This window comes from Streptomyces ambofaciens ATCC 23877, from assembly GCF_001267885.1.
In the GTDB taxonomy this organism is placed as follows: Bacteria; Actinomycetota; Actinomycetes; order Streptomycetales; family Streptomycetaceae; genus Streptomyces; species Streptomyces ambofaciens.
In genome coordinates, this window is sequence record NZ_CP012382.1 from 8,022,436 (window position 1) to 8,077,985 (window position 55,550).

The following is a 55,550-nucleotide window of genomic DNA, read 5'->3' on the forward strand; positions in this document are numbered from 1 at the left end:
CGGGAGTGATCAGGCCGAGACCGGTGACGGCGACGGGCTCGGTCACGAGGACGTCACCGCCCCGGTGCCACCCGCGCGCAATGTGTCGAGGTGGTCGACGACCTGCGCGACGGTCGTGCTCCGGGAGGCGTACGCGCTGTCGATCTTCACCCCGAAGCGCTCGTGCACGATGAGCACCAGCTCCGCCAGGGCCAGGGAATCCAGATCCAGTTGCCCCAGCGTGAGGTCGGGCCGGATCTCGTCATCAGGGACACGGAAGGCGCTGTTCAGGATGGAGCGGATGGTGTCGTAGGTGTCCGGCACGGTGTCTCCTCGCTGTCGTTCGGGATGGAGAGGGAGAGCTCCGCGATACCGGCGTCGAATCCGACCGGCGGTGCGAAGTCGAGGTCACGGCGGGCCGCGGTGAGGTCGAAGTAGTGCGGATGCAGGAGCTCCGCGACCAGGAAGCGGCTCAGGGCGTGGGTGCGGGTACTGCGTGCCGCGCGCAGGATAGTGTCGCCGACCGCGGCCCCTATGGTGGCGAGCCGGGGCGGTACGGCGCACCAGCGGGCGTCGATGCCGGCGGCCCGCAGGAAGTGGCGGGTGATCTCGCGTAGCGGACGGGGGTCGCCCTGACCGATGAAGTAGGCGCGGCCGCCCGCCGTCTGCGGTGATCGCCGTAGGCTGTCCAGGGCGAGCAGATGGGCGTGGGCGGCAGTACGGACATGGGTCGTGTCGATGAGGTTGGCGCCGTCACCGGGCATCAGCAGGCGGCCGGCCCGCACGGCGCGCGCGAGAACGGGGGCGAAATGGGGGTCGCCGGGGCCCCAGATGATGTGCGGGCGCAGTGAGACGGTGGCCAGCTCCGGGCCGTGGGCCGCCAGCACCAGGGCCTCGGCGCGGGCCTTGGTGGCGGGATAGGCGGCCAGGTGACGGGGAGCGGTGGGAAGGCTCTCGGTGGCCCCCTCCAGACCGCCGGGCCGGAAGACGACGCTGGCGGTCGAGGTGTAGAGGAGCGTGCGCACGCCGTGGGCGCGGCACTGCTCGATCACATGGCGGGTGCCGAGGACGTTGGTGGCCCAGTAGGGCCGCGGAGGGCCGCTGACGCCGGCCAGGGCGGCGTTGTGGATGACGGCATCGCACCCGGCGACGGCACGGGAGACCGCGTCGGCGTCGGTGAGGTCGCCCAGGTGCTGGTGGACGCCCAGCTGTTGCAGTGCGCCGCTGGGGCGGCGGTGGAGAGAGGAGGCGACGTCGCCGCGTGCGCTCAGCCGACGGCAGATCTCCAAGCCCAGGAAGCCGCTTCCACCGGTGACCAGTACCTTCATCGAACCCTCCCGCGCAGACGCTTGGCGGCCCAGCCGGCCAGTCGCATGCGGTCGATCTTGGAGTTGTGCCGGGGGTCGGTGGGGAAGGCGGTATGGATCAGCACGGCGCCGACGCGGTACCCGTCCGGGTGGTCCTTCAGAACGGCGCGGACAGCCTCCAGGGCGCGGGCGCGGGGGGTGGAGGGCATGGGCTCCACGCAGAGAACGGGCAGTTGGCACACGGCCGTACCCACGCCGACGAGGGCGGTGCGCCGGATGCCGGGGGCGGTGTCCGCGGCGGCTTCGACGTCCTCGGTGGTCAAGGTGAAGCCGGTGCCGGTGATCAGGTGGGCCTTGCGGCCCAGGAACCAGAGTCGGTCCTCGTCGTCGAGGCGGCCCAGGTCGCCGGTGCGGTGCAGCACACCGTGGTCGGTGTCGCTCTTGGTGAAGGTGTCGGCGACGGGACGCGCGTGGTAAGTGGGGCTGACGGTGGGGCCGGTGACGGCGATCTCACCGAGCCCCGTGGCGTCGGCCTCCAGGATCCGCGCGCGGATGCCGGGCAGTGGCCGGCCCAGGCAGGTGCCCGCGTGCCCGGCGGGCGGCGCGGTGCGCGAGGCCCGCAGGTCGTGGTCGCCGATCGCGGACACGGGTAGGCACTCCGTGGCGCCGTACACGCTGAGGATCTCGGCGTCGTCCGGCACGGCCTTGCGCAGGGCGTCGGCGAGACCTACGCGCAGCGGGGCCCCGAAGGACAGGATCTGCCGGACCGAGGGCAGGGTCAGGTCGTGGCGGGCGCAGTGACGGGCGATCAGGGCGAGGACGGCGGGGGAGGCCAGGACGATGCTCGCCCGGTGTTCCCGGAGGGGCCCGACGACCTCCTGCGGCGAGGTGCGGGCCGGGGCCAGGTGGTTCACCGCCGGGGCGACGGTGGCCAGGCCCAGCAGCGGACCGAGCAGCGCGACCGGCAGGAATCCGGCGAGGAGCACGTCCTCGGACCGGGGGTCCATCAATGTCGCCAGAGCGTCGAGCTGCCCTGCCAGGGTGGAGTGGCGGTACTCGGCACCCTTCGGCCGTCCCGTGGAACCGGACGTGAAGGCGATGAGGGCCGGCTCGTCGCCGTCGGGCTCACGCACCTGCGGGGGCGAGGCATCGTCGGCCGGCGTTCGGGTGACCAGCCGCCGTCCCGGGGACAGCGGTGCGGACCCGGTGACCAGGGCAGTCCGGACGTGGGGGCGGCCCCATCCCAGCACCCGGCGCCCCAGGTGGGCCAGCGGCTCCCCGATGAAGACGTCCGGGGCGATGTCCTGGAGGCAGCGGCCCACCTCGGCGCGTGGTTCGATCAGCACGGGTACGGCGCCGAGCATGACCAGTGCGTACGAGACGGCGGTCAGATCGTGGGCGTCGCGGGTCATCACGACGGCCTTGTGGCCGGGCCGGACCCCCGCTTCGCGCAGGTCCTGGGCAATGCGGCGGCAGTGGCGCACCAGCTCGCCGCGACGGGTCGTCCGCGAGATTCCCTTGCGGCTCTCCACGAGGGCGACGGCGTCGGGCCGCTCGGCCAGGCGCCCGGCGAAGTCCGCGGCGGTCGTGGTCATGGGGCTCCCTGGAGGAAGTCACGGATGTGGTCGCTCAGTTCGGCCGCGGCGTCCTCCATGACGAAGTGCCCGGCGTCGGGGAAGCGGTGGATGACGGCCTGCGGGTACAGGCGCGCCCACTCCTGAAGCAGGTCCGGAGTGAACACGGGATCGCGCATGCCCCACCCAACGAGTAGGGGCAGGTCCGCCAAGCCGGCCACGGCGCCGGGTGGTTCGAGCAGGTGCCACACGGGGTCCGCGGGGCCGCGGGGGATCGCGCGTACGGCGTCGGTGACCGCCCGGCGTTCCGCGCGGCGGGCGTAGGGCCGCAGGTAGGCCCGCCGCTCGGCGGGGAGCATCGGGTGGTGGACTCCGGCCCGTACGGCGACGCGGGCGAAGGCGTTGGTGGCGTGGACGAACGTGGCGACTGGCCGGTGGTCCCGGATCCAGCGCAGGTAGAACGGCAGCCGGAAACCTTCGGGGAAGGGGAAGGCCACGGTGTTGCAGACGACCAGCCGGGCCACGACGCCCGGGTTGCGCAGCGCCCAGGCGGTTCCGAGCGGGCCGCCCCAGTCGTGCAGGACGAACGTCCAGCCCCGCTCGGGCAGGCCCTCGTTCCGCACCAGGTGACGGTGGAGGCTGTCCAGGCCTTCCAGCTGCGCTTCGTAGGGGTCGGGTACTCCGTCCGCCGGCCGTAGGCGCCGAGACAGCCCGAAGCCCGGCAGGTCGGGGGCCAGACAGCGGGCGTGCGGGGCGAGCCGGTGCAGCAGCTTGCGCCAGACGTAGCTCCATGACGGGTTGCCGTGCAGGAACAGCACCGGCCGGCCGGAGCCGAGGTCGAGGTAGTGCTGGCCGGTGACCGGTACCCGCCGCCAGTGCCGGGGCGCGGGGTAGCCCGGCATCAGCCGTTCCAGTGCGGCACGGTCCGGTGCCGGGGCGTGCCCGGCTCGTGCGGTCACCACCGGACGAGCGCCAGACCGAAGCTGAACCCACTGGCCAGGCCGATCATCGCCACCAGATCCCCGCCTTCGATGCGGTCGGCCTCCCGCGCCTTAGCCAGTTGCAGGGGCAGGGAGGCCGCCGCGCAGTTCCCGTGCTCGGCCACCGCGGGCATGCACCGGTCCTCGGGGAGCGAGAAGAGGTCGATCACCTCGCGGTACTGCGGCATGGCGATCTGGTGGAAGGCGATGAAGGAGACGGCGCCGGCCTGCGCCGCCCGGAACTCTTCCCCGGCGGTGTCCATGATCCGGGGGAGCACGTCGAGCGCGCTCTGCCACAGGTCCCCGTTCAGGCGCAGGGTGGTGTGGTCGTCATGGACGGAGAGGTGGTGCATGCTTCCGCCGCCGGCCACTGTGCAGGCCTCCCAGGCGGGGGAGTTGCTGACGAACCGGAGGGACAGGATGCCGGGATCGCCGTCACCCGCGGGGCCGGCGGTGAGTACCATCGCGGCGCCGGCGTCCGAGGCTGTGTAGCCGGGCAGTGCCCTGAGCAGGTCCTCTCGGGTGGGGAGGTGCCAGCGGGTGGCCAGGGTGGCTGGTTCACCGCAGGCGATGAGGACCGTGCGGTAGCGGCCGGTCTCGATGAACGATGCGGCCACCTCCATGCCGTTGAGGAAGCTGTTGCAGGCGTTCTTGACGTCGAACACCGGGCAGGAGGCGCCCAGTTTGGTGGCCACGAGGTGAGCGGTCGCGGGCTCGATCAGGTCCTGCGAGGTCGAGGCGAAAAGCAGCAGGTCCACGTCGCGGATCTTCAGACCGGCTTGCTCGAGCGCGCTGCGAGCGGCCGCCACGGCGAGGTCGGAGGAGTTCTCGCCGTCCTCGTGGACATGGACCCCGCGCACACCGGTGAGATCCTCCAGCAGACCGGGCGGCGGGGCGTAGCCACCCGTCTCGGTGATCTTGGCACGGGTTTCGTCCAAGGTCCGGTAACGGGACGGAAGATGAGCGCAGACGGCGGCGATACGGGCACGGATGGCTTCGGACACCGGGTCACCGTAGCTGCTGCGAAACCGGCATGGCGTATGTGTATTGACATTCACTACAACGAGTGTTGTGTCCAGGATTCCTCCTCTCGTTGCCCGCTTCGTCCTCTTCAATCCGCACGAGGGTCAGTGATCGGCGTGGAGAGGCGGAGACTTGGCGATGCAGCAGCTTGAACGGGCCGTGGCGGTGGTGGGCGTAGGGTGCCGGCTCCCCGGAGGCATCACCGACCTGGACGGCCTGTGGGCCGTACTGCGCGACGGGCGCGACGTGGTCGGCGAAATGCCCGCCGACCGGCTGCCCCGCGACCGGACCGTCGACCCGGGAAGCGTGCGGCCGGGCCACAGCTACACCGCTGCCGGCGGCTTCCTCCAGGACGTCGCCTCGTTCGACGCCGCCTACTTCGGCATGTCACCCGCGGAGGCCCGGCACACCGACCCGCAACAGCGGCTGCTGCTGGAGATGGCCGCCGAGGCGCTGGACGACGCCGCCATTCCCGCCGAGTCGCTGGCCGGGACGGACACCTGCGTATACGTGGGCGTCTCCGACCCCGCATACGGCGTGAACCTGTCCATGATGCAGAACCACACCAGCCCGCACACCATGCCCGGCACCGCCCTGTCCATCACCGCGAACCGGATGTCGTACGCCTTCGACCTGCGCGGGCCGAGCATGGCCGTGGACACAGCCTGCTCCTCCGCCCTGGTCGCCCTGGACCGGGCCTGCCGCACCCTGCGCGAGGGACCGGGTCGCGTCGCCCTGGCCGGCGGCGTCAACGTGCTGTCCAACCCCTACTCCTTCGCCGGATTCTCCTACGCGGGCATGTTGTCGCGCCGCGGACGCTGCGCGGCGTTCTCCGCCGACGCCGACGGGTTCGTCCGCGCGGAAGGCGGCGCGGTGCTCGTTCTCAAGCTCCTCACGGACGCGGTGGCGGACGGCGACCGCGTCCACGCCGTACTGGCCGCCACCGGCAACAACACCGACGGCCGCAGCACCGGAATGATCGTGCCCAGCGCCGAGACGCAGGAGGCGCTGCTGCACACGGTCTACGCGGAGGCCGGCATCGACGCGGACGACCTGGTGTACGTCGAGGCCCACGGCACCGGCACCCAGGCCGGTGACCCGGCGGAGGCCGAGGCCATCGGCCGGGCCCTGGGCCGGCGCCGCAGCCGCGGACCGCTGCCGATTGGCTCGGTGAAGACGAACATCGGCCACCTGGAACCCGCAGCCGGAATGGCCGGCCTGCTCAAGGCGATCCTGGTCCTGCGCCACCGGCTGGTACCGGCATCCCTGCACGCCCTTCCCCTCAACCCCCGCATCGACTTCGACGGCCTGGGACTGGCCCCCGCCATCGCCCCCGTCCCCGTCCCGCTGGAGCCGGGGCAGAGGGCGGCCGTCGGAGTGAGCGCCTTCGGCTTCGGCGGAGCCAACGCCCACGCCGTCGTCGTCCAGCCGCCCGCCGCCCGCCGGCCCGAGCCGGACCCGGTGCCGCACGGGCGCCCGCTGCCACTCGTCGTCTCGGCCCGGTCCGCCAAGGCGCTGAAGCAGATGACCGCCCGTATGGCGGAGCGACTGCGCAAGACCGAGCCGGCGGACTTCTACGACCTGGCCCACACCAGCACCGTACGGCGCACCGCGCACCCGCACCGTGCCGCCGTACTGGCCGCCGCCCCACAAGAGGCCGCCCGGCAGCTGGACCGGCTGACGGCCGCGGAGCCCGCGAGCGGGGCCATGGTGCGCGCCGGCGAGCGGGACGGGACCGCGTTCGTGTTCTCCGGCAATGCCTCCCAGTGGCCGGGCATGGCCGCCGACCTGCTGCGGGACGAACCGGTCTTCCACGAGGCCGTCCAGGAGGCCGACGCGGCCCTGGCACCCCACCTGGGCTGGTCGGTGGCCAAGGAACTGGCCCACCCCTCCCCCCGGAAATGGCAGCGCACCGAGGTCGCCCAGCCCGCCCTCTTCGCCGTGCAGGTGGGCCTCACCGCGCTGCTGGCCTCGCACGGAGTGCACCCGCGGGCGGTGACCGGACACAGCGTCGGCGAGGTCGCCGCCGCCCTCACCGCCGGGGTCCTCACCCTGGAACAGGCCGCGCTGGTGATCGCCGAACGCAGCCGTACCCAGGGTGCCACGGCCGGCCGGGGCCGGATGGCCGCCGTCGGCCTCCCCGAGGCACAGGCACGCGAGGAACTGCTCCGCCACGACGGCGCACTGGAGATCGCGGGGCTCAACAGCGACCGGGACGTGACCGTCGCCGGGGACGCCGACGCGCTCGCGGCCTGGGGAGCCGAACTGACCGTCCGCGGCGTCTTCTTCCGCGAACTCGACCTCGACTACGCCTTCCACAGCCGGGCCATGGACCCCATCAGGAAGCCGCTGCTCGACGCCCTCGACGGACTACGGCCCGCCCCGGCCCACATCCCGTTCGTCTCCACCGTCACCGGCACCCCGCTGGACGGGCCCGAACTCGGGGCCGCGTACTGGTGGCGCAACGTCCGTGAGCCCGTACGGTTCGCCGAGGCCGCCGCCCGCCTCGCCACCGAGCACGCCGGCGTCCTGGTCGAGATCGGACCGCACCCGGTGCTGCGTCCCTACCTGCGCCACACCGGCGCGCTGTGCGTCCCCACCCTGCACCGCGACGGGGACGGCCTCCGCGAGACCGCGGCGGCCGTCGCCGCGGCGCTCGCCGCCGACACCGCGACCGACTGGAGGCACCACTTCCCCCGACCCGGCCGGGTGGTCGACCTGCCCGCCTACGCGTGGCAGCACGAACGGCACTGGCACGGGAACGCGCAGGACCTGGTCGCCCGCACCAGCGGCAGCGGCCTGCTGGACCATCCGCTGGTGGGCGAGCGGATGCCCGCCCCGCACCCCATGTGGCACGGCACCATCGAGCCACAACTGGTGCCTTGGCTGGGCGACCACAGGATCGGCGACGACGTCCTCATGCCGGCCGCCGCCTACGTGGAGATGGCCCTGAGTGCCGGTCGCCGGGCCATGGACCGCCCGGTCGAGGTACGGCACCTGGAGATCGGCCGCCCGCTGTCCCTGCGGTGGCCAGACCCGACACCGGTCGCCCTGCAGACCGCGGTCACCTCCGGCGACGGCGCCGTGACCATCAGCGTCCGTGAGGAACACGGCGGTGAGTGCCTGCCCGTGGTACGCGCACAGGTCCGTACCCTCCTCGGCACGGCACCGGCCCCGCTCGACGTCGGCGCCATCCGGGCACGCTGCGACCGGAGCGTCGACGGCCCGGTCTTCTACCGCATGAGCCAGGGCATCGGTCTGCACTGCGGACCGGACTTCCAGCTCGTCGACCACATCGACATCGGCGACGGGGAGGCGCTGATCAGCTACCGGCTGGAGCACCCCGCCGACGCCTACACCGCCCACCCGGTCCTGATCGACGCGCCGTTGCAGGCCACCGTGGCCCTCGCCAAGACCCGGGGGGAGTCCGCCGCCTTCCTCCCGACCGTGTTCGCAGCCGTACGCGTGTGGCGCACCCCCGCACCCACCGGCGTCGTACATCTGCGCCGCCGCAACCGCAGCGCCAACGAGATGTGCTGGGACATCACCTACGCCGACCCCGACGGCACGGTCACCGCCGAGATCGACGGCTGCCGCACCCGCCGGGCACACCTGGCGGAACACACCCCGCTGACCGTCCAGCGCACCGTCCTGAGAGCCGCCCCTCACCCGGGCGCCGCCGCCCCGCCCTGGCCGCTCACCACGCCCACCGAGGTGGCAGCCGCGGCCGAACCGCGCATCACCGCCGCACACACCGCCCTGGACGACGGCGGCCACCACCGGTTCACAGCAGCCGCCGAACAGGCCGGCGCCCATTGCTGGGCAGGGACGCTGCGCGGTCTTCTCGCCGACCCGGCCGCCCCGTTCTCGATGGACGACCTGGTGGCCGGAGGCCTCCAGCCCCGGCACCGGCGGCTCGCCCGACTGATGCTGCCCCTGCTGGCCGAGCACGGTCTCGCCCGGCCGGCCGGGCAGACCTGGCAGCTGACCGGCGCGCAGCCACACGCCGAGGCCCTGCTGCGCGGCCTGGTCGAGGACCACCCCGCCTACGGCGCCGAGACGCTGCTCCTCAACCGGCAACTGCGCCGGCTGCCCGACGTGGTGCGAGGACACGCCGACGCACGCGAACTCCTGCCGGCCGGGGACAGCGCCTACGAGCAACTCCACGAGTCCGGCCCCGCCCACCGCTTCGCCCACCGTGCCATCCAGGCCCTGCTCGGCGACATCGTCGCCCGCTGGCCCGCCGACCGTCCGCTACGCGTCCTGGAGTTCGGCGCCACCACCACCGCCCTGACGGCCGCGGCCCTGCCCGTACTGCCGGCCGACCGGACCCGCTACACCTGCACCGCACCCACCCGCAGCACCCTCACCCGCGCCGAACACCGCTTCTCAGCTCACGACTTCGTCGACTACCGCACACTCAACCCGAACGCCGACCCTGCCGACCAGGGCCTGTCCCGGGGCGCCTTCGACCTCGTTCTCGCGGGCGACGCCCTGCACACCACCCACGACCTGGCCGCAACCCTGCGCCGGCTGCACAACCTGCTGGCACCCGGCGGACACCTGCTGGCCACCGAACCGCACCACGCCCCGCTCCAAGCCCTGCTGTACGGCGCACTGAACGACTTCTGGGAGCGCGGGGACCACACCCTGCGTCCCGTGTCCCGCATCCTCGCCCGGGACCGGTGGGCACCACTGCTGAACCGGTGCGGCTTCTCCGGAGCGGTGCAGACCGGACCCGAGGACCGCTCCGTCCTCCTCGCCGCGGCGGACCACAGCCAGGCGGTGACCACCACCGAGGCAGCGCGGCCGGTCCCAGGCGCCACCTGGGTGATCGCCGTCGAGGACGGCACCGAGACGGCGACCGCGCGAGCTTTGGCCGCCCGCCTCGGCAAGGCCACCGTGATCACCGCGCCCGACGAGGCCGCCGCCTGGAAGGCGGCCCTGCCGACGGACTCCGATCCGCGCGTCGTCATGCTGCTCGCCGCACCCGGCCCGCACGAGACCGTCGCGCGGACCACCCGCCGCGCGGCCCTCCTGCGCTCCCTGGCCACCGCCTGCGACGGCCTGGTGGGCAAAACCAGCCCCCAGGTCTGGCTCGTCACACGCCCCACCGGCCTCTTCCCCGCCCCGGAGCAGCCGGCGCACCCGGTGGACGCGGCCATCTGGGCGGCCTGCCGCACCTTCGCCAACGAACGCCCGGACCTGTGCCTGCGCCGCCTGTCCTGCCACCGCACCGGTGAAGCCGACACCGACGCCCTCCGCCTGGCCGACGAACTACTCACACCCGGCGGCGACGACCGGAGCGTTCAGGAGGACGAGATCATTCTGACCGCACGGGGCCGGTTCGTGCCTCGCCAGGTACAGCACCCGGTGGACGAGCCCGCGGGGGTCCCGGCCGGTACGCCGTTCATCCTGGAAGCCCGTGACCCGGGCCTGCACCGGCGGCTCGTCTGGCGGCAGGCAGACGCCCTCGAGCCGGGACCGGGCGAGGTGGTACTGGAGATGCGGGCCGTGGCCCTGAACTACCGCGACCCCATGCGAGCCAACGGCCTGCTCCCGCCCGAGGCGGTGGAGAACAGTCCGATCAGCCGTGGATTGGGCACCGACGGCGCTGGCATCGTGCATGCTGTGGGAGCGGGGGTGGGGGACCTGAAGCCCGGCGACCGGGTCTGCGGCATCGTGCCCGCCGCACTCGCCTCGCACGCCAGAACTCCCGCCTTCTCCGTCGTACGCATCCCCGACGAGATGAGCTTCACAGAGGCGGCGACCTTCCCCGTCGCCTTCCTGACCGTCCACCAGACCCTCGTCCACCAGGCCCGACTCGGTGCCGAGGAGACCGTGCTCGTCCACGGCGGAGCCGGGGCGGTGGGATTGGCAGTCCTGCAGTGCGCCCGCGCGCAGGGCGCCCGCGTCATCGCCACCGCCGGCACGGAGACCAAACGGGACCTGCTGCGCACGCTCGGCGTCGAGCACGTACTCGACTCCCGCAGCCTGGAGTTCGTCCCCCAAGTGCGGGAGCTGACCGGTGGCCAGGGTGTGGACGTCGTGGTGAACTCCCTCAGCGGCGAGGCCATCACCCAGGGCCTGGACCTGTTGCGCCCCAACGGCCGCTTCATCGAGCTCGGCAAGAGGGACATCTTCCTCAACAATCCGATCACGCTCCGCCCCTTCCACAGCAGCCTCACCTTTATCGGCTTCAACCTTGACGCCGTCGTGGGCGAACCCTCCCTGCGAACCCAGCTCGTCGAGGACTTCAGCGCGGCGATCGGCTCCCGCACCTACCGGCCCCTGCCCCACTCGGCCTATCCCGCCGCCCGCGTCGACGAGGCCTTCCACCTCTTGCAGCACTCCCGGCACACCGGCAAGGTCGTCGTCACCTTCGACCCTCTGGACGAACCCGTCCCCGTCGAACCCGCCCCCGGCTCCCTCCACCTCGACGGCGAGGGCACCTACCTGATCACCGGCGGACTGAGCGGGCTCGGCGCAGCCACCGCCCACCTGCTGGCCGACCGCGGGGCCCGGCATCTGGCCCTGCTCTCCCGCAGCGGATCCGACACCGCCGGAGCGCAGAGCCTGCTCCGGGAACTCGCCGATCGCGATGTGCAGGCCACCGCACACGCCGCCGACGTCACCGAGGAAGCGGCGCTGCGCCGGGTCCTCGACGCCGTGGACGTCACCGGGCACGCCCTGCGGGGCATCGTGCACGCGGCGATGCACATGGACGACGCGGTGCTGTCGGACCTCACCGACGACCGGTTCGCCGCCGTACTGGCGCCCAAGGCCGCGGGCGCCACCCTGCTGGACCACCTCACCGCCGACCGCGACCTGGACCTGTTCCTCACGTACTCGTCCGTGTCCGCCAGCATCGGAAACCCAGGACAGTCCGCCTACGCGGCGGCCAACGCCTACCTGGAGGCCCTCACCCGGGCCCGGCGCGGCGCCGGCCGGGCGGGAACGGCGCTGGCCTGGGGGCCGATCGGCGGAACCGGCTACGTCGCCCGCAGCGGCCTGGAGGCCGCCATGGCCGGACGCGGCCTCGAACTGCTCACGCCCGCAGAGGTTCTGACCACAGCCGACCACCTTCTGGCCGCCGGCACCGATGTCGCCGGAGCCGGCCGTTACCGCTGGCAGACCGCACGCCATCTGCTGCCTGCTCTGGCCACCCCTCGGTTCGCCCCGCTCGCCCCGGCTTCCTCCGCGGCATCCCCGGACGCCCGTAACGAGCTCCTGAGCGCGCTGGCGGACCTCCCGGCGGACGAGGGGGTACGCAAGATCACCGACGTGATCACCCAGCTCCTCGCCGGTGTCCTGCAGGCCGACCCGGCCGGTCTCGAGCCCACGGTCAACGTCACCGACTTCGGACTGGATTCGCTGCTGGGCATGCAGTTCCTGATGCAAGCCCGGGACTTGTTCGACATCCGCCTCGGACCGGCCGACCTGGCCACCGGACGCACCCTGGCCCATTTCGCCCGTCTGGTCCACCAGCGGCTGGACCTGAGGGCCGACGACCGGCAGTAGAGGCAAGGCGGGTGTCCGCCGTGCCGGGCACCCCGGCACGGCGGACAATCGCAGCCGGCACCAAGACCTGGCGATGCTGGCTTCTGGACAGCCGCCTGGCCTGCGACTAGGAGACCACCTCAACTGGAGAGATATCCGCAGCAAATGAAACAGGCAACCGAGAATCGAACGCTCACCTAGCTTGCAGCGATCACGGCCTGAATCAGGCCGGGGAATCGGCGATCCAGGTCCTCCTTTCGGAGGCGCAGGTACAGACCGTTCCCGGCGTCACGCTGATACACCAGCCCTGCCTCGCGGAGCACTCGCCAGTGACGTGTTCGGCTGGACTTGCCTACTGGCAGGTCGAAGGAAGCGCACAGCCGCTCTTCATTTGGCTGTTCAGCTAGTTGCGCAACGACTCGACGCCGGTTCGCGTCGGCCAGCGCCAAAAGGATGGGCCCCACCTCCAACTCCTCAGCGCGAGGGTGCGTCAACTCGCTGTCCGTCATCACTTCACCCCTCGACAAGGTACGCATGGCTGCGTACCTTAAGCGAGGTACGCAGCCATGCGTACCTTACCGTTGCTGGGGGATCCGTGTCTGTACCCGCGTCGCCGCGTCGCCGCGTTCTGTTGCGCATCCGTCTGTCGCTGCGCAGGCTGCTGCTTACCGAGCACTCGCCCTTCATGACTCTCTGACCCAGCCCGGAATCTACCCCTCGCGTGGGGAGGTGCGAAGAGAGCCGATGCCTCCGTGAGGAACGCCCATCAAGGTGATGATCCTCGGCGGCGCGGAGGACGGCTTCGGCCCGGTGGTCTGCAAGTACGACGTTGACACCACCAAGGACTTCCCCCACACCTATGGGTGCGGGGGCGGACAGCCGATTGCCCCCGCACCCGACAATAGCTATTGCGGCTGAGCCTGGGGTGTGGGCTCCTGTCCCTGTTCTCGCTCCTGGGCAGCGTCTGGTTCTGCCTTGTCCCGGGGCCGAGGCGCGGATCGTTGAGCCGAGTGGCCGGCGCAGCACGACGATGCCTGCGGATATGGCCATGGCGAAACTGCACAGGCCCGTCATCAAAGCGATGGCCAGGTCGCCACACCGAGCGAGGCGGAGATGACGGGGGCGACCAGAGTGTCGAGCCAGGGTGCGGGGCCGAACGCGAGGTTGTTCCCGAATATCACATGACATGCCGTTCTGCCATTCCTCGTGCGAGGGCTTGGCGACGGCCGCCTGCAGGTAGACGACGACCATCTGCAGGCGGGGTACGACGAGCGCACCGTAAGGCTTCCGCCTTGGGCGCCTGTCGAGTTGGCCGGCCAGGTTAATCCCAGCCGGAACCAGCTCCGGCATGTGCACGCAAGAGCGTCCGAACGGGGTCAGCGCCCTGTGGTGTCCGGCCTTCCTCGATCAGCAGCGGCGCCCGAGTGGCGCTGCTCGCCCGGGGCCGGGCGGGACTCGACGCGGTGGCGGCCGACGTACGGGCGGCCGGCGGGCAGGCGCTGCCCATCGCCACCGACATGGCCGAATGGGAGCAGGTCGACCGGGCCGCCCGTCACGTCGAGGAAGAGTTCGGTCCGGTCGATGTCTGGGTGAACAACGCCTTCACGGCGGCCTTCGGCAGATTCACCGACGTGTCCCCCGACGATTTCCTGCAAGCGACCAGGTCGACGTATCTCGGCTACGTGCACGGCACCCGGGCGGCGCTGGACCGCATGGTGCCCAGGGACCGGGGCACCGTCGTGCAGGTCGGCTCCGCGCTCGCCTACCGCGGCATTCCGTTGCAGAGCGCGTACTGCGGAGCCAAGCACGCCATCCAGGGCTTCACCGAGTCGGTGCGCTGCGAACTGCTGCATGACAAGTCGGCGGTTCGCGTCACCATGGTGCAGATGCCGGCCGTCAACACCCCGCAGTTCACGTGGCTGCGCACGCACCTGCCGCGCCACGCCCAGCCGGTGCCGCCGATCTACCAGCCGGAGCTGGCCGCACGCGCCGTGCTGCGCGCCGCGGACCACCCCCGGCGACGTGAGTACTGGGTCGGGACGTCCACAGCACTGACGCTGCTGGCCAACGCTGTCGTGCCCGGATTGCTCGACCACTATCTGGCGCGCACTGGTTTCGACTCCCAGCAGACCGACGCCCGCCCGCAGCCTCAGGGGCACGGCAACCTCTTTGCACCGGCGGACGAGAATACGGACTACGGAGCCCACGGCGTGTTCGACGACCAGGCCCACACCTTCGACCCGCAGGTGTGGGCGAGCCGTCATCGCGTGGGCAAGGCGATGGCCGCCGCGGGACTTGCCGGTGCGGGCTACGCGCTGCTGCGCCGCCGAGCCAGGCGCTGAGCCACCGGATCGTCACGTGCTCAGGCTGTCTCCGCTCGAGCCGGCCGATGCTCTGCCGTCCCGCTGGTCGCCGTGGTCGTCCTCCTCGCCCGGGAGGGGAACCCGGTCGCCGTGGAACCAGCGGCGGAGTGCCCTTAGGAGCCTGGCCGGTCGGCCCGTTGGAGCCGTTCAGGGCGGGGGCGCAGGACGGCAGGTCGCGGCTGGCGAGATCGAGACAGGAGTCAGTCGGTGACGAGGTCTTCCGGGGCGGACCGGCCGAGTTCGGCGAGCGTGCCGAGCGCCTGAGACAGGATGTCAGGCCGTGGAGTGGCTAGGCCCACGCGCACGGCGTTGGGGGCGTGACTGTCGCCGACGGTGAAGGCGGCGGCGGGTACTACCCCGATGCCGTGCCGTGCGGCGGCCGCGACGAAGGTGTCCGCGCGCCATTGACGGGGCAGTTGCCACCAGCAGTGGTAGGAGCACGGATGGCTTCGTACGGTGAAACCGGCGAGCTGGCGGGCCGCGATCTCCTGCCGTGCCGCCGCTTCCCGCTGCTTGGCGGCCACCAGTTTCCTCACGGTTCCGTCCTGCTGCCAGCGGTGGGCGGCCTCGAGGGCGAAACGCATGGGGGTCCAGCCGCCCGACCGCAGGGCGGCAGTGATCGCACTGGTCACGGTGGCGGGTGCCACGGCGAAGCCGAGGGTCAGGCCGGGGGCGAGGCGTTTGGACAGGCTGTCGATGAGGACGGTCCGCTCGGGGGCGTAGGCAGCCAGCGGCGGCAGTTCGTCGCGCAGGAACGCCCAGATGGCGTCCTCGATCGCGAAGAGGTCGAGCCTCAGCAGGACTTCGGTCAGCTGCTCGACGCGTTGCTGGGGCATCGTCAGCGAGAGGGGGTTGTGCAGTCTCGGCTGGACGTAGACGGCGTGCAGGGGGGACATGGCGTGGGCCTCCGCCACCGCCTCTGGGACGAGTCCATGGTCGTCCATGGGCAGAGGGACGAGAGTGATGCCGAGTCTGGCGGCTACCGCCTTGACGAACGGGTAGGTGAGCTCTTCCACGCCGAGACGCCCGCCTGGCGGTACGAGGGCGGTGATGACGGCCGAGATGGCCTGCCGTCCGTTGCCCGCGAAAAGGATTCGCGCGGGGTCGGGGTGCCAGTCGCCACGGACGAGGATGCCGGCGGCGGATTCCTGGGCGGCGGGCACACCGGAAGCGCCTACTGGCCTCAAGGCGTGCCCGAGGGCGTCGGGGCTCAGCAGGCCGCGTAGTCCTGCTGAAAGCAGGGTGCTCTGCTCGGGGGTGGTCGGGTAGTTGAGCTCCAGGTCGATCCGGCCGACCGCCGGCTCCGTGAGGGCGGGAGCGGAGACACCGGAGCCCGCGTGCGTCGCGCGTACGAAGGTCCCGCGTCCTACCTCGCCCACTGTCAGGCCACGGCGGGCCAGTTCCTGGTATACGCGCGTGGCGGTGGAGTTGGCGATGCCGTGCCGCCGTGCGAACTCGCGCTGCGGGGGGAGGCGGTCACCGGGTCGGAGGGAACCGGACTGGATCGCCCCGGCCACCACGTCCGCGACGCTCTGATAGTCCTTCATGGCATACGTCCCCCTCGTCCATGGATGCGCCTACATCCAACCAGAGAATTGCACCGAGTGCAATATGAAAGATTGCATTGATCCGTCTCCCTGCAATATGGTCGTGGGAATGTCCGATGGAACGAGGGGTCCTGGGTTCCAGTGAACGTGACGAGATCGAAGCCCTTATCAATCGGTCGCACTGCCGGACCGCCGTTCGCATGCCGTCACTGCGGCTTCGGCCTCCGCCGCATCAGACCGGACGCGATGGCCGAAGCGCTGCGAGAGGTGGCGTCTTGCTGGCAGCGGCTCTTACGGGACCCGCGACTCGGCACGCGACGTATGGGAGTACCCGCCTGGTCTCCTCTGGAGCGCGGCTGTCACGTCCGCGACATGTGCCTGCTGTTCCACTTCCGGCTCGATGCAATCCTGGGAGAAGCAACTATTGCACCGGGCCGGGCGGTCGGTGCGGAAGCCAGGGCCCCAGTGGTTCACCCGCCGGAGGCCGTTCCGTACTACCGGGATGAGGAGCCGTCGCTCGTGGCGGAGGAACTGGGGCGAGCCGCTGAGGCCCTGGCCCACCGCCTGGCCGGGCTCACCGCTGATGACTGGGCCCGCGACGATCCGCGGCTGGCCGATCCACTGCTCACCGTCGACTTCCTCACGCGCCACCTTCTGCACGACATCACTCACGACCTCGCCGAGGCCGTGCGCCGGGGAGTGGGGGATTCGCGTGGTTGATCCGAGCGCAATGCTCGGTGTGACGGTGGTGGCGCTCGGTATGGTGCTCACCCCCGGCCCGAACATGATCTATCTCGTCTCCCGCAGTATCACCCAGGGCAGGCGGGCCGGGATGATCTCTCTCGGCGGTGTGGCTCTGGGTTTCGTGGTGTATCTGGTCGCCACGAGCGTGGGCCTGACGGTCATCTTCACCGCCGTGCCCGAGCTGTACATCGCGGTGAAGCTGGCCGGCGCCGCCTACCTCGCATATCTGGCCTGGAACGCGCTGAAGCCGGGCGGCCTTTCCGTCTTCGACCCGCAGGACGTGCCGCACGACTCGCCGCGCAAGCTGTTCACCATGGGGCTGATGACGAACCTGCTCAACCCGAAGATCGCCATCATGTACCTGTCGCTCATGCCCCAGTTCGTCGATCTCGACAACGGCCACGTCCTCCTCCAGGGCCTCGTCCTCGGCTCCATCCAGATCATGGTGAGTGTGGCGGTGAACCTGACCATCGTGCTCGCCGCCGCCACGATCGCCGCCTTCCTGTCCCGCCGCCCCTCCTGGCTGAGGGTGCAGCGCTACTTGATGGGCACGGTGCTCGGCGCCCTCGCCGTCTCCCTGGCCGTCGACACATCGGCTCCGGTCGGACCGAGTTGATGCCACAGCGGCACGAGCCGGGCAGTGGGGGAAACCGCTGTGCCGCTCATGTCTGCGACACCTTCAGTTCGATGGCCGGAGTGAGGCTGTTCGGGAGTGCCGCGCAGGCCCGCTCGCAGGCTTCGAGTGTGCCGAGGAAGGGGGCGCGACAGGCCCAGCGAGGTGTCGATCAGGGCCTGGCGCGTGCGGAGCTTCTTCCGCTCACTGAAGGGGAGCCGCTCGCTACTGCTGTCAAGGATTCACTGCCCCACCACGCTTCTGTGAAAGGTCTTTTGTCATGCGTGCGCTTCTCGTCGACCGTTCCGCACCGGCCGGGCTGCGACTCGGTCCGGCTCCCGATCCCCGCCCCGCTCCCCATCAGGCACTGATACGGGTCACGGCTACTTCCCTCAACTACGGCGAGGTCAGGTTCGCCTTGCGGGACGCTCCCGAGGGCGCCGTGCTCGGATGGGATGCGGCGGGAGTGGTGCTCGAGGCCGCCGCCGACGGATCCGGCCCGGCGGCCGGAACGCCCGTGGTCACTCTCGGTGTCGACGGTGCCTGGGCGGAATTGCGCGCCGTCGACACCGCTTGGATCGGCACCGCCCGAGCCGGATCAGATCCAGGAGCCGTCAGCACGGTCCCCGTAGCGGGGACCAGCGCCCTCCGAGCCCTGCACCGCCTCGGCCCGGTCCTGGGCAGACGTGTCCTGATCACGGGTGCCACGGGCGGCACCGGACGCTACGCCGTTCAGCTCGCCCGGCGCGCCGGTGCGTATGTCATCGCTTCCACCGGTAACCCTCGCAAGCACGGGGAGGTTCTGTTGGCTCAGGGGGCGCATGAGGTGGTCGCCGGGCCGGGTGACATCGCCGATCCGGTGCACGGCATCGTGGACATGGTGGGAGGACCGCAACTCGTCGAGTACTTCGCCTTGTTGACGCAGGGTGGCACCCTGGTCGCGGTGGGGCACGCCGCGCACGAGGGGGAGTCGTTTCCCTACGGTGCCCTGTTCGGCGACGGCGGGCGGCACGACCGTTCCCTCGTCACCTTCTCGCTGCCGGCCTGTACGGGACTGGCGCCGGACCTGGGGTGGCTCGCGGACGAGGTGGCCCTGGGCCGACTCGACCCGAACATCTCCTGGCGCGGCGGCTGGGACAGAGCGGCAGACGCCGTCGACGCCCTGCTGAACCGCCGTCTTCACGGCAAGGCCGTCCTGGAGATCTCCTGACCCGCGAACAGGCGTCCTCCAGGGGGGCGGCCCCCGGGGTACACGCACGGCACCGCCCCGCTACGCGGTCGCGCAAGGGCGTTGAGATCCGTGCCGCAGAGCCGGGCATCACCTCGGTCGGCGACAGACCCGTGAGCAGCCCGGAGCACCGCGATTCCGGGACTTCCGCCACCCCCTCCGTCCGGCACCGGACTCGGCCTCGCCGATGACGCTCCGCCCGCCGCCCCGCAACCGTCGAAAACGCCGCCGTGCTGCTCGGAGCAATGACCTGCGCGAGCCGGGCCGGTCGCGTCGTCAATCGACATGCCGTCGCAACCCGCCTCGGGCCGGCCGAGGCGGGCTGCCGTGACGCTTCCCCCAGCGCCTGAAGCAGCGTGCTCCAGGCGGACTGCGCCGAGTCGCTCTCCCGTACAGCCGCGTAAATGGTCTTGACCGGCTCCGGGCGCCGTACCCCTCGCAGGACGACGCCGCCGCGGCGGTCGATCACTCCGAGGCGGGGGATGAGCGCGACTCCGAGGCCGGCCGCGACGACCGTGGACCGGGTCAGACGAACCGTCCGGTCAGGAGGGGGCGGAGACGTGATCGTACGCGTGGTCCGCTGTCCGGCCGGGCCGGAACCGGCGGCGGACGAGCGCGACCAGGGAAGGGCCTCCGCGGAAGCACCACAGGGCGATGACCGGATCACAGATGGCACAGGCCAGAGATGCGTCGTGGTGGAACGGCAGGATCGGATTGCCCTTGAGGTGATGGGCCATGTCCCAGGCCGTGTGGAGCAGCCAGCCGACGCCGATGAAGGCCCAGGAGTCCAGGCCGCGGTAGGCGACGTAGGCCGTGAGTGCGACGAATGGGAGCTCCCACGGTCCGAAACCGCCCCCGCTCAGATAGGCGGCGCCGGCTCCGCCCACCATGATCGCGTTGAAGCGGCGTCGGTGCGGTTCTTTGATCAGGGACATCAGCAGGCAGTAGATGATGCCGACGATCACTGGTGACACAAGGTTCATGAGGGGATGACTTCTTCTTCCTGGGGCGGGCCGAATCGCCGCGGGCGAGCTGTCGCAGCGCGAGCACCGACGTCTCGGCCAGAGCGCGGTCCCGGGTGGGCAGGATCAGGAGTGTCAGTACGCCGATGAGCGACTGCTCTGCGGAGGGCCGGGCGCTCAGAGGGGGGTGGGCGTCGGACCCTGTGCGCGCCAGACGGTGCCGCGCCGCTCGTGGGAGATGAGTTCTTCGACGGCGTGCGCGACGCGGGGGCCCACCTCGCGCTCCAGTAGGTACAGACCCAGATCGAGACCGGAGGTCACGCCGGCGCCGGTGATCAGGTCGCCGTCGTCCACGATGCGGGCGCGGATCGCGTGGGCGCCGGTGGTCTCCAGCATGTCGAGGCCCATGTGGTGGGTGGTGACGTGACGTCCCCGCAGCAGGCCGGCCATGGCCAGGACGAGCGAGCCGCCGCAGACGGTGGCGACGGTGATGTCCGGGTCGTCCATTGCCTGCCCGAGGAGCGCAGGGAGCTCGGTGGTCAGCGTGCGGCCCAGCAGCACCGGGATGAACTCGTCCTGCTTCCGCTCGCCGGCGCCCACCTCTTCTTCCCGGGCCTCGCCGGGTTCGCCCAGGCGGCCGGAGGCGCCGGGTACCACAAGCATGTCGGCGCGCTCCAGGTCGAGGGCGCCGACGGCGCGCAGCGTCAGTCCTCCGATGCCGCTGACGACCTCACGAGGGCCCTCCGCGGTGACCAGCTCGACGGTCACCGCGCCGTCCGTCGCCGAGCCGCCGGCGTGCAGGACCTCGAAGGGGGCGATGGCATCGAGCGGGTCGAAGCCATCGAACAGGACGACCTGGGTGTGCATGGGTGTGGGGTTCCTTCGGTCTCGGCGTCGATTTCCATCGGACGCTCCGAAGTCAACCGGCTTCCTGGGTACTCGCCCAGTGGCACTGGTGACAGGTTTCAACGGGATAGTGCCAACGCTTGCTGAGAGCGTGTGAACTGCGATGACGTGGGCCTGCGGGAAGGGCGGCCCAGGTCCGTCGAGCTGGTGGGGAGGTAAGTTCTGGCCATGCATACGGTTGCCGTGCTCGCGTTGGATCAGGTGATCCCGTTCGACCTGTCCACTCCGATCGAGGTCTTCTCCCGGACCCGCCTGCCCGACGGGCGGTCCGGCTACCAGGTACGGGTGTGCGCCGAGCGCGACGAGGTCGACGCCGGAGCCTTCACCCTGCGGGCCCCCTGGGGTCTTGAGGGCCTTCAGGGTGCGGACACGATCATCGTGCCGGGCGTCGCCGATCTTGGTGCCTCACTCCCTCCCGCCGTGCACGATGCGCTGCGGTCGGCCGCTGCCGACGGCACCCGGATCGCCTCCATCTGCGTGGGCGCCTTCCCCCTGGCTGACACCGGGCTCCTCGACGGACTGCGCGTCACGACCCACTGGCGCGCGGCCGGTCTGCTGGCTGCCGCCCACCCGGACCTCGACGTCGACCCGGGCGTCCTCTACGTCGACAACGGCCAGTTGCTCACCTCGGCCGGCGCCGCGGCGGGCATGGACCTGTGTCTGCACCTGATCCGCCGTGACTACGGCTCGGCCGTCGCCGCCGACGCCGCCCGCCTGTCCGTGATGCCTCTCGAACGAGAGGGCGGACAGGCGCAGTTCATCGTCCACGACCACGCACCCACACCGCGGGGCTCCGAGCTTGAGACGCTGCTCACCTGGCTACAGGAAAACCTGGCCCGCGACTTCACCCTCGCCGACATCGCCGAGCGGGCCGGAACCAGCACCCGCACCCTGATCCGCCGCTTCCGCGACCAGACCGGCACCACGCCGCTCCAGTGGCTCCACCGGGCCCGTATCCGCCAGGCACAGCACTTGCTGGAAACCACGGAGCACTCCGTGGAGCGCATCGGCAGCCAGGTCGGATTCGGCTCACCCACCACCTTCCGTGACCGCTTCAAACGCACCACCGGCGTCAGCCCGCAGACCTACCGGCGCACGTTCAGTTGAACAGCGATGAGATGGGCTCTTCAGGGGCCTACTGAATTCCGGTGGGCGCATGGTCACCGTCGCCTTCGGCCCGAATCGGCCCGTGACGTAGGGCCATTCGTTTGGATCAGCGGGCAGACCACAGAAAGATGCCTGCGATGTGAAGTCCGGCCAGGTAGATGGTCGCGGTCTTCTCGTAGCGGGTGGCGATGCCTCGCCACTGTTTCAAGCGGTTGATGCAGCGTTCGACGGTGTTGCGCTGCTTGTACGCCTCGCGGTCGAAGGCGGGTGGCCTGCCGCCCCGGCTGCCGCGCCGCAGCCGGTGGCCGCGCTGATCGGCCGGCACGGGGATGACCGCCCGGATACCGCGCTTGCGCAGGTGTTCACGGATCGCGCGGGAGGAGTACGCCTTATCGGCCAGGACCACGTCCGGCCTGGTGCGGGGCCGTCCGCGCCGTCGAGGAACGCGAAGGCGAGTCATGACGTGAGCGAAGGCGGGTGCGTCACCGGCCTGTCCGGCGGTGAGCACGAAGGCCAGTGGCCGGCATTGGGCATCGGAGGCCAGGTGAATCTTTGTGGTCAGTCCGCCGCGGGACCGGCCGATGGCGTGGTTTGCTGGTTCGCCTGCTGGGGCCCCTTTTTGCGGGCCCCGGCCGCGTGTTGGTGTGCGCGCACGATGGTGGAGTCCACCGAGACAGCCCAGTTGAGGTCGTCATCGGCATCGGCCTGTGCGACCAGCGCGGTGAACACCCGTTCCCAGGTGCCGTCGATGGCCCACATCCGCAGCCGGTTGTAGACGCCTCGCCAGTTGCCGTACTTCTCGGGGAGGTGGATCCACTGCGATCCCGTCTGGAACTTCCAGGCGATCGCGTCGATCACCTGGCGGTGATCCCGCCACCGGCCACCACGCCGCGGTGTCCGGTCCGGGAGCAAGGGTTCGATCCGCGCCCACTGCGCGTCAGTCAACGGCACACCCGGACCAACGATCAGATGATCGGAGAGTGGCGGACTAATCGCCCGAGAAGGCAATGCGCAGGTCTCTGTCCGCGCGGCAGCGCAGACCCCAGGCCAGTAGCGTCGAGACGGCTTGGCTCTCGGCGCCTCTCAGCCGAGCAAGATCCGAACCTTCCAGCTCCCGCACCAAGCGGTCCACTGCCTCACCGCGCAGCACGGTGTCCCCATAAGGATCGACGTCAGCCAGGGTGGGCAGCCGGTGTCGGCCCAACGTTTCCAGGGCCGCCCACAGCTCGTCATCGACGACTATCCGCTCAAGTGCCCCCGCTGCAGGACGCGGTCCTGACTTCCGTCCGGTCCGAGCGGTTGAGACCCCGCGCCGCAGCTCGATGACGAGCGTCATCACACCCCCTCGCTTGCTCCACGGACCATCGATCTTATCGACCAACAGCTCACTTTCATGATCCGAAAGAAACGCCCTAGCTGGGCTACCTCGTGGCCGGCACGGTCCACGGACAGGGGCGGGTGCGCTTCTTCAGCGGCAACCCCACAGGGGCCGGCTTCGACGACCTCGCCCGCCATGGGGCCGAGGGCAAGCTGAACCCCGCGGTGGACACGGCCTTCCCCATGGGTTGCTGCGCCTACGTGCTCAGCCTGTCGATCAGGCGGGCGAGTTCTTCGGGGGCTTCCAGGTGGACGAGGTGGCCCTGGGCCGAAAGTTCGTGGACGGTGGCAGCGGGGACACGGTGACAGACGTCGTCGAAGGCCGTCCCGTACGGAGCGGTGCTCCGGTTCGCGCCGCCGACGATCAGATCGACGTGGTCCGCCTTGCGGGCCAGGGCGTCGGGCAGCGGTTCGTTCACGGCCAGCGTCTCGTCGTACAGTGGCTCGCTCAGGCGACAAAGGGCCTCCCACACCTGGCGGTCCGCCCGTAGGGCCTTCACCCGCGCCGGGTCCAGGCCGGTGATCTTCCGGTTGACGATGTCGACGGTCGCGTCCCAGTCTTCGTTCTCCCGCGCGGCCTTGAGATCGGGCAGGGCGTGACGGCCGAAGGGACGCATCACGGGCTCGTAGGCGATCAGTCTGCCCAGGGGGCGCTCGTTGGCGGCGAGCAGCGCGATCAGCCCTCCGTAGCTCCAGCCGAAGACCGCCGATGTTCCGGGGAAGGCGTCGAGGAGGGCGTCCAGGTCCTCGACCTCGGTGCGCAGAGAGTAGGTGTCGGTCAGGGGCCCTGAGGGGGTGCGTCCCCGGCGGTTGACGACCATGACGGACGGCCACGTGCTGATGGCCGAGGCGACGTGGCGCCACGCGCGTGCGTCGCTCATCACGCCCGGGAGGAGGACGAGGCCCGGGGCGCCGGGATCGCCGTGCACGTCGACCGTGACCCAGCTGCCGCCACCGACCGACACTCTTTTCTGAATCGTTTGCTCCATAAACTGATTATGGAGCAAACGCTCTACAATGCAAGGGTGGAACAACGACAGCGAGGACGCCCCAGGGCCTTCAACCGGGATCACGTGATCCTCGAGTCCGCCCGCCTGTTCTGGCGCAGCGGCTATTCAGGCACCTCGACGCGCGACCTGACCGCTGCCCTGGGGCTGTCGACATCGAGCCTCTACGCCGCGTTCGGCAGCAAGGCCGGGCTGTTCGAGGAGGCCGTGCGGACCTACGCAGAGCGTTACCGGGAGATCTACGCGCGGGCCGTTGCGGAAGGGGACGTCCACGCCGTCGTCGAGCGCGTCCTCGTCGAGTCGGTCGACGAGTTCAGTCGGCCGAGCAACACCCACCCGGGCTGCCTTCTCAGCAGCGCCGTGATGACGGACAGCACGAACACGCTCGACGCGAGCGCCTACTTCGCCGAACTCCAGAACGCGAACGAACGGACCCTGCGGGAGCGCATCGACCGAGCGATCCGGGACGGCGACCTGGCCGCGGACACCGACGCGGCGTCCCTCACCGGACTCGTCCAGTCCATCTGGCATGGACTGTCGCTCCGCGCCCGGCTCGGCGCCCCCCGCGAGGAGCTGCTCGCGACGGTACGGCTCACCCAGGACCTGATCCGCAAGCTCGCCCCGTGAGGGCCCGGCGGCGGGCGCGGGACGGCGCTCCGTGTTGCCGCCCGTGGCCGGTCGGATGGCCCAGGACGCGGGCGCACCAGCTGCGCGACCTCGCTGCTGAAGGACTCGGCAAGGTCCCCTTTCGCGGCCACCTATGCGGGCCTGGAAGTGGCACCCGTCCTCACCGAGTCCTCCCAGAGTACGCAGTGTTGCTGAAGGACGAAGCCGTTGCTCCGCGGACGCTGAGTGATTGTCGAGAGGACCTTTTCCGGCGGGCGCATCTGGATTGGCGGAAGACGAACCAATGGTGTGATGGCGAGCGGCACGTACACCGCACCACCCTTGCTGAAGTCGTCCTGCTCGCCAGCATCATCTGTCTCGGGGGGAGCCTGTCATTCAGCGCGGTTGAACTCGGCGTCTGCGATGAGCTGGGCGGACTTGCGGCCGGTGGCTCGATCGACACCAACTGGCCATCTCGCCACGCACGATGAGTGGGGGATATCGAATTCGAGACTCACGCTGCTGGCGCGCGGCCTGTCCCCCTGCCCACCAGCCGCGACCCCCCTAAGCGCTCGCTTGCGCGTAGCGGGCCGCAAGTGAGGGCTGGTTGCCGCCTGTGACGAACGCGGCCTCTGCGGCGAGCAGGATATCCAGGGCCGAGTCCTGGTCCTCCAGACCGGGTGCGCAGATGGTTTCGCCGAGGCGTAGGCCGGTCAGGCTGGCTGACGCGACGTCCTCGGGCGACATCGCCCAAGGGATGTCGTGGCCGGCGCCGCCGTTCCATTCCGTCGCTACGACGCCGGGGCACACGACCTGGACCCGGAGCGGGGTGTCGGCGATCTCGGCCGCGAGCGTGCGGGTGAAGCTCAGGGTGGCGGCCTTCGCGGCGACGTACAGGGTGCGCCGAGGCGCTCGCGGGTCCGTGACGCCCGCGCTGAAGGCGAGCAGCGAGGCGACGGTGATGATCGAGCCCGTGCCTGCCGCGAGCATTCCGGGAAGCGCAGCGCGGACCAGCTGAATGGGGGCCACGGCGTTGAGGGTGAGCAGACGGTTGATGTCGGCCGGCTCGACATCGGTCAGCGGCGCATAGCCGCCGGCACCGGCGTTGTTGATCAGCATGCCTACGTCACCGGCAGCCAGGCGGCCGGTGACGTGGTTGATGCCGTCGTGGGTCATGAGGTCGGCGGGCAGCACCTCGACGGCTGCCCCACCGGCGCGGAGTTCCTCGGCGAGGTCGGCGAGCCGGTCGGCGCGCCGCGCCACCAGGACGAGGTCGTGGTCGTCCGCGAGTAGCCGGGCGTAAGCAGCGCCGATGCCGGAGGAGGCGCCAGTGATCAGAGCAAGGGTGCGAGTCATGGAACCATTTCACTCAACCATTAGGCAGCTGTCAAACGCTTGATAGTAGTGAAGTGTCATATCCTCAGCTTGTGACAGGAAACGATGAGGACCCCGTCGGGGCCGGTGCTCTTGACCGGGTCACCTGGGCGTTGCGCCGCGCGGAACTGGCTGTGCAGACACTCAAGGAGCGGCGGTTGCGCCCGCTGGGGCTGGCGGCCTCGCACTACACGCTCCTGATCTCGGTGCACTCCGAGCCGGGACTTACCGGCGCCGAGCTGGCCCGCCGACTCAACGTCACCCCTCAAGCCGTGGCCTCACTCGTGGCGCGGCTGGAGAGCCGTGGGCAGGTGGAACGACGCGAGCACCCGCGCCACCGGCACGTGCAGGAGCTGCACCTCACCGAGGCCGGGCGAGAGACGTTGCGCGCGGCCGACAAAGCGATCGCCGACATCGAGCTGCGGATCATCGAGGGTCTCGGCCTGAAGGAGTCAGCCCAGCTGCGGGGGCTGCTCGACCAGGTGGCCGACGTGGCCCGGGAAGCATGAGACGGTGACCGGACCGCGATCCCGCGGGCAGAGCCCGGCCGCTCCCAGACGTCGTCCTGCTGTCGGTGAGGTCAGTCTGGACTTCGATGCCATGGAAGTGCCCGCACGGCCCGGCCTGCCTGACCGCGTACGGCGCCGCCCCACACCCCGTCCACGACGCCCTGTAGCTGCTGGCCGCCTGAGCCGCTACGGAAGACGACGGGGCCACCGCAGACCCGGACCGCACCAGCAGCCACTGCACCGTGGTTCCGGCCGCCGGATCCCGACCACCGACAGCACAGGAGGCACCATCATGCACACGCGTACCCTCGGTCAGGGCCTCGAGGTCTCGGCGATCGGCCTGGGCTGCATGGGCATGTCCCAGAGCTACGGCCCCAACCCCGGCAACCGGCAGGACATGATCGCCGTGCTGCGCGGCGCCGTCGACCGCGGTATCACGTTCTTCGACACCGCCGAGGTCTACGGCCCCTACGTCAACGAAGAACTGGTGGGCGAGGCGCTCGCCCCGGCGCGTGACCAGGTCGTCATCGCCACCAAGTTCGGCTGGCGCATCGAAGACGGCAAGTCCGTCGGGCTCGACAGCCGACCGGAGCAGATCAGGCGGGTCGCCGACGCCTCACTGCGCCGCCTGCGCACGGACACGATCGACCTCTTCTACCAGCACCGGGTCGACCCCGACGTGCCGATCGATGACGTCGCGGGCACGGTCGGCGAGCTGGTGCAGGCAGGCAAGGTACGGCACTTCGGCCTGTCCGAGGCGGGTGCCGCGACGATCCGGAGGGCGCACGCCGTCCACCCTGTGACCGCGGTGCAGAGCGAGTACTCCCTGTGGACCCGCGACCCCGAGCCCGAAGTCCTGCCCACGCTCGCCGAACTCGGCATCGGGTTCGTCCCCTTCAGCCCGCTCGGCAAGGGCTTCCTCACCGGCACCGTCGACACCACGACCGCGTTCACCGACGGTGACATCCGCACGACCATCCCGCGGTTCGACCAGGCCAACCTCGCCGCCAACCAGGCACTGATCGACCACGTCGCCGGCCTGGCCCAAGCGAAGAACGCCACCCCCGGGCAGGTGGCCCTGGCCTGGCTGCTGGCTCAGCACCCGTCGATTGCGCCGATCCCCGGCACCCGGCGTATCGCACGGGTGGAGGAGAACGCCGCCGCCACCCAGCTCGCGCTGTCCGCCGACGAGCGGATGGACCTGGACGCGTTGGCAGCCCGCATCGGCGTTCGCGGCGACCGCTACAACGAGATGCACATGAACCTGGTCGACAAGTAGACCAGCCACGTCCCAGCAGTGCAGCCTTCATCCGGGCTGGAAAAGTGAGTCGCGTGATGTTCGCTACTGGTGGTCGAAAGCCGCGACCGGTCGGTTCGGGAAGCAGGCGTCTTCTCTGGTCCGCACGCTGATCCAACCTCAACCTCGTAGCAGGGCCTCGACCTCTGGGGGCAGGCTGCCACCGGGTTGGGCGGCAAGAAGCATGATCTCGTCCGGGGTGTACCGCATCGCAATGGCGATACGTGGATCCAAGCCGTCGACGGCATAGGCCGTGACCGGTTCGGGCCCCGCGTCATCGTCGTCGTGGCCCGGCGTGTCATCGCAGGGCGGGAACTCGGCGGGGCCGAGTGCTTCGCCAACGGCGAAGTCGACGTTGGCCACCTGCGTATAGGTGCGGCCCCCGTACAGAGCAGCGATCGCGCATGACTCTTCGGCTTCCCCGCCACCGCCCTGTGCCGTGCAGGCGGTCGTCAGCGCGGTGACGACCACGGCCGCGTACCACGGCAGCCGCCGCGACGGCGTCGACATGGCGGCGTTGGGTCGGCTTGACGTGCTGATTCGCATCAGTGGGCTCCTTCTGGAGCGTGCTCGCTCCGTCTTACCAGGTGCCGCATGTTCTATGGGGAGTTCGGGCCCCGGGGGCGGCTCACGATCACTTCATGACCATGACGGAACTCGAGGCGAACTGGTTCGTTCCGCTTTCGGTGACTCGCCCCGCTCGCAGAACCCCACACGAGATTCTGGACGCCCTGCCCGTCTGCCCAGCCGCCCATGTCTGGGGCAACGCCCAACCACGCGATGCGGCGCCTGCTGGTGAACGTCGGTTGGAGCCCGGTCGGCTTGCTTCACGGCATGGACGAGGGTGACCTCGACGTCTTCTCCCTGCGCCCGGCGTCCGCCTGCGGGGCACAGCCGAGGCCGCGTGCCGGTCGACAAGTCGCAGATAGGCAGGGGTGATTACCGCAAGGTCTTGAGCACGGCCGCAGTGAGCCGCTGCGCGGTGGGCCGGGGCTCCGCGCCGGGGAGGAGGAGGTGGCTGATCGTCATGCGGACGGTGATGTCCGCCGCCATGTTGATGAGCTCCTCGTCCCGTCCGGGGAAGCGTTCAGTGAGCCACGCGCGCAGGAGGCTCTGTGCAGTGACGCGCCGACGGACACAACAACCGCTGGTGGCTCGACCCCGTTCACGGCCGTGGATTTCCGGCCGACATGCAGGAGGTGTACGGCGTCGCCCTACCGGAGCGCCCCGGTGACACCGAGACCATCGCCGCCCCGCTCGACCACCTCGGCCTCAACTACTACTTCCGGCAGATCATCCAGGACGCCCCCGACCTTCCCGCGCCCTCGTATCGGGTGGTCCCTGTACCCGACGCCCCGAAGCGCTTCGGGCTCATCCACGTCGACTTCAAGACGCAACAACGCATGATCAAGGCCAGCGGTCACCGCTACGCACAGCTGATTGCCGACCACCGCACGGCGACGGCTTTCCCCGCCTGACTCCCATGGATCTCGGGACGTCGCGTCAGCCGACGTGGACCCGGGGGCGTCGGGAGCGGTCGGGTTCCGCCTCGCGCAGTACCTCGCGGGTGACCGGGGCGACCTCGCCCTGGCCGAAGAGGAAGAAGCGGAGGAAGTTGGTGAAGGGGTTGCCCTCGGTCCACTCGAAGTAGATGTGCGGGATCTGGCCGGTGAGGTCGCGGGCGTGGAGGAGGAAGGCGGCCAGGGCGTTGGAGACGGACGAGCTCTCCAGCGTCAGCACGCGGTAGCGGCCGTGCATCACCTCACCCCGGACGGTCAGACCCGATTCGAACTCCGAGGGATCGGTGACGGTCACCTCGACGAAGACGAAGTCCTCCTGGGACGGGACCTCGTGGTCGGCACGGATCTGTTCGATCTTGTCGCGGTACTCCGTCACGTCCCGGTTGTCGGGCTCGTTGGCGATGAAGCGGATCTTGCGGCTTGCGATGTCCCGGACGAATCGTTCCGCGGTGGCGTCGAACTCCACATCGGTGACGCGGAGCTCGAAGGAGCGGGCGAGGCGGGAGAAGAAGGAGATCAGAACGATGCCGGCGATGAAGCAGGCGCCGATCTTGACGCCGTCCGGACGCTCGATGATGTTGAGGACGGTGGTGTAGAGGAAGACCGCGGAGATGACCGCGAAGGCGATGGTCCAGCCTCGCTGGCCCGCCCTGCGGGCGGCGATGGTCACCGCGATGGCGGCCGAGCTGATGAGGACCAGGACGCCGGTCGCGTAGGCGCCGCCCTGGGCGTCCACGTCGGCGTCGAAGATCCAGGTGACGAGGAAGCCGACGAGCGTGAAGACGATGACCATGGGCCGGACGGCGCGGGCCCAGTGCGGTGCCATGCCGTAACGGGGCAGGTAGCGGGGCATGAGGTTGAGCAGCCCCGCCATGGCCGAGGCGCCGGCGAACCACAGGATGGCGATGGTCGAGACGTCGTAGACCGTGCCGAAGACGTTCCCCAGATATGCGTGTGCCAGGTAGGCCAGCGCACGGCCGTTGGCCTCGCCACCCGGCTCGAACGCCCGCTCGGGGATCAGAAGTGTCGTGATGAAGCTGGTGGTGATCAGGAAGGCGCTCATGATCAGAGCGGCGGTGGTGAGCAGCTTCTTCGTGTCCCGGATCCGGCCTGCGGGCTTCTCCTCCGTGTCCGAGGGGCCGCCCCGGACGTGCGGCATCACAGCCACGCCGGTTTCGAAGCCCGACAGGCCGAGCGCGAGCTTCGGGAAGACGATCAGGGCCACGCCGATCATGACGAAGACGTTGCCGTGTTCGGCGGTCAGGGCGCCGGACCAGTCGGTGACGACGTGCCCCTCGGTGGCGACGTGCCACAGGCCCGTTGCGACCACGACCACGTTGAGCGCGAGGTAGATCCCCACCAGAACCACCGCGACCCCGATCGCCTCCAGGAAGCCCTTGAGGAAGACCGCGCCCAGAAGGGCGATCAGGATCAGGGTGATGACCAGTTGCTTGTCGTGCAGGGCGTCGGCCACATGGGGGTTCTCCACCAGGTGGGTGGAGGCGTCCGCCGCTGACAGGGTGATGGTGATGAGGAAGTCGGTGGCCGCGAAGCCCAGCAGGGTGAGGACGAACAGCTTGCCCTTCCAGAACGTCAGAAGCCGTTCCAGCATCGCGATGGAGCCCTGTCCGTGAGGGCTCTCCTCGGCAACCCGCCGGTAGACGGGCAGGGCGCCGGCCAGGGTGACGATCACCAGGACGATGGTGGCCACGGGGGAGAGCAGGCCCGCTGCGAGGGCGGCGATGCCGGGCTGGTAGCCGAGGGTGGAGAAGTAGTCGACGCCGGTGAGGCACATCACCCGGTACCAGGGCTGACCCTTGTGCGGCGGCTCCGGCTGGGCGTGCGGGCCCTGGAGGCCGCCGCCCTTGCCCATGTCGGACATGCCCTCCAGCATCCAAGCCCGCAGGCGGTGGGGCGGCGGGTGCTCGGTGGTGCCCATGGACGTGCTCTCCTACGTGCGGCTGGGTGTGGTGCTCCGGCCATCACGCGGACGGCTCGAACAGCGTAAGCAGAGAGTGACCCATGGGCCCGTGCTCAGGGCGGCTGGAGGCGTCAGGTTTGCGTTAAGACGAGCATGTCGGACGGCTGCGGTCCGGCAGCGGCGAGCTGGGGCTGTGGTGGTGACGGACTGCGCCGTTCGAGGGCGGTGCGCGGAGAGCACCGGCGGCATCCCGACGCCGGCCGGTGAGGGGCACCCGGCAGTCGGGCGTCACCCCAGGTCCGACACCTTGAACACGGCCTGAGCGCTCTCACGGTCGATGCCCTCCGTCATGCGGCTGGTCCCATTTCGGTCGGCGGCCGCGGGTCGGTGTCGACCACGCTGCGCGGATTCCTGCGGCGTCCCATGCGGCTGATGCCAGGCACGGCAGTGGGGCTCCGGCGCTTCCATGACGCCTCCCTGACGTACTCCCTGCTCCTTCCTGACGCCGGGCGGGACGTCCGGGGCGACGTGCCGGCCTGGACGTCGAGGTCGACGCCGTCCAGGTCCCGGACTCGCCGTCGGGGGCAGCACGGTGGTGCGCGGCACAGGCGTGTCAGGGCGGCGTCAAAGCCGGCCGGCCCGGCGCGAAGAACGCGCAAGGGAGGGGCCGCAGCGGTCTGTATCGGACTGATCCTGGGCGCTCCCGCGCATCGCTTCCCCGCTCGCGCGGGCGTCGATCCGTGAAGGAGGACCAGCCCATGCCCGTCCCGACCGCCGAGCAGGGTACGAAGCCCGCCGTCGAGGAACCACCGGATACCGGTGATCGGCACCGGCTGACAACCGTCACAGGGCTGGCGGCCCTGTCGTTGGACGCGATGGCGTCGGTGGCGTACGGCCCCGAGGCGATCATCCCCGAGGTCGAGCCGGAGCGGTGGTGGCAGCGGCTGCTGCAGAACCAGCGGGGCGTCGTCGTCGCCCACGCCGTGCGGCGCGAGACCGGCGCCGTGATCTGCCGGCTGCGGTTCCGTCCGGCCTGAGAGCGACCGTGCCCGCCCGGCGGCCATGGCAAACGCGGTCGTAAGGGAAGTGTCAAGGGTGGCCGGGCCGCCGTAAGGAGGTCGTCAACGGTGGCCGAATCCGGCCCCGGAGGGGCTTTCCTCTTCTCGTCAGTATCTCGTTCGCACCTCACTAGGAGCTCGCGATGGCCGATGTGGCCTTCGTCGTCACCATGATCGCGGTGTTCGCGCTCGTGGCTCTCGTCGCCAAGGGGGTGACGAAGCTGTGACCGTCGAGAACATCGTCGGCCTGATCGTGGCCGTCTCCCTGCTCGGTTACCTCGCCCTCGCCCTGATCTACCCGGAGAGGTTCTGAGCACCAGATGAGCCCCGTCCTCGCCGGCGTGCTCCAGCTGCTCGCGCTCATAGCGGCGCTGGCGCTCGCCTACGTCCCCCTCGGCAACTACATGGCCAGGGCCTACTCCTCCGACACGCACTGGCGCGTGGAGAAGTGGATCTACAAGGGCATCGGTGCCGACCCGGACACAGAGATGCGCTGGCCCGCGTACCTGCGCGGCGTCCTCGCCTTCTCCCTCGCCGGAGTCCTCTTCCTCTACCTGCTCCAGCGGCTCCAGGGCGTGCTGCCCGGCTCGCTGGGGTTCGCCTCCATCGACCCGGACCAGGCGTTCAACACCGCCGCGTCCTTCGTGGCCAACACCAACTGGCAGTCGTACTACGGCGAGCAGGCCATGGGCCACGTCGTGCAGACCGCCGGGCTTGCCGTGCAGAACTTCGTCTCGGCCGCCGTCGGCATCGCCGTGGCCGTCGCCCTCGTCCGCGGCTTCGCTCGGTCCCGCACCGGTGAACTCGGCAACTTCTGGGCGGACCTGGTCCGCGGTGTCGTCCGCGTCCTGGTGCCCATCGCCGTGGTCGGCGCGTTGATCCTGGTGGCCTGCGGGGTCATCCAGAACTTCTCCGGCATCCACGAGGTCGGACAGTTCATGGGCGGCACGCAGCAGTGGAACGGCGGCGCTGTGGCCTCCCAGGAGGTCATCAAGGAGCTGGGCACCAACGGGGGCGGCTACTTCAACGCCAACTCCGCCCACCCCTTCGAGAACCCCACCCCGTTCACCAACCTCTTCGAGATCTTTCTGATCCTGGTCATCCCGGTCGCCCTGACCCGGACCTTCGGTGTCATGGTCGGCTCGGTCCGCCAGGGTCACGCGATCCTCGCGACCATGGGCACCATCTGGGTCGGCTTCGTCGCCCTGATGATGTGGACCGAGTTCGCCCATCACGGCCCGGCGCTGCAGGCGGCCGGGGGCGCGATGGAGGGCAAGGAGCTGCGCTTCGGCATCGGCGGCTCGTCGATCTTCGCGGTGTCGACCACCCTGACTTCCACCGGCGCCGTGGACTCCTTCCACTCCTCCTACACCGGCCTGGGGGGCGGCATCACCATGCTCGGCATGATGCTGGGCGAGATCGCGCCGGGCGGTGTGGGCTCCGGTCTCTACGGCATGCTGGTCATGGCGGTCATCGCGGTGTTCATCGCCGGTCTGATGGTCGGCCGCACCCCCGAGTACCTGGGCAAGAAGATCGGCACCCGCGAGATCAAGTTCGCGGCCCTCTACATCCTCATCACGCCCGCCCTGGTCCTGGTCCTCACCGCCGCCGCCATGGCCCTGCCGACCCCGGGCAACTCGATGACCAACAGCGGGGCGCACGGATTCTCCGAGATCCTCTACGCCTACACGTCGGCCTCGAACAACAACGGCTCCGCCTTCGCCGGCCTGAACGCCGACACGCAGTGGTTCAACAGCACCCTCGGCCTCGCCATGCTCCTCGGCCGCTTCCTGCCGATGGTGTTCGTCCTGGCGCTCGCCGGCTCGCTGGCCGAGCAGAAACCGGTCCCCGCCACCGCGGGCACCCTGCGCACCGAGAAGCCGCTGTTCACCGGCCTGCTGGCGGGCGCCATCCTCATCATCACCGGTCTGACGTACTTCCCGGCACTCGCGCTGGGCCCGCTCGCCGAAGGACTGGCGGCATGACCCCCCGCGCGGGCACCGGTGTCCCGAAGCCCACCGGCACCCAGAAACTCACCGACCCCGGGAAGCACGAGGACGCGATGTCCACAGCCACCCCGACCCGGGCGCCGCACAGCGACGCACCCACCGGGCACCAGCCGGAGGAGGGTCGCGTCGGCGCGGGCCTCTTCGACCCGAGGCAACTCGCCAGGTCGCTGCCCGACGCCTTCCGCAAGCTCGACCCGCGGGTGATGGTCAAGTCGCCCGTCATGTTCGTCGTTCTCGTCGGCTCCGTCCTGACCACCGTCTTCTCCTTCAAGGACCCGGGCGACTGGTTCGGCTGGGCGATCAGCGCCTGGCTCTGGCTGACCGTGCTCTTCGCCAACCTGGCGGAGGCCGTTGCCGAGGGGCGCGGCAAGGCGCAGGCCGACACCCTGCGCAAGGCCAAGACCGACACCGTCGCCCGCCGCGTCGACGGCACCGAGGTTCCCGGCACCGAACTGAGGATCGGCGACCTGGTGGTCTGCGAGGCCGGCGACGTCATCCCCGGCGACGGCGATGTCGTCGAGGGTGTCGCCTCCGTCGACGAGTCGGCGATCACCGGCGAGTCGGCGCCCGTCATCCGGGAGTCCGGCGGCGACCGCAGCGCCGTCACCGGCGGGACGAAGGTGCTCTCCGACCGCATCGTCGTCCGGATCACCACCAAGCCGGGCGAGACCTTCATCGACCGGATGATCAACCTCGTCGAAGGGGCGGCCCGGCAGAAGACGCCAAACGAGATCGCGCTGAACATCCTGCTGGCCTCGCTGACCGTCGTCTTCCTGCTGGCCTGCGCCACCCTCCCGCCCTTCGCCGACTACGCCGGCACTCACCTGACGATGGTCGTCCTGGTGGCCCTGCTGGTCTGCCTCATCCCGACCACGATCGGCGCCCTGCTCTCCGCGATCGGCATCGCCGGCATGGACCGCCTGGTCCAGCGCAACGTGCTGGCCATGTCCGGCCGCGCCGTCGAGGCCGCCGGCGACGTCTCCACGCTGCTGCTGGACAAGACCGGCACCATCACGCTCGGCAACCGGCAGGCGGCCGAGTTCGTGCCGGTGCGCGGCACCACCGAGACGCAGCTGGCGGACGCCGCCCAGCTCTCCTCGTTGGCCGACGAGACCCCCGAGGGCCGCTCCGTCGTCGTCCTCGCCAAGGAGAAGTACGGGCTGCGCGAGCGGCAGCAGGGCGAGCTGGCCGGCGCAGAGTGGATCGAGTTCACGGCCCAGACCCGCATGTCCGGTGTGGACGTGGACGGTCGCAGGGTGCGCAAGGGCGCGGCGGGTTCGGTCACCGGCTGGGTCCGGGAGCGGGGCGGCACGGTCGCCGAGGACGCCGCCGCGACCGCCGACCGCATCTCCGAAGCGGGCGGCACGCCGCTGCTCGTCGCCGTCGAGGACGAGCGCGGTGCCCGGGTCCTGGGCGTCGTCCACCTCAAGGACGTCGTCAAGGAGGGGATGCGGGAGCGGTTCGAGGAACTGCGCCGCATGGGCATCAAGACGGTCATGATCACGGGCGACAACCCCCTGACCGCGAAGGCGATCGCGGACGAGGCGGGCGTCGACGACTTCCTCGCGGAGGCCACGCCCGAGGACAAGATGGCGCTCATCAAGCGGGAGCAGGCCGGCGGCAAGCTGGTCGCGATGACCGGCGACGGCACCAACGACGCGCCCGCGCTCGCGCAGGCCGACGTCGGCGTGGCGATGAACACGGGCACGTCGGCCGCCAAGGAGGCCGGCAACATGGTCGACCTCGACTCCAACCCGACCAAGCTCATCGAGATCGTCGAGATCGGCAAGCAGCTCCTGATCACCCGGGGCGCGCTGACGACGTTCTCCATCGCCAACGACGTCGCCAAGTACTTCGCGATCATTCCGGCGCTCTTCGCGGCGGTCTATCCGGGCCTGGACAAGCTCAACATCATGGGCCTGTCCTCGCCGGACTCCGCGATCCTGTCCGCGGTGATCTTCAACGCCGTGATCATCGTGGTACTGGTGCCGCTGGCCCTGCGCGGGGTGCGGTACCGGCCGATGAGCGCCGACCGGATGCTGCGCCGCAACCTCACCGTCTACGGCCTGGGCGGCCTGATCGCCCCGTTCATCGGCATCAAGATCATCGACCTCATCGTCTCGCTCATCCCCGGAATCGGCTGAAGGACATGAATACCTCCGTCACCAACACGGCCCGGCTGCTCGGGGCGGGCCTGCGCGCCCTGCTCGTCCTCACCGTGGTCACCGGCATCATCTACCCACTCGTCATCACCGGCATCGCTCAGGGGCTCTTTCCCGGCAAGGCCAACGGCTCCGAGATCACGGTCGATGGCAAGGTCGTCGGCTCGTCCCTGATCGGTCAGTCGTACCACCTGCCGCTGAAGGAGGGCCAGGAGACCCCCGAGCCGGACCTGAAGTGGTTCCAGGGCCGCCCGGCGAACGGCCTCGGCACCAACACCATCAACACCCAGTACGACCTGATCCTGTCCGGAGCGACCAACCGCTCCGCCGACAACCCGGAACTCGCCCAGTGGGTGAAGGACGCCAAGGCCGCCGTCGTCAAGGACAACTCCGTACCCGGCCACCTCGTGAAGCCGTCGGACGTACCCGCCGACGCGGTCACCTCCTCCGGCTCCGGCCTCGACCCGGACATCTCCCCCGAGTACGCGGACCTCCAGGTCCACCGGGTCGCCGAGAAGAACGGCCTGCCCGCCGAGCAGGTCCAGAAGCTGGTCGACGAGCACACCGAGAACCGCACCCTCGGCTTCATCGGCGACCCCCGGGTCAACGTGCTCGAACTGAACATCGCGCTCAAGGAACTCGCGGCCGAGAGGTGACGGGTTTACGCCGGGGGCGTGGGAGCCGGCCGCCCGGAATCCTTCCCGGAACCGCCGGCTCCCACCGCACCGAACCACCAGTGGTCCGCCTGGCCGCCGTGCACGAGAGGAAAGGCACACACCGATGACCCGGGTGCTGGTCGTGGAAGACGACCCCCAGCTCGTACGCGCGCTCGTCCTCAACATGCGGGCCCGCCACTACGGTGTCGAGGCGGCACCGGACGGTGCCACGGCCCTGCGCCTGGCGGTCGCGGGCCGGCCGGACGTGGTGCTCCTCGACCTCGGCCTGCCGGACATGGACGGCGTCGACGTCATCAAGGCGCTGCGCGGCTGGACCCGTGTGCTGATTCTGGTGCTGTCGGCCCGTCAGGCTTCCGGCGAAGGTAGGCGCCGCCGTCCTGGTCGTAGTCGTCCCGGCCCGCCTCCATGGCGAACCACCACGCCAGCCACACCAGCGGGAGTCACCCCGTGCACAGCGCGGCCGCATGGTTCCATTCGTCATTCGACCAGGTGAGCCGCCGGAGCCTGCCGGGTTGCTCCGTCTTCCCCCACCCCATGCCCGCAGCTTACGATCCGGGATCATGACCGTGGCGAGAGGGCCATGTTCATCCGTCCGCGAGGGCTCTGAACTCGCCCGCAGGGCCCAGGCTGATCCGCCCTCATAGGACAACCCTCAGGTTTTCCAGTCCGGCGGTTCCTGGGCAGGTTGGTTGGACGCACGCAGTGAAAGTGAGGCATGTTCCGGTGAAGTTGGCGCTATACGCGGCTGCATGTGCACCTCTCGTGGCGTGCAAGGACCGGCGGGCAAAGAATGAGTGCCATCTGCGGGGGACTGCTGCTTGACGGCCGCCGCAGGTCGATCGTCGATCGAGGCCATGGCCTTGCCGGGCGGCAACCAACGCAACCCGCAGCGGTTCGCGAACCAGTAGGTTGCCAGGTATCACGCGTTCCCGGCGACGAGGGGATGAGGGTGCGCAGGCCAGTTGAGGGCGAAGTCCACGTTGAATACGGCCAGATCTATGTCGTGAGTGGTCCGGACGGCTTCGGCCCGGACCTCCAGGAGTCTCTTGCCGGGCAGAGCGCCGGGCTGTGCGGGGCCGCGGTACCCGGCGCGCTGTGGTTGTCGACCGGGCTGCACATGGGCAACGTCGGCTTCACCGTCGAGGTGCACGACCAGGCCCCGCCGCTGGATCCGGTGTGGGAGGACGTCGTGGAGGCATCCTTCCGGCCCGTCTCGGCCGGCAGCGCTCTCACGCAGTGGGCAGGGGAAGCTTCCTGGGATCTCGACTTGGAAGAGACGGACTACCGGGTGCGCTACTGCGCCCAGGGCCTGGACGAGGCGCATCGCCAGGGAACCCGGCTGGACGACGAGCCGCACTTGGACCGCTATTTGCTGCAGTTCTGGCCCGCTCCACCCGCACCGGACCGCATCCTGAAACAGACCTCGGCGACTGCCGCGTACTGGCACGACTACGCCCGCCGCCAGCCCGCTCCACCCACACCGGCCGAACGCGCCGAGGCCGAACGCCAAGCCCGCCTCGCGCGGGAACAGGCCGAGGAAGAACGCCGGCTCGCCCACGAACGGTGGCAGTGGGGCGGACGATCACCGAGCCGCACCCTGCGCGAGGTCGGGGGTAACGTCCGCGGCCTGCTCGCCTTCGACCCTGACCTCGTCCACGCCATCGATGCCGCCACGCCCGAGACCCAGCGGGCGACAGCGCTGCTGGCCGCACGCCGGGCCTGTGAGGTGGCCGGGCTCACCGACCTCGGCTGGATCGCCGCAGGGCTCACTGCCTTGGCCGAAGGCCGCCCGCTGCCACCGCCCCTCGATGACCCGGCCCAGGCGTGGCGGACTCTGGGAGCGGACCCCCAAGTCCCCGGCGGGACCGTCGGTCGGGCCGTCCCGCCCAAGCGGCCCCCCTTCCAGCCACCTGCCCGCAGCGACGCACACACTCCGATGCCCAAGCCCATGGCCCTCCCGCGGATCACAGGTCCCGCAGCCACCTTGGTGGAGCCGCCGGACCCTGCCGTACCACCGACACCGGAGCCCGGGGGAGCGATGCCGTTCACGGTGAGGGTCACGCTCGGCGAGCCGGACCCGTCCCTGCGGATGTCCCAGCCCCACATGGCTTTGCCCGCGCTGCTCGGCGCGGCCGAACCCGACCCGCTCCAGGCGGCCCTGGATGCGGTGTATGCGGCCGTGGCCGCTTACGGCGAGGATTACCGGACACTTCTGCGAGAGGTCCGGTCCGCCTGCCAGGAGCTGTGAAAGGCAGTGCGGTGTGGGAGGCTCCGGTTCCTGAGCTACGGCCTTGCAGTCTGGGAAGGCGACAGACCGGCAGGCGACAAGATCGCCGGCCGGTTCTGCAGCGACCTGCACGACCGCTACATGGGCGGTGAGGGGGAGAGCTTCCCTCACAACGCATCGCGGTGTACGTGGCCGCGCTGCTTGAACGGTGGTGCGATGCCCCCGAGAACGAGGAGAGCACCTCGCCCTGGCCGACCGGCCCCTTGATCAGTGAAGTCAGCGGTCCGCTGATCTCCGTCCCTATGCGGTGGAGCACGGCTGAGGAGGCATCAGCCTACGCGGCGGCCGTCGTCCAGTGCATGTGACCGGCCTGCTTCGATGCGCAGCAGGACAGGCTCAGCTGTTCGGACGGCCCTCCAGCCACCTGGCGCCTCAATGTCAACCACGACGACTCAGTGACCGAGAACTCGCCCAGCTTCACACTGAGAAGCACGAAAACCGAACAGCACGCCCGGCCCTGTTCCTGTTGCGGCACCGAGCTGCTTCAGAACTGGCACGGTCCGCTGATGACCGGGCAGCCCTTCCCTACCGCGTGAGCCGAGTGCTCCTTCCTCAGTGCCCCGGCCGCCGTACAGGGGGAGCTCGCGTGTTCGCCGTGGTCACGTATCGTCGGCCGCAGTCCGGCCTGGACCAGGAGCCGCAGCCCTCCGCAGGCTTGGGTCCTGACCGTCATCACCCGCCATCCGCTTGCCTGGTGGCCGTCCAGACCGGCGGACGGGCGGCGTCACGCGGGGGCACCGAGCGGCGGGTGCTCGAGCACGCGGGGCTTGTACTCGACCAGCTGGATGCGGCCGTCGAAGGTGCGGTGCTCGTTCATCTCGAGGGCAACGTCCGGATAGCCGTCGTAGATGCGTTCTTCACCCGTGGCCCCGGTGATCACGGGGAACATCACGACCCGGAAGCGGTCGACGAGTCCGGCTCGTAGCAGGGACCGGCACAGGCTGAGGCTGCCGATCGTGCTGAGGAGCCCCGAGCCACTCGACTTCATGGCGCGGACCGCCTCGACGGCGTCGTCACGGACGAGCGTGGAGTTGGCCCACCTCAGTGGCTCCTCGAGTGAAGAGGAGAACACCACCTTGGACGCTTGCGTGAGCTCGTCGACGGACGCCTCTTCTTCGGGCCTGAACTCGTCTTGGCCGTCGGGGACCTGGCCTGCAGCGAAGCCCGACATGAGGCGGTAGGTGTTCGCTCCCATCAGGTAGGTGGCTTCGGGTTGCTCGCTGAGCCATGAGAGGTACTCCGGGCCTTCGAGGCCCCAGAACCCTGGCCATCCCTGTCCCGATGCGTAGCCGTCGAGGGAGGTGATGAAGTCGACGAGAAGCTCCGACATGGCGGTGTCCTTTCCTGGGGTGTCACGAGCTTGGACTGGTCGGAAGCCACAAACTCATCGGCCACGCTGTGAAGTAACAAGAAACCCGTGGCAGCCGAACCGATCGGCAGGGCGCCACCCGCGGACGGCCCACGCCGACCGTCATGCTCAGCCAGGCCAAGTACAACGCTCAGTGGCCAACTACGACGCTCAGTCACAACGGATGGCACGCGGCAACAGTCCGGTGTACAGGAAGCGGGTATTCGATGTTCTGTTCGATAATGTGGTGGGGAGGTGAGGGTAGTGACGGACACCGACACGCGGGCAAACCGGGTGTCGACGGCGACGCATGTGCGCTGCCCCGATCGTGTCCGGGAGGAGGTCCACCGGTAGGTTCTGGAGCTACTAACCGACCTCTCCCCAGTAGTGCAGGCGCTGCCGCCGACCGCGGCCCTGATGGAGCTGAAGGGTGCGCTGCGCATCCTCGGGCCTGATACGCACCGGCTGGGCGAGATCCTGCGGGTGCGCATCCTGTCCCGCCTCGGGGTCGACGTGCGGGTTGGTATTGGTCCGTCGATCACCGTCGCGGCCACCGCCTCCGCTCAGGTCGCCCCGCCGGGCGGGGTCCTGACCGTTGCCCCTGGCCGTGTGACGAAGGGCTCGCCTCGCCGCCGGTCGAAGCCCTCAACGGTATCGGCCCCGTCAGGTCGGCGCACTGCATGACCACGGCATTCACATCGTGGGCCTGCTCGCCGCCGTCTCACCCGAGACCACGCAACGCCTCCTCGGCGGCAAAGCCGGCCACCTCGCCGCCGACCGGGCCTGCGGCTTCGGCCCCGCCCTGTCGTGCCCCGCCCTCTGCCGCATCTGCCGTCGTCCGCCTGCGCTTCGATCAGAACGTTTCGACCGCCGACAGCCCCACCGTAGGCCCGAGCACCCGAACGTGGGAGGTCGGCTCTGCCGAGGGCAGGGCCGCCGTCACGCCCGTGGAGGGCGGTGATCTGTCACCCTGCGCAACCTGTTCAAGGACGGCAGCTACCTGGACACCAACGGACACGCCTCCGCGGACCAGAATGAGGCCGGCGCAAGTACGACGTGCACACAGCCAAGACCGCTGACCGCGGCACGGGCACCGCTGAGTAGCGGATCTTCGGCCAGACCTCCACCCCGCAGAACACCCGCCGGCATTGTGTGACCTGCATGGGTGTCTCAAGTCCCAAGGTGTCTCAGGCGGCGCACCGCCGCAGACGAGACATGCTCGTCGACCATGGCTCGGGGAGCCAAGTAAGGAAATTGGGCCGCGCGTCCGTCGGCACGGCACAGTTGGCCTGCGTGAATGAAGGGGATGCAGCGGGCTGCCGGCGCGGTTGTCGGCTAGGTGGTGGGTGACGCCCTGGGTGGCCCCTTCGAGTTCGATCCGCAGGAAGCCTCCTCGGCCCGGTTTCCAGCGCCTGGTGGCGGCGGTGAGATGTGTGGAGGCGGTGACTGCGATTCCGGTGAGGCGACAGACGACACGCAGATGGCCGTCCTGGGAGTCGCTGCTGGAGCAGGGCGGGCTGGATCTGCCGGATGTCTTCGCCCGCTTCCAGCGTTGGGCAGTATCAGACCCCAAGGACATCGCCCGGGTCCTTCCCCTGGCGTCCGCGCCCCAGTTGAGTACGACGCACACCGCCAGCGGGCCGACGGCCCCCTTCAGCCTTCCGGTAGGGCAGGAGCCGGGCGAGGCGGTGCGGGCCGCCGCTTGCTCGCCTGCGGCCTCAGATACGCCAAGAGCGGAGGGTGTCCGCGATGTCGTAGATCTTGAGCCGGGTCTCGCGGGCTTTTCTGATCAGGTCGGACAGCGCTCCGTACGGTGGGTCGATGCCTTCACCGGACTGGTCGAGGTACTGGGTGGTGACGAAGGCGGCGAAGAGGCTGTTGCGGTGGGGGAGCGGTTCGAGCCGCACGATGGTGTGCAGGAGCGCGGCAGCACGCCACGCCGCGTCGGGGTTGGACTCGGCAAGCGTCGGTGTGCGGGTTTTGTGGCGGGCGACGGCCGCGACAAGGGCGGAGTAGTCGGTGACGGACACGTCGTCGTGGCCGAGGGCGATGTCCTGAACGTCCAGGAGCCAGGAGACATCTACGTACAGGCTCTCGCTCATCAGGCGGCAGTGGCTCCTCGGCCGCGCTCGGAGGGAGGAATCTCCTCCGGGAACGCCGCGTCGAACTCCTCACGCAGCCTGTCCGCCCAAGACGCAGCGCCTGCGACGAACCGCCTACGGTGCATCTCCCGCACGCCCAGGTCGTGCAGGTACTGCTTGAGGCTCTTGCCCTCAGCGGCGGCAGCAGCACGCACGCCTTCCATCTCTTCTTCGGTGAAGGACACATTCAGTGACGGCATACCCGCATGGTACCTACTTGGTGCCTGCCGAGGAAGCAGAGTAGGCGGTGACGCCCCCGGCCCGGTCCAGGACTGGCCGGGGGCGGACCTGCCGCCGCTCGCGTATCGCCCGCCGCACCCGCGGCCCGCTGTTCCTCACCGACCGCAAGGCCCCGGCCGGTACGCCGACGCTCGACGTGTGCCCGGAGACCGGCCGGGCCCGGCTCTCCTACCGCCGGGCCGAGGAGATCTGCGAGGAGAGCACCCGACTACTGGCCGACCCGCTCGCCTCACCCGAGGACATCATGGACCTGGGCGGCTGGACCCTGCACCGGCTGCGGCACTCCGGGCTCACGCACGGCGCGGAAGGCGGCACCTCCACCCCGATGCTGCTGGCCCGCTCCCGCCACGCTTCTGTCCGCTCCCTGGAGCGGTACGCCCGCCCCGGTGTTGACGCGGTCGCCCGGTACGTCGCCGAGCGCGACATGGCCGCCCGCCGTTGTAGGTGAGCCCTCAAAAGTTGACCTCGCGGCTGTTTGCTCCCTTCTCCTCGGTCACGCGCCTTCATCCCGGCGGACGGAGAAGGCACCCGCGCCAGCCGCTATGACTGCCGCCTCGGCGGCCCGTTCCGGGAGTTGGGGGTCGGGATCGGCGCGCAGGAGTACCAGCTGGTGGTAGAGGGGCGCGGTGGCGGCGATCAGCAGGCTCCGCGCGTCCGTGTGCCGTGCGGGCAGTTCGCCGCGCTCGGCCGCGCGCTCGACGAGGATCTCGCACTGGGCGTACCGGTCCGCCCACAGCCGCGTCTGGGCCCGTGCGGCCTGTTCGGAGTGGAACGAGGCGGCCATCAAGGCGAGCGCGAACGACGGCTGTGCGACCAGGGACTCCTGGATCTCCCGGTTGAGGGCCGTCAGATCGCCGCGCAGGGAACCGGTGTCCGGCGGCCGCCAGTCGATCTCGCCCGCGGCGTCGATGACGTCGACGAGCAGGCCGCCGACATCGCGCCACCGCCGGTAGACCGTGGCGCGGTGCACTCCGGCCCGCGCCGCGACCCCCTCCATGGTGAGTCCTTCGTGACCGCCTTCGGCGAGTTCGGCGCGCACCGCGTCGAGGACCTGGGCGCGGACGCGGGCGGTGCGACCGCCCGGACGGCGGTCCGACGTCGTGTCCAGTGGGTCTGTCATTGGCAATCAGTATCCGGTTGATCAAGGTGGCAGGGCTGTGCCAACATCTTAACGCGACAGTTGTCGCCTTAGGTTCACTAGAGAGGAACCGCATCCACGATGCCGCCCGTTCTCGCCGACCCCACCGTGCTCCATCCGATGCCCGAGCACCCGCGCGTGGTTCTGCTCAAGCCGCTGGTGAAGTCGCCGCTGATCGAGGTCGGTGACTTCTCCTACTACGACGATCCGGACGACCCGACCGCGTTCGAGACGCGCAACGTGCTCTACCACTACGGTCCCGAGCGGCTCGTCATCGGCAAGTACTGCGCGCTGGGGACGGGCACCCGGTTCATCATGAACGGCGCCAACCACCGCATGGACGGCCCGTCGACCTTCCCGTTCCCCACCATGGGGGGCTCCTGGGCGGAGCACTTCGACCTGATCACCGGCCTGCCCGGCCGGGGCGACACGGTCGTCGGCAACGACGTGTGGTTCGGCCACGGCGCCACGGTCATGCCCGGGGTGCGCATCGGACACGGCGCGATCGTCGCCGCCGGCGCCGTGGTGACCGCCGACGTCCCCGACTACGGCATCGTCGGCGGCAACCCCGCCCGGCTCATCCGCACCCGCTACGACGCCGCGGACACCGCACGCCTCCTCGCCGTGGCGTGGTGGGACTGGTCCGTGCGGCACATCACCAGGCACGTGCGGACGATCATGTCCGGGACCGTCGCCGACCTGGAGGAGGCCGCCGCGCAGATCGACCAGCCCTGACATCGCGTCCTCACCACACCGCCCGCTCCCGTCCCGCGCCAGAAACGAGTGATCGCCCATGTCCCGTCTCCGCGCCCATATCGCGATGGTCGGCGTCCCCATCGTCAGCCATGTCCTGCCCAGCCTGGCGCTCATCCGTGAGCTGGTGGCCCGCGGGCACCGGGTCACCTACGCCAACGATCCGTTCGTGGCCGACCGGATCGAAGCGGCCGGCGCGGAGCTGGTGCCCTGCACCTCCACGTTGCCCGTCGCGGACAACGCCTGGCCTGCCGATCCCATCGCCGCGGCGAGCCTCTTCCTCGACGACGCCGTCCAAGCGCTCCCGCAACTGCGCGCCGCCTACGACGACGATCCGGCCGACCTGTACCTCTACGACATCGGCGCCTATGCCGCGCGTGCCCTAGCCGAAGCCCAGGGCCGTCCCCTCGTGCAGGTGTCCCCGACATTCGTCGGCTGGGACGGCTACCAGGAGGAAGTCGCGGCACATCTGCGGAAGCTGCCCGGCGCCGACGCGTACCGGGACAGGTTCGCACGGTGGCTCGCCGACTGCGGTGCGACCACCACGGAGGTGGACACGTTCTCAGGCCCACCCGCCCGGGCCCTCGCCTTGATCCCGAGAGCGATGCAGCCGCACGCCGATCGAGTCGACACCGACACGGTGACCTTCGTCGGCCCCTGCTTCGACACCCGAGCGGACACGGACGGCTGGACCCGCCCGGCGACCGCGGACAACGTGCTGCTGATCTCGCTCGGCTCGGCGTACACGCGCCAGCCCGCGTTCTACCGCCAGTGCATCGCGGCCTTCGGCGACCTGCCCGGCTGGCACGTGGTACTCCAGATCGGCAAGTACACCGACCCCGGAGAACTCGGCACCATCCCGCCCAACGTCGAAGTGCACTCCTGGGTCCCACAGCGGGCGGTCTTGGAACAGACGGACGCCTTCGTCACTCACGCCGGCATGGGCGGCTGCGGCGAAGGGCTCCTCGCCGGCGTTCCCATGATCGCCGTGCCGCAGGGAGCCGAGCAGTTCATGAACGCCGACCGGCTCGTCGAACTCGGCGTCGCCCGCCGTGTGGACACTGCTGACGCCACCGCCGAGATTCTTCGCGCGGCGCTGAACGACCTGGTCACGGATCCGGAACGCGCTGACCGGTCCAAGCAGTTGCAGGCCGCCGCCCGGGCCGAGGGCGGCACCCCGCGCGCTGCTGACCTCATCGAGAACATCCTGACCGCCGCCGAGGGCCCTGCGCTCTGAGCACGGCCGCTTCCCTTCCCCCGGTTGGCGCCGTCCTTATCCGAGGAGCTGCACCTGCAGTTACAGGCACGGGGAAGATCACCGCAAAGGGCGGGGAGGCGGAGTGGATTCGGAAGATGTACGCGCAGCGGCGCACCCGCCCGGTCATGCCTCCACCGTGAGCCCGGCTCTGGTCAGGTGGATGCCGTGGCGCCCTGGCCCTCGGAAGCACGAGGGCGGGGCACCGTCGCTGCTGGGGTCAACCCAGGCCCAGGTCGAGGCGGCTGTTCATGTCCAGCTCGAACCTGCCATACGGGTTCACACGCGTCCAGAACAGCGGCGACAGCGCCCGCCGGTCCGCATCGGTGAGCATGTCGGCCCACTTCGGGTCGGCGAGGACCTGCTGCATCAGCAGCGTGTTGACGTTGACGAGGGCGGACTGGAGCCGATGGAGGGCGAGCATGGACACGGCCTGGGACTCCTTGTCCTGCCAGGCCAGGTCGCCGTCCTTGCCGTAGAAGAGGTCTTTGTTCGCACTGTTCCAGTTCTCCACGACCTGCAAGCCCTCATGGATCTCCTGCCGCAGCTGGACGTGGGCGAGGTAGTCGCAGACGAACGAGGTGCGCACCGCCCGCCCGAGTGCCTCGATCACCTGATAGGTGGGGTGCTTCGGCCCGCCGAGGGTGAAGCGGCGCAGGACCTGCTCGGCCTCCGCGGTGCCCAGGCGCAGGGTGGTGGTGTGCTTCACGATCTGGTCGTACTGCTGGCGGATCAGATCCCAGTTGATCGTCTTGGTGGACAGCACCGGCGCGAGGTTCGGCCAGTTCCCGTTCTCACCGGCCGCCGGCCGATACAGCTTCGCGGAGCCGATGTTCTTCAGCCTGGGCATGAGCTTGAAGTCGAGCGCCGACCAGTGCCTCGACGTCTGCTTTGAGCTGGGCGAGCTCCTCCGCGTCGGTGGCCCGTAGTTCGTTCAGCCGGCGGATCCGCTCGCGAAGGCGCCGCTTGCTGTTCGGGATTCCCCCTCGGGCCGGAGAGGACCGGTCATTCGTCCCTGCGTTCATCTGCGGCTGCTGCGCTCATGAGATTCTCCCGCGACGGCCGCGTCAAACCGCGGATAGCCGTCCTTAGACGCGACGGCTTCCGGTGTCTCGCATACGGCACCGTAGACGACCTCACCATCGGTCACGTACAGCACCAGTCGGCAGGCGGTCGGCACGGCATAGTGCTGGTCACGCAGCAATCCAGGGGTGGACCGTCCTGTCGCGGCGCAGGTTGCATGTTCTCGTCGGATATTGAGTGGTGTCGCCATCAGGAGGCCACGGCCAGGGCCAGCGAGGCGACCGCGGTGGCGAGGTAGAAGCCGGGAAACGCGAGGTTGTAGAGCACGCGAGCGCGCAGGTGGAAGGTGAGCGCACCCAGGTAGAGCAGGACGAGACCGCAGGCCGCGGCGACGCCCAGGGGACGCAGTGCGGCGTTGAAGAGGCTGAGGAGGAGGCCCGCCGCACCAGCCAGCTTGAGGGTGGCCAGCCGGGGGAGCCAGGACCGGGGGACACCCACCTGCGCCGAGTTGGCGAGCACGAAGCGCGCCCCGGTGAGGTCGGCGGCGGCGATACCGACGTTGACGGCGGCGGTGAGCAGGGTGACGACGAGGAGCGCGAGGTGGGTACCGGTCATGCGTCCAGGATTCGCAGGCATCTTGGCACCGTCCAATACCTGCTTCTATAACCTCGCCGCATGGATGTGGACACGCGCTTGCTTCGGTACTTCGCCGCAGTGGTGGAGGAGGGCAGCCTGACGGGAGCCGCGAAGAGGCTGTTCGTCTCGCAACCGGCGCTGACCAAGCAGATCCGGCGCCTGGAGGACGATCTCGGGGTGCGGCTCTTCGTGCGTTCGCGGTCGGGGATGGCGGTGACCGAGGCCGGCCATGAACTCGCCTCGCGGGTGCCCGCACTGCTGGACGGATGGGAGGAGGCGGTGCAGGCGACCGGCCGGGCGGCGCGTGTGCTGCGCCTGGGCTTCCTGGACGCGGGCGCGGTGGGGACCGTCCACGAGGGGATCGCCGAGTTCCGCCGCGCACAGCCGGAGTGGCGGGTGGAACTGCGGCAGTTCGACTGGTCGGACCCGAGCGCCGGTCTGGCCCGTGGGGAGGTGGATGCCGCAGTGGTGCGTTTGCCGTTTCCGGGTCAGGAAGGCTTCGCAGTGCGGGAGTTGTTCGCTGAGGAACGTGGAGTACTGCTGCAAGCTCGGCATCCGCTGGCGAACAGCGAGACGGTGGAGTTCCGCGAGCTGTGGGACGAGCCGTTCGTCGCGGCCGGAGCCGAGACCGGAGCCTGGAGGGAACACTGGCTGGCGGCGAAGGAGCGCGACGAGCACCCCATCCGGGTCGGCGCCGTCACCAGCCGTCCCGACGAGTGGCTCGGAGCGGTGGCCGGCGGCTGCGTGGCGCTGGCCCCGGCGTCGGTGGCCCGTTTCTACTCTCACCCGGACGTGGTGTTCCGTGCGGTCCGCGGGGTCTCACCGAGCCGGGTGGGACTGGCCCGGCGTCGGCGGCGGATGCACGAGGCGGTGCTGAATGAGCTGCTCCAGGCCATCACCGCGACGGCCTGAGATCACGGCATGGCGGTCCGCCGACGCCACCGTCTCTCGTCGACGCTGGAGGACGTCACTGCGGACTTGCGCGCTGCGGCTGTGACCGAGCACCGTAGACGGCCTGGGTGGACAACCTCGATGCTCACCTTCAGGCGGGGAACGTCAGTGGTCCTGGGTGCGGGGGCGAGCCGCGTCACAGCAACGCAGCGATGCCCTCCGGGTTCTCTGGCAGTCCAGCCGCGCGGAACCACAGCCAGTTCCCGCGGATGCTGCCCGTCGCCTCGTCGGTTTCTATGAACGCCCGCAGCAGTGCGCGTTGGGCGGGGGTGAGCGAGCGGGTCGGGTCGTAGCCACCGGAGAAGGCTCTGAACAGGATAGGCCCGCGTTCGTGGTCGACGATGGACCTGTGGCCCGCGGCCACCATGGCGATGGCCACCGGTGCCACCTCCTCGAACGATGCGGCCAGGTCGAGCGCGGAACGCAGTACCGTGAACCGGAACCACCCGACGACCCCGTACAGCGGCTCGGGGAACCACCCGTCCGTCGTGCGGGGGTCCCGCAGCGCGTCGAGGAGCACGGCGAGAGCGCGGCGCCGATCGACTCGGACGGGACCGAGCGCGGCACAGACCCGCACGGCCGGGTCGGGGTCGGCGAGCAGGTCGGAGGTGTCCATCCCCCACAGACTCAGCGCCCGCGCCACGGCGGCTCGCTCACGCCGGCCCGTCATGGCGCCCAGCCGGGCCCGCAGCAGCGCGGCGGCGCGCGGTATCCGGTCGGCCAGGGCCGGGGCGCAGAGGAGTGGCACCGCGGCGCTGAGCGCGGTCTCACAGATGTGGGGGTCGGAGGAGGAAAGGAACGGCTCGACGGCGTCGTACAGGGCGGGCCGGATGTTCCGGCACGCTTGCAGTGCGGCGAGCTCGTCGGGGTCCCGCTGGCCTCGGGTGACCTCGTGCCAGGGCTGCCACTCCCAGTTGGCTCGGTCCCGCGCCGGGTCCTCCCCATAGGCGGCCGACTCGGCCACTTGCCCCAGCCAGCCGAGCAGGGCGGCCCGCAGGGTGCGTGGCGGCCCGTCGTCCCACGGGAAGTGTCCCTCGTGCTCGGCGAGGCCCATGGGGTGGTCGAGGATCGCGGCGACGAACAGCGCCGCGGGCGCGGTGACCGTGTACAGAGAGCCCTGATGCAGCACGCCCATGTCCAACGTGGCCAACGCCCCGGACCGCACCTCGGCATCCTCGTCCAGAAGGGAGCACAGGGAGACGGGTATGTCCTCGCCGGAGCCGTAGGCGTGCCGGTGAGAAGCCCAGTCCGTCTCCCACAGCAGTGCTTGAGTCACTGCCGGCAACCCGCTCAGAATCCGCCTCATGCGGGCACTCTCGTTGTCCGTCATACCAGCACCCTGCCAGCACCCACCGACAACGCTCCCTCTCGGAAGCTCACGGGGCAGCACCAGTGCTCTACCGCAGCGGGCCATCCACCGCTCACAGGGGGCCAACCAGCCCGCTCAAGTGTGACTGGGTGGCGTAGTTGGCCCGGCTGGCCAAGTGCGCACTCAGTTTCGCGGTGGCAGTGTCAGAGGCCGTTCTCTTTCCGAATGCCGTGTGCGGATTCCGCTGGTCAGGCATGAGATTGCGGCTGTGGCGGGAGTCTCGACTCGTTGCTGATCGAGTCGGTGGGGGTGGCGGATGCCGTCGATGCGGGCGGTCCTGGAAACGCGGCGGAAGGCCGCTGCCGTGCGGGTGGATGAGCTCGAAGCCGAACTGAAGCGGGTGCGGGCAGACTTGGCGGATGCCGAGGAGGTTCTCAAGCTTCGGACGATCGGCCTCGAGCAGTATCTGGAAGCGCTCGCCGAGGAGGAACAGCCGGCCGAGACAGTCGTTGGCCCGTCGCCGAGGACGCCGGTGGGCCCGCGCCGTGCGGTGCCACATCGACAGGACGCGGCCGGGGTCGAAGACCTGTCGGTGGACTACCAGGCGGTGATGGCAGCCGCGGCCGAGGCCGGGAACGACGGGCTGGGTGCCCGGCGGGCGGCCGTGGTGCTTGGCTGGGACAGTGCCTCGGCCTCACGTGTCGAGGGTGCGAGAGCACGGCTGAAGAGGCTGGTGGAACGGGGCTGGCTGGTGGAGACGAAGCCCGGGAGGTTCACCCTGCCGTCAGCACTGCAGGCCGACGAGATCGTGCGGCCAGGCGGCGGCTCATCAGGGCGATCATCGACCAGCGGATGACGGCTTCGCTCGTGTCGGGGCGGCGTTCGTAGTCCCTGACCAGGCGGCGGCTGCGCAGAAACCACGCAAAGGACCGTTCGACGACCCAGCGGCGGGGAAGGGCCTGGAAGCCTCGAACATCTTCACTGCGGCGGACGATGTCGAGGACGAGGCCGAAGTGCTGGCTGGTCCAGTCGGTGAGGTGGCCGGTGTAGCCGCCATCGGCCCAGACCCGGGCCAGCCGCCGGAAGCGGCCGGCCGCCGCTGGCAGAAGGGACCGGGCGCCGTCCCGATCGGTCACGGACGCCGGTGTGACCAGCACAGTCAGGAGAAGTCCGAGCGTGTCGGTGAGCAGGTGCCGCTTGCGACCGTTGATTTTCTTGCCCGCGTCGAAGCCCCGTGAGCCGAAGGTGACGGTGGCGTCCGCTTTCACCGACTGCGAGTCCACGATCCCCGCGCTCGGCTCGGCGCTGCGGCCTTCGCCGGCGCGGACGGCTTCCCGCAACCGGTCGTGCAGCTCGGTGACCAGTCCCGTGTCCCGCCAGCGGGCAAAGAAGGCGTAGACGCGCGGCCAGGGCGGGAAGTCCGCGGGCATTGCCCGCCACTTGATGCCGTTGTCGACGAGGTAGCGCACTGCGTCGATCATCTGCCGGTGGCAGTAGCCCTCCGGACGCCCGCCGCGGCCCGAAAGCCAGCCCGGCACCGGAAGAAGGTCCCTCACCACGGCCCACTCGGCATCGCTCATGTCCGAGCCGTATCGGGGCCGGCGCTGCGGCCGGTCGACTGCGTTCCCGAACCTGTGGGCGAGGCAGTCACACCCACGAGTGGACGAACTGGACTCGGCGACCACGACCACGCGACACTTCGACAACAGGGCCTCTTGCTTCTCGCTGGACTCGACATCCGCGAGCTACCAAGAGGCCCTTCCTTCATGCACCCGCCCCGGACAACTCACCCGAACCAGGACCCCGTTCGAACCTGCCCGACCGCACGAGCGGATAGAGAACAGGCAGTCAGGGCGCGGGCAAGCGCATCGCCGACGCGCTCCGAGTGATCCGGCAGGTGTCCCGTGGCCCAGCCGGTGGCCAGGTCCAAGAAGTCAGCAAGATCCTTTTCTGCGCCTGTCAGTGCCTTCGCGGGCGCACAGCCATTGTCGACCTCAGCCAGCTGCTCCGCCGCCCGCTCCGCACGGTGTCCTGGCGATGTGCTTGACCTCGAGTGGAGTAGAGGTCGCAGAGTGGGTGCCTTCTGCAGGCCTACCCAAAGGAACGGTTATGCGTGCCGTTGTGCTGCACGAGTTCGGACCCGCTGCGAACCTCCGTTATGAGACTGTGCCCGATCCCGTGCCGGGCCCGGGCGAGGTTCGCCTCTTGGTGAAGGCCGCGGGGGTCCACCAGATCGAGACGGCCATGCGGGAAGGGCTGGAGATCGGTCCGCCACTCCCCGTGCTTCCGGCGATCTTCGGGGCAGAGGTCGCCGGTGTCGTCGAGGCGGTCGGGCCGGCAGTGGACGATGCCTGGATCGGCGCCGACGTGGTGACCGCGCACGGCAGGCCCGGCGGCTACGCCGAACTCGCCGTAGCCGACGTGTCGTCCCTTCATCGGATTCCGGCCGGACTACGGCACGAAGCCGCCGTGACCATGGTGGTCACCGGGGCCACGACCATGGGCCTGCTCGACATCGCAGAGCTCACCTCGGACGACGTGGTCCTGGTCACCTCCGCGGCCGGTGGCATTGGCCGTCTGGTTGTCCAGTTCGCCGGCCGTCTCGGGGCCACGGTCATCGGAGCGGCGGGCGGACCGGCCAAGACAGCGGCCGTGCGAGAGTTGGGAGCGGACGTCGCTGTCGACTACAACCTGCCGGACTGGGCGGGTGCCGTCCGCGACGCCCTGGGCGGGCGCGGCGTCACGGTCGTTCTGGACGGCGTCGAGGGCGACAAGGGACGGGCCGCCTTCGGGCTGCTGGCCCAGGGCGGGCGCTACATCACCATCGGCGCGGCTTCGCGGGAGGAGTTCCGTCCCGATGAGGCGGAACTGAAGGAGCGCGGGGTGCACTTCACCGACGCACTGGCCATCCTGCTGGAGGGCCAGGACGCGGCCGCAGACGAGGCCCGCGCGCTCACGGCAGCCGCCGACGGGAACCTGGTGCCGGCCTTCCAGGCGTTTCCCCTGTCGCAGGCCGCTGAGGCACACGCCGCTCTGGAGGCGAGGGCGACAACAGGCAAGGTCATCCTTGTCCCCGACGCACACGAGTGAGATACGGCCGGCGGTGGTCTGGCCGAAGCAGTGCATACGTGCGCTTGAGTACAACGTCGACAAGACTTCGTTTCTCTTAGAACTCCCAACGAAATGATCTTCGAGGAGGTTGGATCGTTCCGGGACTGATGATCCGGGGGTCGGGGTGGCTCGGCCGAAGCCGTGGAAGGTCGACGACGAGTCGCGGGCGGTGATCGAGCCGCTGTTGCCCAAGGTCGAGCGTCGGACCCGACACCCGGGACGCAAGCGGCATCCGGACCGGCTGGTGTTCCAGGGCATCCTGTTCGTCCTGCACACCGGGATCTCCTGGGAGTATCTGCCGCAGGAGCTTGGCTTCGGCTCCGGGATGACGCGCTGGCGCCGTCTGGCCGAGGGGGGCCGAGGCTGGCGTGTGGCCTCGACTGCACGAGGTCCTCCTCCATCTGCTGGCGACATCTGCGCTCACGCTGTTGACCGGTTCAGCGAGTAGGAGGAGGGGACTGCGGGGCGGGAGTGCATGCCGCTTCCTGGGCTGCCATAACGTCATCGCCGTACTCGAAGGCCCAGGCGCCGACGGCGTCGATGGGCGCCAGCAAGGTCCGGCCCAGAGCGGTGAGTTGGTACTCGACCCGTGACGGTGCGTCGGGGTGTGCCTGCCGGTCGACCAGTCCGTTGAACTGCAGCCGCCGCAGAGTCTCGGTGAGGACCTTGGAGCTGATGCCCCCGATCCGCTCCCGTAGGTCGACCGGGCGCCTGGGGCCGTCGCGCAGCGCCCAGAGCACCACGGCGTTCCAGGTGTTGGAGAGCAGGTCGAAGGCGAGGCGGGCGCGGCAGTCGGCGAGGAAGGCGTCGGTCGTCACGTACCAAATGGTGCCCGAACCGCCCGCTAGCGTCGCTGTGAACGGTGGAACCAGGCAGGGAGAGGGAACGCGTGATGAGAATCGGTGTACTGGGAACGGGCAACATGGCCGACGCGCTCGCCACCCACTGGGTGCGGGCCGGGCACGAGGTGATCATCGGGGGACGGGACGCACACAGGGCGGAGCGGCTCGCGATGCGCATCGGAGGCAGCGCGAAGCCTGCCAGTCTGCGCGCGGCGGCCGAGTCCGGTCAGGTGGTGTTGGTCGCGCTGCCCTTCGGGGCAGGAGCAGACGTGGCACGGGAGCTGCGCGCGGCCCTGGAGGGCAAGGTGCTGCTCGACTGCTCCAACCCGGTCGGGCCGGGCTTCCGGCTGCTGACGGAAGGAGGACCCTCGGCCGCGCAGCAACTGGCAGCGGCGGCACCGGGGGCCCACGTGGTCAAGGCTTTCAACCTCTGCCACGAGGACGTGTGGCGCATGCGGCCGCCCGTCTTCGACGGGCGACCACTGGCCGTGCCGGTCTGCGGGGATGACGAGACAGCCCTCGCGCGTGTACGCGAGTTGGTGCGAGACGTGGGCTGTGAACCCGTGGCTGGCGGCGGTATCGAACGGGCGGGACTCGTGGAAGCGACCGCCGCGCTGTTCATCGCGCTGTGGGTCGGCGAGGGAGCGGATGCCCAGGCGATCGCTCCTCCGCTGGCATACGCGGCCGGACCGAGCCACCAGGAATCGGAAGGCGACACGGGGGCTTTCCGTTAGGGATTCTCAGTGTCACCGGGTCGAGCCGTGCAGGGATACTGCTGTGGTGTTGTTGACGTGGATCGCTGAGGTGACGGACGAGCCTCTGGCGCTGGAGCCGACTGACCGGCGAGTGGAGTGGGAGACCAACACCTGGTCGCTGGGTACGGTTGCCGAGGACAGGAGTTTCTTGTCCGTCGCCGAGGTGGTGGCTGCCTTCGAGCGGACCGCTGCTGCCATCCGGGAACGCATTCGCGATCGGGGCTTCTCCGGGGTGGCGACGTTCTACGTGTGGCACGACAAACAGGCAGGACAGCTCCGGTGCTCGACCGGTTCTGTGCCCCCGGATGCGTTGCCGTTCAGCGATACCTACGTGGCTTCCGACGGCCTCGGTCCGGTCGTCGAGGGATTTCTGTCCGACAGCGAGCCAGGCTTCATCGCCTGGTCGGACCC

The 55,550-nt window shown here is 70.0% G+C and carries 52 protein-coding genes and 5 pseudogenes (2 of these 57 only partly in view); 31 read left to right on the forward strand and 26 right to left on the reverse strand.

Going from position 1 to position 55,550, the window contains the following annotated elements:
- The 6 genes in view from SAM23877_RS34850 to SAM23877_RS34875 are tightly spaced (each overlapping or abutting the next) and all read right to left on the reverse strand, a layout consistent with a single transcriptional unit that may run on beyond the window.
- A protein-coding gene (locus SAM23877_RS34850; protein ID WP_053141829.1) for a beta-ketoacyl-[acyl-carrier-protein] synthase family protein crosses the window boundary here: on the reverse strand, positions 1–46 show its beginning. The gene continues 1,184 nt to the left of window position 1, outside the view; only the first 46 of its 1,230 coding nucleotides appear in the window; it begins with the start codon at positions 44–46; its stop codon lies off the left edge, out of view.
- Entirely contained in the window at positions 43–303 is a 261-nt protein-coding gene (locus tag SAM23877_RS34855) for an acyl carrier protein (RefSeq protein ID WP_053141831.1), read from the reverse strand. Before SAM23877_RS34855 ends, SAM23877_RS34850 begins: the two co-directional genes overlap by 4 nt.
- Positions 267–1,307: an NAD-dependent epimerase/dehydratase family protein gene (locus SAM23877_RS34860; RefSeq protein WP_063796806.1), complete on the reverse strand. Its 1,041-nt coding sequence runs from the start codon at positions 1,305–1,307 to the stop codon at positions 267–269. The genes SAM23877_RS34855 and SAM23877_RS34860 overlap by 37 nt, the downstream gene beginning before the upstream one ends.
- Positions 1,304–2,881 carry an AMP-binding protein gene (locus SAM23877_RS34865; RefSeq protein WP_053141833.1) on the reverse strand — a complete coding sequence of 526 codons (1,578 nt, stop codon included), beginning with the start codon at positions 2,879–2,881 and terminating at the stop codon, positions 1,304–1,306. The genes SAM23877_RS34860 and SAM23877_RS34865 overlap by 4 nt, the downstream gene beginning before the upstream one ends.
- Positions 2,878–3,819, reverse strand: coding sequence for an alpha/beta fold hydrolase (locus SAM23877_RS34870; protein WP_244903044.1), 942 nt, complete (start codon positions 3,817–3,819; stop codon positions 2,878–2,880). Before SAM23877_RS34870 ends, SAM23877_RS34865 begins: the two co-directional genes overlap by 4 nt.
- On the reverse strand, positions 3,816–4,844 hold the full coding sequence (locus tag SAM23877_RS34875; protein WP_053141838.1) for a 3-oxoacyl-ACP synthase III family protein: 1,029 nt from the start codon (positions 4,842–4,844) through the stop codon (positions 3,816–3,818). Before SAM23877_RS34875 ends, SAM23877_RS34870 begins: the two co-directional genes overlap by 4 nt.
- Positions 4,845–5,001: 157 nt before the next feature.
- Between SAM23877_RS34875 and SAM23877_RS34880 the strand changes: the two genes are divergently transcribed.
- Positions 5,002–12,384: a type I polyketide synthase gene (locus SAM23877_RS34880; RefSeq protein WP_053141840.1), complete on the forward strand. Its 7,383-nt coding sequence runs from the start codon at positions 5,002–5,004 to the stop codon at positions 12,382–12,384.
- A gap of 176 nt (positions 12,385–12,560) precedes the next feature.
- On the opposite strand, the gene SAM23877_RS34885 is transcribed toward SAM23877_RS34880, so the two are convergent.
- Positions 12,561–12,872: an ArsR/SmtB family transcription factor gene (locus SAM23877_RS34885; protein ID WP_053143180.1), complete on the reverse strand. Its 312-nt coding sequence runs from the start codon at positions 12,870–12,872 to the stop codon at positions 12,561–12,563.
- A gap of 262 nt (positions 12,873–13,134) precedes the next feature.
- On the opposite strand from SAM23877_RS34885, the gene SAM23877_RS39835 reads away from it, so the two are divergent.
- Both SAM23877_RS39835 and SAM23877_RS34890 read left to right on the forward strand, forming a co-directional pair.
- Positions 13,135–13,281, forward strand: coding sequence for a hypothetical protein (locus SAM23877_RS39835; protein ID WP_159042041.1), 147 nt, complete (start codon positions 13,135–13,137; stop codon positions 13,279–13,281).
- Between the two features lie 488 nt (positions 13,282–13,769).
- Positions 13,770–14,705 (forward strand): SDR family oxidoreductase, encoded by a 936-nt coding sequence (locus SAM23877_RS34890; protein WP_053141842.1) that lies wholly within the window; start codon positions 13,770–13,772, stop codon positions 14,703–14,705.
- Between the two features lie 221 nt (positions 14,706–14,926).
- Here SAM23877_RS34890 and SAM23877_RS34895 read toward each other — a convergent pair whose 3' ends face one another.
- Positions 14,927–16,273: an aminotransferase-like domain-containing protein gene (locus SAM23877_RS34895; protein ID WP_053141843.1), complete on the reverse strand. Its 1,347-nt coding sequence runs from the start codon at positions 16,271–16,273 to the stop codon at positions 14,927–14,929.
- Positions 16,274–16,645: 372 nt separating this feature from the next.
- Between SAM23877_RS34895 and SAM23877_RS34900 the strand changes: the two genes are divergently transcribed.
- The 3 genes from SAM23877_RS34900 to SAM23877_RS34910 all read left to right on the forward strand — a co-directional run bounded on the left by SAM23877_RS34900 (position 16,646) and on the right by SAM23877_RS34910 (position 18,840).
- The gene (locus SAM23877_RS34900) at positions 16,646–16,993 is read left to right on the forward strand and encodes a hypothetical protein (RefSeq protein WP_159042042.1); all 348 of its coding nucleotides are present in this window, start codon (positions 16,646–16,648) and stop codon (positions 16,991–16,993) included.
- A gap of 10 nt (positions 16,994–17,003) precedes the next feature.
- A complete protein-coding gene (locus SAM23877_RS34905; RefSeq protein ID WP_425314796.1) occupies positions 17,004–17,633 on the forward strand; it encodes a LysE family translocator in 630 nt (209 codons plus the stop codon).
- Between the two features lie 277 nt (positions 17,634–17,910).
- Positions 17,911–18,840 carry a zinc-binding dehydrogenase gene (locus tag SAM23877_RS34910; RefSeq protein WP_053141849.1) on the forward strand — a complete coding sequence of 310 codons (930 nt, stop codon included), beginning with the start codon at positions 17,911–17,913 and terminating at the stop codon, positions 18,838–18,840.
- 560 nt (positions 18,841–19,400) lie between these two features.
- Here SAM23877_RS34910 and SAM23877_RS34915 read toward each other — a convergent pair.
- Both SAM23877_RS34915 and SAM23877_RS34920 read right to left on the reverse strand, forming a co-directional pair.
- Positions 19,401–19,841, reverse strand: coding sequence for a DUF6010 family protein (locus SAM23877_RS34915; protein WP_053141851.1), 441 nt, complete (start codon positions 19,839–19,841; stop codon positions 19,401–19,403).
- Positions 19,842–19,997: 156 nt separating this feature from the next.
- A complete protein-coding gene (locus SAM23877_RS34920) occupies positions 19,998–20,687 on the reverse strand; it encodes a DJ-1/PfpI family protein (protein WP_053141852.1) in 690 nt (229 codons plus the stop codon).
- A gap of 207 nt (positions 20,688–20,894) precedes the next feature.
- Between SAM23877_RS34920 and SAM23877_RS34925 the strand changes: the two genes are divergently transcribed.
- Positions 20,895–21,833 carry a GlxA family transcriptional regulator gene (locus SAM23877_RS34925; protein ID WP_053141854.1) on the forward strand — a complete coding sequence of 313 codons (939 nt, stop codon included), beginning with the start codon at positions 20,895–20,897 and terminating at the stop codon, positions 21,831–21,833.
- Between the two features lie 106 nt (positions 21,834–21,939).
- On the opposite strand, the gene SAM23877_RS38575 is transcribed toward SAM23877_RS34925, so the two are convergent.
- Together SAM23877_RS38575 and SAM23877_RS39840 are read right to left on the reverse strand one after the other, a co-directional pair.
- Positions 21,940–22,799, reverse strand: a protein-coding gene (locus tag SAM23877_RS38575) for an IS5 family transposase (RefSeq protein WP_425314797.1) whose coding sequence is annotated in 2 segments (ribosomal slippage) — positions 21,940–22,428 and positions 22,431–22,799 — 858 coding nt in all. Because the reading frame shifts where the segments join, the coding sequence is not laid out codon by codon here.
- A gap of 22 nt (positions 22,800–22,821) precedes the next feature.
- A complete protein-coding gene (locus SAM23877_RS39840) occupies positions 22,822–23,169 on the reverse strand; it encodes a hypothetical protein (protein WP_159042043.1) in 348 nt (115 codons plus the stop codon).
- A gap of 80 nt (positions 23,170–23,249) precedes the next feature.
- Here SAM23877_RS39840 and SAM23877_RS42235 point away from each other — a divergent pair.
- Positions 23,250–23,396 (forward strand): annotated as a pseudogene (locus SAM23877_RS42235) (NAD(P)-dependent alcohol dehydrogenase); the annotation flags it as partial.
- A gap of 11 nt (positions 23,397–23,407) precedes the next feature.
- On the opposite strand, the gene SAM23877_RS34945 reads toward SAM23877_RS42235, so the two are convergent.
- On the reverse strand, positions 23,408–24,199 hold the full coding sequence (locus SAM23877_RS34945; RefSeq protein WP_053141863.1) for an alpha/beta fold hydrolase: 792 nt from the start codon (positions 24,197–24,199) through the stop codon (positions 23,408–23,410).
- A gap of 36 nt (positions 24,200–24,235) precedes the next feature.
- Between SAM23877_RS34945 and SAM23877_RS34950 the strand changes: the two genes are divergently transcribed.
- Together SAM23877_RS34950 and SAM23877_RS39845 are read left to right on the forward strand one after the other, a co-directional pair.
- The gene (locus SAM23877_RS34950; RefSeq protein WP_053141866.1) at positions 24,236–24,844 is read left to right on the forward strand and encodes a TetR/AcrR family transcriptional regulator; all 609 of its coding nucleotides are present in this window, start codon (positions 24,236–24,238) and stop codon (positions 24,842–24,844) included.
- A 188-nt stretch (positions 24,845–25,032) separates the two neighbouring features.
- Entirely contained in the window at positions 25,033–25,314 is a 282-nt protein-coding gene (locus tag SAM23877_RS39845) for a hypothetical protein (RefSeq protein WP_159042044.1), read from the forward strand.
- Between the two features lie 73 nt (positions 25,315–25,387).
- On the opposite strand, the gene SAM23877_RS34955 is transcribed toward SAM23877_RS39845, so the two are convergent.
- Positions 25,388–26,179 carry an SDR family NAD(P)-dependent oxidoreductase gene (locus tag SAM23877_RS34955; protein ID WP_053141868.1) on the reverse strand — a complete coding sequence of 264 codons (792 nt, stop codon included), beginning with the start codon at positions 26,177–26,179 and terminating at the stop codon, positions 25,388–25,390.
- Positions 26,180–26,250: 71 nt separating this feature from the next.
- Between SAM23877_RS34955 and SAM23877_RS34960 the strand changes: the two genes are divergently transcribed.
- Both SAM23877_RS34960 and SAM23877_RS34965 read left to right on the forward strand, forming a co-directional pair.
- Positions 26,251–26,706, forward strand: a complete 456-nt coding sequence (locus SAM23877_RS34960; RefSeq protein WP_053141870.1) for a MarR family winged helix-turn-helix transcriptional regulator — start codon at positions 26,251–26,253, stop codon at positions 26,704–26,706.
- 292 nt (positions 26,707–26,998) lie between these two features.
- Positions 26,999–27,985, forward strand: coding sequence for an aldo/keto reductase (locus SAM23877_RS34965; RefSeq protein WP_053141872.1), 987 nt, complete (start codon positions 26,999–27,001; stop codon positions 27,983–27,985).
- Positions 27,986–28,123: 138 nt separating this feature from the next.
- On the opposite strand, the gene SAM23877_RS34970 is transcribed toward SAM23877_RS34965, so the two are convergent.
- A complete protein-coding gene (locus SAM23877_RS34970) occupies positions 28,124–28,549 on the reverse strand; it encodes a DUF6281 family protein (protein WP_053141874.1) in 426 nt (141 codons plus the stop codon).
- A 393-nt stretch (positions 28,550–28,942) separates the two neighbouring features.
- A complete protein-coding gene (locus SAM23877_RS41600; protein WP_425314798.1) occupies positions 28,943–29,182 on the reverse strand; it encodes a hypothetical protein in 240 nt (79 codons plus the stop codon).
- Here SAM23877_RS41600 and SAM23877_RS34975 point away from each other — a divergent pair.
- A pseudogene (locus SAM23877_RS34975) lies at positions 29,128–29,481 on the forward strand (hypothetical protein); the annotation flags it as partial. The gene SAM23877_RS41600 and the pseudogene SAM23877_RS34975 overlap by 55 nt on opposite strands.
- Positions 29,482–29,506: 25 nt before the next feature.
- Here SAM23877_RS34975 and SAM23877_RS34980 read toward each other — a convergent pair.
- Entirely contained in the window at positions 29,507–31,462 is a 1,956-nt protein-coding gene (locus SAM23877_RS34980; RefSeq protein WP_053141878.1) for an APC family permease, read from the reverse strand.
- A 740-nt stretch (positions 31,463–32,202) separates the two neighbouring features.
- On the opposite strand from SAM23877_RS34980, the gene SAM23877_RS39440 reads away from it, so the two are divergent.
- The 7 genes and pseudogenes from SAM23877_RS39440 (at position 32,203) to SAM23877_RS39445 (ending at position 39,598) form a co-directional block, all read left to right on the forward strand.
- Positions 32,203–32,481, forward strand: a complete 279-nt coding sequence (locus tag SAM23877_RS39440) for a hypothetical protein (RefSeq protein ID WP_053141881.1) — start codon at positions 32,203–32,205, stop codon at positions 32,479–32,481.
- Positions 32,482–32,725: 244 nt separating this feature from the next.
- Complete coding sequence (gene kdpF, locus SAM23877_RS36850; protein ID WP_063484226.1) at positions 32,726–32,815, forward strand: K(+)-transporting ATPase subunit F; 90 nt, start codon at positions 32,726–32,728, stop codon at positions 32,813–32,815.
- A 7-nt stretch (positions 32,816–32,822) separates the two neighbouring features.
- Positions 32,823–34,487, forward strand: coding sequence for a potassium-transporting ATPase subunit KdpA (gene kdpA, locus SAM23877_RS34990; protein WP_053141883.1), 1,665 nt, complete (start codon positions 32,823–32,825; stop codon positions 34,485–34,487).
- Positions 34,488–34,564: 77 nt separating this feature from the next.
- Entirely contained in the window at positions 34,565–36,655 is a 2,091-nt protein-coding gene (gene kdpB / locus SAM23877_RS34995; protein ID WP_053143182.1) for a potassium-transporting ATPase subunit KdpB, read from the forward strand.
- 5 nt (positions 36,656–36,660) lie between these two features.
- On the forward strand, positions 36,661–37,329 hold the full coding sequence (locus SAM23877_RS35000; protein WP_053141885.1) for a potassium-transporting ATPase subunit C: 669 nt from the start codon (positions 36,661–36,663) through the stop codon (positions 37,327–37,329).
- 124 nt (positions 37,330–37,453) lie between these two features.
- Positions 37,454–37,711: pseudogene (locus SAM23877_RS38585) on the forward strand (response regulator); the annotation flags it as partial.
- 582 nt (positions 37,712–38,293) lie between these two features.
- The gene (locus SAM23877_RS39445) at positions 38,294–39,598 is read left to right on the forward strand and encodes a hypothetical protein (RefSeq protein ID WP_053141887.1); all 1,305 of its coding nucleotides are present in this window, start codon (positions 38,294–38,296) and stop codon (positions 39,596–39,598) included.
- Positions 39,599–40,361: 763 nt separating this feature from the next.
- Here SAM23877_RS39445 and SAM23877_RS35015 read toward each other — a convergent pair.
- Positions 40,362–40,967 (reverse strand): dihydrofolate reductase family protein, encoded by a 606-nt coding sequence (locus SAM23877_RS35015; RefSeq protein ID WP_053141889.1) that lies wholly within the window; start codon positions 40,965–40,967, stop codon positions 40,362–40,364.
- 435 nt (positions 40,968–41,402) lie between these two features.
- On the opposite strand from SAM23877_RS35015, the gene SAM23877_RS41605 reads away from it, so the two are divergent.
- Together SAM23877_RS41605 and SAM23877_RS38600 are read left to right on the forward strand one after the other, a co-directional pair.
- Positions 41,403–41,669, forward strand: coding sequence for a hypothetical protein (locus SAM23877_RS41605; protein ID WP_244903045.1), 267 nt, complete (start codon positions 41,403–41,405; stop codon positions 41,667–41,669).
- Positions 41,670–42,324: 655 nt separating this feature from the next.
- A pseudogene (locus SAM23877_RS38600) lies at positions 42,325–42,565 on the forward strand (ADP-ribosylglycohydrolase family protein); the annotation flags it as partial.
- 138 nt (positions 42,566–42,703) lie between these two features.
- Here SAM23877_RS38600 and SAM23877_RS35025 read toward each other — a convergent pair.
- Both SAM23877_RS35025 and SAM23877_RS35030 read right to left on the reverse strand, forming a co-directional pair.
- Positions 42,704–43,087, reverse strand: a complete 384-nt coding sequence (locus SAM23877_RS35025; RefSeq protein WP_053141891.1) for a toxin Doc — start codon at positions 43,085–43,087, stop codon at positions 42,704–42,706.
- A complete protein-coding gene (locus SAM23877_RS35030; RefSeq protein ID WP_053141894.1) occupies positions 43,087–43,326 on the reverse strand; it encodes a hypothetical protein in 240 nt (79 codons plus the stop codon). Before SAM23877_RS35030 ends, SAM23877_RS35025 begins: the two co-directional genes overlap by 1 nt.
- Before the next feature lie 47 nt (positions 43,327–43,373).
- Between SAM23877_RS35030 and SAM23877_RS40625 the strand changes: the two genes are divergently transcribed.
- Positions 43,374–43,814, forward strand: coding sequence for a hypothetical protein (locus tag SAM23877_RS40625; RefSeq protein ID WP_053141895.1), 441 nt, complete (start codon positions 43,374–43,376; stop codon positions 43,812–43,814).
- A 45-nt stretch (positions 43,815–43,859) separates the two neighbouring features.
- On the opposite strand, the gene SAM23877_RS35040 is transcribed toward SAM23877_RS40625, so the two are convergent.
- Positions 43,860–44,486, reverse strand: a complete 627-nt coding sequence (locus SAM23877_RS35040; protein WP_053141898.1) for a TetR/AcrR family transcriptional regulator — start codon at positions 44,484–44,486, stop codon at positions 43,860–43,862.
- Positions 44,487–44,585: 99 nt separating this feature from the next.
- On the opposite strand from SAM23877_RS35040, the gene SAM23877_RS35045 reads away from it, so the two are divergent.
- Both SAM23877_RS35045 and SAM23877_RS35050 read left to right on the forward strand, forming a co-directional pair.
- Positions 44,586–45,239: a CatB-related O-acetyltransferase gene (locus SAM23877_RS35045; RefSeq protein WP_053141900.1), complete on the forward strand. Its 654-nt coding sequence runs from the start codon at positions 44,586–44,588 to the stop codon at positions 45,237–45,239.
- A 58-nt stretch (positions 45,240–45,297) separates the two neighbouring features.
- Entirely contained in the window at positions 45,298–46,494 is a 1,197-nt protein-coding gene (locus SAM23877_RS35050) for a macrolide family glycosyltransferase (RefSeq protein ID WP_218922756.1), read from the forward strand.
- A 238-nt stretch (positions 46,495–46,732) separates the two neighbouring features.
- On the opposite strand, the gene SAM23877_RS35055 is transcribed toward SAM23877_RS35050, so the two are convergent.
- Together SAM23877_RS35055 and SAM23877_RS35060 are read right to left on the reverse strand one after the other, a co-directional pair.
- Positions 46,733–47,362: a Tn3 family transposase gene (locus tag SAM23877_RS35055; protein WP_107408703.1), complete on the reverse strand. Its 630-nt coding sequence runs from the start codon at positions 47,360–47,362 to the stop codon at positions 46,733–46,735.
- A gap of 422 nt (positions 47,363–47,784) precedes the next feature.
- On the reverse strand, positions 47,785–48,150 hold the full coding sequence (locus SAM23877_RS35060) for a DoxX family protein (RefSeq protein WP_053141902.1): 366 nt from the start codon (positions 48,148–48,150) through the stop codon (positions 47,785–47,787).
- A gap of 60 nt (positions 48,151–48,210) precedes the next feature.
- Between SAM23877_RS35060 and SAM23877_RS35065 the strand changes: the two genes are divergently transcribed.
- On the forward strand, positions 48,211–49,083 hold the full coding sequence (locus SAM23877_RS35065; protein ID WP_053141904.1) for a LysR family transcriptional regulator: 873 nt from the start codon (positions 48,211–48,213) through the stop codon (positions 49,081–49,083).
- A 175-nt stretch (positions 49,084–49,258) separates the two neighbouring features.
- Here the strand turns inward: SAM23877_RS35065 and SAM23877_RS35070 are convergent, their stop codons facing one another.
- Positions 49,259–50,428: a hypothetical protein gene (locus SAM23877_RS35070; RefSeq protein ID WP_053143186.1), complete on the reverse strand. Its 1,170-nt coding sequence runs from the start codon at positions 50,426–50,428 to the stop codon at positions 49,259–49,261.
- Between the two features lie 319 nt (positions 50,429–50,747).
- On the opposite strand from SAM23877_RS35070, the gene SAM23877_RS35075 reads away from it, so the two are divergent.
- A complete protein-coding gene (locus tag SAM23877_RS35075; RefSeq protein ID WP_053141906.1) occupies positions 50,748–51,287 on the forward strand; it encodes a hypothetical protein in 540 nt (179 codons plus the stop codon).
- On the opposite strand, the gene SAM23877_RS35080 is transcribed toward SAM23877_RS35075, so the two are convergent.
- Positions 51,205–52,011, reverse strand: coding sequence for an IS5 family transposase (locus tag SAM23877_RS35080; protein ID WP_107408701.1), 807 nt, complete (start codon positions 52,009–52,011; stop codon positions 51,205–51,207). The genes SAM23877_RS35075 and SAM23877_RS35080 overlap by 83 nt on opposite strands.
- 529 nt (positions 52,012–52,540) lie before the next feature.
- On the opposite strand from SAM23877_RS35080, the gene SAM23877_RS35085 reads away from it, so the two are divergent.
- Positions 52,541–53,521 (forward strand): zinc-binding dehydrogenase, encoded by a 981-nt coding sequence (locus SAM23877_RS35085; protein WP_053141908.1) that lies wholly within the window; start codon positions 52,541–52,543, stop codon positions 53,519–53,521.
- A gap of 145 nt (positions 53,522–53,666) precedes the next feature.
- Positions 53,667–53,940: pseudogene (locus tag SAM23877_RS35090) on the forward strand (transposase); the annotation flags it as partial.
- A gap of 39 nt (positions 53,941–53,979) precedes the next feature.
- Here SAM23877_RS35090 and SAM23877_RS35095 read toward each other — a convergent pair.
- Complete coding sequence (locus tag SAM23877_RS35095) at positions 53,980–54,360, reverse strand: winged helix-turn-helix transcriptional regulator (protein WP_053141912.1); 381 nt, start codon at positions 54,358–54,360, stop codon at positions 53,980–53,982.
- 74 nt (positions 54,361–54,434) lie between these two features.
- Here SAM23877_RS35095 and SAM23877_RS35100 point away from each other — a divergent pair, with 74 nt between their 5' ends.
- Both SAM23877_RS35100 and SAM23877_RS35105 read left to right on the forward strand, forming a co-directional pair.
- Complete coding sequence (locus tag SAM23877_RS35100) at positions 54,435–55,118, forward strand: NADPH-dependent F420 reductase (protein WP_053141914.1); 684 nt, start codon at positions 54,435–54,437, stop codon at positions 55,116–55,118.
- A 43-nt stretch (positions 55,119–55,161) separates the two neighbouring features.
- Positions 55,162–55,550, forward strand: partial view of a hypothetical protein gene (locus tag SAM23877_RS35105; RefSeq protein WP_244903046.1) — the 5' portion only. Its footprint extends 139 nt past the window's final position; only the first 389 of its 528 coding nucleotides appear in the window; it begins with the start codon at positions 55,162–55,164; its stop codon lies off the right edge, out of view.

Coding starts and splice junctions, on each gene's coding strand:
- SAM23877_RS39840 (WP_159042043.1), bottom strand. CDS start 23,169: ATGACGCTCGTCATCGAGCTGCGGCGCGGGGTCTCAACCGCTCGGACC.
- SAM23877_RS35030 (WP_053141894.1), bottom strand. CDS start 43,326: ATGCCGTCACTGAATGTGTCCTTCACCGAAGAAGAGATGGAAGGCGTG.
- SAM23877_RS34920 (WP_053141852.1), bottom strand. CDS start 20,687: ATGCACACCCAGGTCGTCCTGTTCGATGGCTTCGACCCGCTCGATGCC.
- SAM23877_RS34980 (WP_053141878.1), bottom strand. CDS start 31,462: ATGGGCACCACCGAGCACCCGCCGCCCCACCGCCTGCGGGCTTGGATG.
- SAM23877_RS39445 (WP_053141887.1), top strand. CDS start 38,294: ATGAGGGTGCGCAGGCCAGTTGAGGGCGAAGTCCACGTTGAATACGGC.
- SAM23877_RS34910 (WP_053141849.1), top strand. CDS start 17,911: ATGCGTGCGCTTCTCGTCGACCGTTCCGCACCGGCCGGGCTGCGACTC.
- SAM23877_RS35060 (WP_053141902.1), bottom strand. CDS start 48,150: ATGACCGGTACCCACCTCGCGCTCCTCGTCGTCACCCTGCTCACCGCC.
- SAM23877_RS39440 (WP_053141881.1), top strand. CDS start 32,203: ATGCCCGTCCCGACCGCCGAGCAGGGTACGAAGCCCGCCGTCGAGGAA.
- SAM23877_RS35045 (WP_053141900.1), top strand. CDS start 44,586: ATGCCGCCCGTTCTCGCCGACCCCACCGTGCTCCATCCGATGCCCGAG.
- SAM23877_RS35065 (WP_053141904.1), top strand. CDS start 48,211: ATGGATGTGGACACGCGCTTGCTTCGGTACTTCGCCGCAGTGGTGGAG.
- SAM23877_RS34925 (WP_053141854.1), top strand. CDS start 20,895: ATGCATACGGTTGCCGTGCTCGCGTTGGATCAGGTGATCCCGTTCGAC.
- SAM23877_RS34860 (WP_063796806.1), bottom strand. CDS start 1,307: ATGAAGGTACTGGTCACCGGTGGAAGCGGCTTCCTGGGCTTGGAGATC.
- SAM23877_RS34905 (WP_425314796.1), top strand. CDS start 17,004: ATGCTCGGTGTGACGGTGGTGGCGCTCGGTATGGTGCTCACCCCCGGC.
- SAM23877_RS35085 (WP_053141908.1), top strand. CDS start 52,541: ATGCGTGCCGTTGTGCTGCACGAGTTCGGACCCGCTGCGAACCTCCGT.
- SAM23877_RS35050 (WP_218922756.1), top strand. CDS start 45,298: ATGTCCCGTCTCCGCGCCCATATCGCGATGGTCGGCGTCCCCATCGTC.
- SAM23877_RS34965 (WP_053141872.1), top strand. CDS start 26,999: ATGCACACGCGTACCCTCGGTCAGGGCCTCGAGGTCTCGGCGATCGGC.
- SAM23877_RS35000 (WP_053141885.1), top strand. CDS start 36,661: ATGAATACCTCCGTCACCAACACGGCCCGGCTGCTCGGGGCGGGCCTG.
- kdpA (WP_053141883.1), top strand. CDS start 32,823: ATGAGCCCCGTCCTCGCCGGCGTGCTCCAGCTGCTCGCGCTCATAGCG.
- SAM23877_RS34895 (WP_053141843.1), bottom strand. CDS start 16,273: ATGAAGGACTATCAGAGCGTCGCGGACGTGGTGGCCGGGGCGATCCAG.
- SAM23877_RS34915 (WP_053141851.1), bottom strand. CDS start 19,841: ATGAACCTTGTGTCACCAGTGATCGTCGGCATCATCTACTGCCTGCTG.
- SAM23877_RS35025 (WP_053141891.1), bottom strand. CDS start 43,087: ATGAGCGAGAGCCTGTACGTAGATGTCTCCTGGCTCCTGGACGTTCAG.
- SAM23877_RS35040 (WP_053141898.1), bottom strand. CDS start 44,486: ATGACAGACCCACTGGACACGACGTCGGACCGCCGTCCGGGCGGTCGC.
- SAM23877_RS34955 (WP_053141868.1), bottom strand. CDS start 26,179: ATGACTCGCACCCTTGCTCTGATCACTGGCGCCTCCTCCGGCATCGGC.
- SAM23877_RS34945 (WP_053141863.1), bottom strand. CDS start 24,199: ATGGAGCAAACGATTCAGAAAAGAGTGTCGGTCGGTGGCGGCAGCTGG.
- SAM23877_RS34900 (WP_159042042.1), top strand. CDS start 16,646: ATGTGCCTGCTGTTCCACTTCCGGCTCGATGCAATCCTGGGAGAAGCA.
- kdpB (WP_053143182.1), top strand. CDS start 34,565: ATGTCCACAGCCACCCCGACCCGGGCGCCGCACAGCGACGCACCCACC.
- SAM23877_RS35055 (WP_107408703.1), bottom strand. CDS start 47,362: ATGCCCAGGCTGAAGAACATCGGCTCCGCGAAGCTGTATCGGCCGGCG.
- SAM23877_RS34970 (WP_053141874.1), bottom strand. CDS start 28,549: ATGCGAATCAGCACGTCAAGCCGACCCAACGCCGCCATGTCGACGCCG.
- SAM23877_RS35015 (WP_053141889.1), bottom strand. CDS start 40,967: ATGTCGGAGCTTCTCGTCGACTTCATCACCTCCCTCGACGGCTACGCA.
- SAM23877_RS34880 (WP_053141840.1), top strand. CDS start 5,002: ATGCAGCAGCTTGAACGGGCCGTGGCGGTGGTGGGCGTAGGGTGCCGG.
- SAM23877_RS35100 (WP_053141914.1), top strand. CDS start 54,435: ATGAGAATCGGTGTACTGGGAACGGGCAACATGGCCGACGCGCTCGCC.
- SAM23877_RS41605 (WP_244903045.1), top strand. CDS start 41,403: ATGGAGCTGAAGGGTGCGCTGCGCATCCTCGGGCCTGATACGCACCGG.
- SAM23877_RS35075 (WP_053141906.1), top strand. CDS start 50,748: ATGCCGTCGATGCGGGCGGTCCTGGAAACGCGGCGGAAGGCCGCTGCC.
- SAM23877_RS35070 (WP_053143186.1), bottom strand. CDS start 50,428: ATGAGGCGGATTCTGAGCGGGTTGCCGGCAGTGACTCAAGCACTGCTG.
- SAM23877_RS34885 (WP_053143180.1), bottom strand. CDS start 12,872: ATGACGGACAGCGAGTTGACGCACCCTCGCGCTGAGGAGTTGGAGGTG.
- SAM23877_RS35080 (WP_107408701.1), bottom strand. CDS start 52,011: ATGAGCGATGCCGAGTGGGCCGTGGTGAGGGACCTTCTTCCGGTGCCG.
- SAM23877_RS34865 (WP_053141833.1), bottom strand. CDS start 2,881: ATGACCACGACCGCCGCGGACTTCGCCGGGCGCCTGGCCGAGCGGCCC.